This is a genomic window from Sinomicrobium halophytocola, from assembly GCF_052983395.1.
Genome location: NZ_JBRKIT010000034.1, coordinates 57,672 through 114,890 on the forward strand (window position 1 = coordinate 57,672; position 57,219 = coordinate 114,890).

The window sequence follows — 57,219 nt, forward strand, 5'->3', positions numbered from 1 at the left end:
CCCGGACAAACAGCTCCGCAAGCGGGTGATGAGCGTTGAAACCGACAGTACTCCCCTCGAAGAACCTAAAAACCCGGACACCTGCAACGTTTTTGCCCTGTATAAAATACTCGGCACACCGAACCAGGTAGAAGTCATGCGTGAAAACTATCTCAAAGGCGGTTACGGGTACGGCCATGCCAAACAAGCCCTTTACGAACTCATTACGGAAAAATACGCGACGGAACGCGAACGCTACCACTACTACATGAACCACCTGGACGAGGTAGACCAGGCGCTGGCTTTTGGTGCGGAAAAAGCCCGGAAAGTCGCAGGAGAGGTCCTGAAAAGGGTACGAAACAAAATAGGATACTGAGAAAAGTATGAAGTCAGAAGTACGAAGCAGGAAGTAAAGAGGATTTGCAACCTGCTGTGTATTTTCTAATAATGATCCTGTTTTTCAGTACATGGCAAAATTTAGATTTGACACCATCTGTCGGAAAATCAGTTTTACCCCAGCCATTTCGACTGTCCCGATATTTATCGGAAGGGATCAAAAATTAAGGAAAATCCTGCCGATACCACGGGAAAGCACTTGGCAACAAACCGGAACGTCACTTCAATAGTTTTTTCAAGCCGACACCAAAAACTCCGAGCCCTTGCTTTTCTGCTTTATTCCACCGCTTCGAATAATTTTCCCGGAAGAGGCCTTACCGCCCCTTTCATCTCCATATTCAAAAGGGTCGATGATACTTTATACACGGGTATCTCGCACTGTAACGCAATAATATCGAGCAATTCCCGGCCGTTCTCGCAAAGAAAATCATAGATCTTCTTTTCAGCATCATCCAATTCCGCAAAAAGGCTGGTCTGCACAACCCGTAACTTCCCGTTATGCCCTTCCCGGGCAGGGTCACCGCCTAACTCCCGGTGCCAGCCCAGCACATAGACCAGGTCTTCTACAGCAGTGAGCATATGTCCTTTCTGTCTTTTGATCAGGTTATTGCACCCGGTACTATACCTGTCCCCGGTCCGTCCCGGTACGGCAAAAACTTCCCGGTCATAGGAATGGGCTATATCTGCCGTTACCAGGCTCCCTCCTTTTTCGGCTGATTCGATAACAATAGTTGCTTCGGACAAACCGGCAATGATACGGTTCCGCCTCAGGAAATTCTCTCTTTCGGGTTTATTACTACTCCAGAAATCGGTTACAAAACCTCCGTTGGCCTCCACCTGCTCCACATATTGCTTATGCGCTTTGGGGTATACCTGGTTCAGGCCGTGCGCCAGACAACCAACGGTCTGCAAGCCGTTCTTCACCGCAGCCTTTTGAGCCGTTATATCCACACCATAAGCAAACCCGCTGACAACAACCGGATCCAGGGGGGCCAGCTCTGCGATGAGACGTTCACAGAAATGCCTTCCATACGTGGTAATCCGCCTGGTACCAACAATACTGATGATCTTTTTCTTTTTAAGATCCATACGACCGGAACGGAAAAGCAATACCGGGCCATCCACACAATGCTTTAATCCTTCCGGGTAACTTTCATCTTCAAAATAAGACCATTCAATACCGTTATCTTTTATAAAACGCAATTCTTTTTCTGCCGCACGGAGATTTTCCGGGCTGCGAAGGTTTTCCGTTAAATATCCCCCCACACCATGTATTTTTTGTAAACGGTCCGGTCGTTCTTCAAAGACAGCCCGGGGACTTCCGCAATGGGCAATAAGTTTTTTGGCGGTGATATCCCCGATTTTAGGGGCATATTGCAAAGCCAGGACATAAAGCAATTCAGATGCAGTCATAACACGGTTGGTTATCAGGTGTTTTTTAAAAGAGAACGCTTTTGGGGACGGGATGGTTTACCCTGTAAAAATAAAAATATTCTCTCAATCCGGGCATCAATAAACAGGAACTGTTAATAAATTTTTCATCACACCCCTTTCAAAACATGGAAAAAATCGCCACCTTTGTTTTATGCAGTTAGATCACTACATCGGCGACCTATTATACAGGTATTCATGCGTTACCGTTCCGGGCTTCGGTTCATTTTTGACCCAGTTCAGGTCTGCACGGATACACAATCACACTTTTTTTCCGCCCTCAAAGACTATTTCATTTAACGCTCAACTCGTTTCCAACGACGGATTGCTGATAAAACACATTTCCGAAACGGAAGATATCCCGTATGATGAAACGGCAAAAAACGTAAAGAAAGCAGCGCTTTCCTGGAGAGAATCATTGGATCGGGAAGAAAAATTAGTACTCAAAAACATCGGTCTTCTCTGGCTGAACAAAGAAGGCAGCATACAATTCCAGCCCTTTACCGAAACAAATTACCTGATCGATTCATTCGGACTTGGCTCCGTAAGTTCGCGGGAGGTCACCAGGGAAACCCTAAAAGAGGAAGTAGCGGCATTGGAGGAAAAAACCCCCATACTGTTCACCCCGGAGAGACGCGCCCGAAAAAGGTCGTATCTCAAATATGCAGCCATTCTGTTATTATCAGTTTCTGTCGGCACCATAGGATACCAGTCACTGAAAATGGAACAACAAAAGGCACAGTTGCAAGTTCAGATGGCCGAGCAGGAAGCACAGGAACAACTACAGAAAACCATACAACAGGCCACTTTTTTCGACACCACTCCCATGAGCCTGCCTTCCATTACACTAAAAGCAACGAAAAAACCTTTGTATTATGTGGTGGCGGGTGCATTCCGTATAGAGGAAAACGCGGCAAAGAAAATGGAAGAACTGTCAGCCAAGGGATATACCCCCGAACGCCTCGACCCTACAAAATACGGCTTGCACCAGGTAACCTTCGGGAGTTATACCAATGCAAGAGAAGCGATCAACTTCCTGAACAAGGTCAAGGCGGAAGCTCCGGAAGCATGGCTCCTTATCTCGGAAAATTAGCCCGTAAACATATATGGGCACATCGCCGGACCCCTCGAAAAGAAGTATGGACAGCTTGTTGCTGACATCAGGAAATTTTACCATCCCCTATTCGATACTCATCCTCCGGAAATTTCATACGGCAGGCCGCCGGATATGATAAAAGGATATCTCAAACTCCTCTTTTCTCCTGCCCTGTAAGAAGGCAGATGACGCGTAATGGAAGACCGGGAGAATCGGTAATTTATCGTGACTAATGACTGGAGCTAAGCTTGGGCCTCCCGGCGTCCCGGAGTTTTACAGGGAAGGTTTCCGTTTCAACTCCCTAACTAACCAACTCCGAACTCGTCCACAACCGGAAAACCGGCAACAAACCTTGAGCTTTTACCCTTTAACGAAATTACTCAATTACGATGCGTTTGTCCTGCTGTAAGAGCCCCGTGCCGTCATCGCCGATAATATAATTTTGTACATTTGCAAAAATTCATACACTTACACTATAATGCAAGCAAAAACTCCCGGAGAATCCAGAACTATAATGACCGATCTCGTCCTACCCAGTGAAACAAATCCTCTGAATAATCTCTTCGGAGGGGAATTACTGGCAAGAATGGACAGGGCCGCCAGTATTGCCGCCCGAAGACATTCCAGAAGGATCGTGGTCACCGCGTCAGTAAACCACGTGGCCTTTAACAGGGCAGTCCCCCTGGGTAGTGTGGTCACCGTAGACGCTGCGGTATCCAGGTCTTTTAAAAGTTCTATGGAAGTGTTTATAGACGTCTGGGTAGAGGACCGTGAAAGTGGCTCCAGGACAAAAGCCAACGAAGCCATATATACTTTTGTAGCAGTAGACGAAACAGGAAAACCTGTTCCCGTTCCTCCGTTAGAACCGGAAACCGACCTGGAAAAATCGCGCTTTGATGCCGCTTTACGCCGTAAACAACTCAGCCTGGTCCTGGCCGGCAAAATGAAACCCGATGACGCTACCGAACTAAAAGCACTGTTTTTATAACTTTGAAAGGAACAGTCCCCAAACATATAAATCTTTGCCTATGGAAACCTTTTCCACCACCCTGGTAAAGCCCGATTCTCCGTTGTGGACACTGATCGCCCCGGTACCGGATGCCATAGCCCGGAAATTAATAGCAAAGACACCGGATAAAAGAGTATTGTGTACAATGAACGGCAAAGTAAAGAAACATTGCGCACTGATGCCCGGAGGGGACGGTTCATACTTTATACTGGTCAATAAAAAAGAATTAAAGCAGCTCGGGCTCCATCCGAATGAAGAAATACATCTAGCACTGGAACCGGACACTTCCACCTACGGTATGCCAATGGACGATGAATTCCGGGCAGTCCTGGATTCCGATCCCGAAGGAGAACATCTTTTCGAAGCGCTGACTCCCGGGAAGAAGCGGACCCTTCTCCATATTGTCCATACCGTAAAAGACGGACAGCGAAAAATACATCGTTCCGTCATCATCATCGACCACCTGAAGATGACCGGCGGCAAAATAGATTTCAAATTACTGAACCGGCAGTTCAAAGAGCGGAAATTCTAATTTCTCCCGTTCTCTCCCGGATACAATTCCCATACCGGATCGCTTTGCCAGAACACCTTAGTACCCACATCCATGACGGTAAGCGGTCCTTTAAAGGCGGCTCCCGTATCTATGTTCCATATATTCGCCGCATTTACAGGGGTCACTTCCCCTATTCGCGTTACCGGTGTATGCCCTATAAAAATCTCGTTGTAATGCGATAGCCGTGCCGGATACCTGTATTCTTCCTTATCCAGGGAAGTATCGAGAGACAATGCCATTTCCCACAGGGTCCTGTCCCAGTAAAACATTTCCGGAAAATATTCGTGCTCCACTCCGCGAAGATTTGTAAAACCGGCATGAAGGAACAGCCTGTTTTCCGCATCCAGGTGGTAATTATGCAGCCCGCCCAAAAAATCCATATGGCGTTTCCTGGTAGCTTCTCCTATACCCCGATACGCATCTTTGGTAGCCTGTCCGCCGTGATACAACCACTGTTCATTTTGCTCTCCCTGACGGAGCCATTTATAACAAAAATCGTCGTGATTCCCTTGTATAAACAGGCATTTACGGGCCTCCTTCAACTCCAGGAGAAAATCTATAACCTGCGGGGATTCACTCCATCCGTCTACGTAATCCCCCAGAAAAACCAGGATATCATCCTTCCCGATTTCCGCTCTTTCGAGTACCTGTTCCAGTGCCCGCACGGCCCCGTGGATATCTCCAATAACAAATGTCTTACTCATTTTAATATATTCTGCACTATCAACACACCTCCCAAAAGCCGGCATCCTAAGCCGGAAAGGAGGTGTTTAACTATACTTCACTTTTCGCAATACCCTGAGCGACTCCTTAAGAGATTGGTATACACCGCGGTCGTATTCTTTTACGATCCCACGGTATTTTTCCAGTTTCTCCCTGGCATCCTCAAATCCGTTCAGCGCACATATCAGGTAGGTCGCCGGCAGGTTTTCCATATCTTTTTTTTCAGCAGCACCAAGAGACACACCTTTCTTTATTTTCTCCAGCAATACGTTATTGGTATTATACACGTGGTGCAGCAGTTTTTTATCGTATTGAGGAGGTTCAAAAATAAGCGTACTATCCATTTTATAAGAACCGTTATCGTTAAATGTAATGGTAACGGTCTCCAGCGGATAGTATTTCCGCTGCTGGTGGAGCCCCAGGTGTATGTATTCGGTCGTGGAAAAGGTATTCTCATCCGTTTTTATCTCCACTTCATCCAGTGCGGAGTAAAACAACCGGACCTGTTCGTTAATAAGCTCTATATCCACCCGGGAATAATAAACCTTCTCCTCCCCGTTTTTCCCGGACTCATTTACCTTTTTGGTTATTCCTGCCCAGCAGACCACAAATTGCTCCTTGAACACCTTGTAATGCGACTCCAGGTCGCGGTGCTTATTGTTTATAAAATCAATGACCCCGTTCAGGGTTAATTCAATATTATTGCGGGCGTGCTGTTCTATCCCGGCAACCGCTTTGGAATTGGTGTCTTTTATTTTTATATCAAACACCTTGGGCATGCTCATACTCCCGTCCCTGAAAAAAACGGAACCCCCATAGTATTTCCAGATATTCCTGCGCAATGAGCACAGCTTTCCGTTGGAACGTATGGTCACCAATCCCACAACCTTACCTTCCGGCAGGTGCGGAAACGGAATATTTTCATAGGAAATAAGAGGCGGGTTATCGAGGTAAGCATTAACGAGATTCTGTATTTTACTGTCGTCGAAAAAGTCGGTCCCCACTATAATATTATCTTCGTCCTCCACGCCTACCACAATAAAGGAGTTGTTATTAGGATTGGAGTTTGCCAGCGCACAGACGTGTTTCAGAAATTTAGCCTTTCCTTCTCTTTCGCCAATATTAATGAAACGCTTTTTATCATAAAAGCTGTTTTCATCGTTATGTGCCAAAAGGTTTTTTACTAAAAGGCGTTTGTTAATCATGGTTGTCCTGTAACGCTGCCGGGGACATTCATACCAAACACGTGTTCCCCATCCTTGCTATGAAATTTATCCCGGCTTTTTTTCTTTTTCACATATTTGTTTTATGCACCAGTTTACTACTGGCCTGTGCTGTAGGGAATACCAACAGATCCGCAATATTTACGTGGTAAGGCCTGGTCACCACAAACCGGATAATATCGGCTATATCTTCCGCCCGGAGGGCCTTAAATCCCTGGTACACCGTATTTGCTCTCTCCGTATCTCCTTTGAACCTCACTTTGCTGAATTCCGTTTCCACAAGTCCCGGATGTATGGCCCCGACCCTTATTCCGCTTGCATTCATGTCAATCCGCATGCCCTGTGTTATGGCATCTACGGCGTGTTTACTGGCACAGTATACATTGCCATTGGGATACACTTCTTTGGCGGCAACAGACCCGATATTGATTATATGTCCCTTTTGCCGCTTAACCATTTGCGGCATTACCGCCCTGGACACATATAAAAGCCCCTTTACATTGCCGTCTATCATAGCGTCCCAGTCATCCATATCGCCGGATTGTATAGGGCTTAGCCCATGAGCATTACCCGCATTATTTATAAGTATGTCAATTTCCGAAAATGACGCGGGAAGACTTTCTATGGCCCCGAAGACCTCTTCCCTCAGGCTTACGTCAAATTGCAGGGTATGCACCTCGGTAAGACCGGACAATTCTATTTCCAGGTTTTCCAGGCGGTCCTGTCGCCGGCCGCAAAGCACCAGACGTATTCCTTCATGTGCAAAAGCCCTTGCCGTAGCCCTTCCGATACCGCTGGTTGCCCCGGTTATAAGGGCGGTAAGTTGTTGTTTTTCTTCCTCATTGTGTTTTTCCTCACTCATCGTATTCCGAACATTATAGTTTTTATTCAATTTTTATGATCTCTTACGGAACTTTATGTCCCTGACTGGCTACCAGTAACGAAAACCAGTCCTCCGTTTCCATCTCTATACCCGGGGCCTTTACCGCATTCGTTATCCGTTCCGGGGACGTTGTACCTATTACCGGATGTATACCGGCCGGATGTTTCAGTATCCAGGCCAACAAAAGCTGATCTGCCGAAATGTGATATTTTACCACAAGATCCATTAAAAGTTGCTGTATCCGGTCCGTCTGCGGTGTATTTTCACGAAATGTTTTTCCTAAAGGACTCCAGGCCATGGGAAGCATCCTTTTAACCATCATATAGTCCAGGGTGCCGTTATGCATCGCATCGAACCCGGTAATGGAAAATTCTATCTGGTTGGCGCTCACCTCCACGACGGACCCGATAAGTTCCATTTGCGAAGGAGTGAAATTGGACACTCCGAAATCGATAATTTTACCGGAAAAATGTAGTTTTTCCACTGCCTCAGCTATTTCACCGGCGTCCATCAACGGACTCGGACGGTGCAGCAACAACAGGTCCAGGTAATCCGTACGGAGATTGCGCAGTGATTGCTCAACGGACTCTACAATATAGTTGGCGGTATAGTTATAGTGCTTTATTTTATTGTCCCGGTTTTCACATACGTACTGAATACCACACTTGGAAATCAACTGAATATCTTCCCTTACAATACTGCTTTTCGCATATGCTTTCCCGAATTCTTCTTCTGTCGTATATCCGCCGTAAATATCCGCATGATCAAAAGTAGTTATACCATTTTCCAGGCAATGGTACATACGTTCTTCCATTTCTTTCCCCGATAGCTTTTTCCCCCAACTTCCCCAGGTCATCGTACCTGCAATAATCCTGGAAAATTCTATTTTTTTGTCTTTCATAAAAAACCAATTCTTAGGGCCGTCAAAAAATACCGGGCACAGGCCCCGACACTGCCATAATCATCTCCGGACTATTTTACAATTTCCGGCTCATATCACATTCCCGTGTATAAAAGTAACACTTTATTCTGTAGGCATCCGTGAACAATATATTAAAAATTAAACCGTTTCAGAAAAAGATTCTCAAATGCAGAATCACTTATTAACTAACAAACACCAAATATTATGAAGCATTTAAAGTTTTTGGCAATTGTCATGTTTTCCGGCATGTTTTTAATTACTTCGTGCAGCGATGACGATGACAATAACGAACAAACAGCCAGGGTATCGGTTAAACTGACAGATGCTCCCGGTGATTATGAAGCTGTTTATATCGATGTACAGGATGTGCAGGTTAACCGGGAAAACAGTGACGGAGAAGCGCATTGGGAAAGCATAGGCCCGGTAGAAGCAAAGATTTATAATCTTCTGGAGCTTACCGGAGGGATCAATACCCTACTTGTTGAGAATGCTATTCCAGCGGGAAAGTTAGCGCAAATGCGCCTGGTTTTAGGAGATGAAAACAGCATTGTTGTCGATGCTGTCGAAACCCCGCTCACAACTCCCAGCGCCCAACAGTCGGGTTTAAAACTAAACATACATGAAACGCTCGAAGCGGGTTTTACCTATAATTTTATACTTGATTTTGACGTAGATCAATCTGTAGTAAACGCCGGAAATTCCGGTCAGTTCATCCTTAAACCCGTAATACGTGTAAGCACGGAAGTTTCATCCGGAATGATTACAGGTACGGTATCTCCTGCAGATTTTCAGGTATTGGCTTCGGTAGAAACCGGTGAAGGAGAAATAATCTCCGCTTATACCGATACCGATGGTACATTTTCACTTTATGGCGTACCGGAAGGCACTTATACGGTAACCCTATCACCGGATTCCGAATCAGGTCTATCTGCGGTAAACGTTGAAAATATAACCGTCACCAAAGGAGAAATATCGGATATCGGCACCGTAGATCTCGACATGTAATAAATAAACAAACCATCCGGGAGGGACCTGCAATTGTTCGTGCAGGACACCTTTCCGGATTTCTTATTCCGATTTATTTACTTATTTCCTTAAATTCTTCTCTAAAATTTCCCGGAAATTATTGGCGGTCGTTAATTTATCATAAATTTTTACAAAGAGTACGTTATTAACGAGAGACTCTTTTATTTTTTAACTATAAATTAACTGTCCGGTTCTAAATTAATTTTTCAATTTGCATCGTAATACCAAGGTTTAGTATATTCACGGCGGAAAAAATTTAATAGATGGAAGATAACAGAACTTCAGATATTGGTCTTATCAATGAAAAAATACAGAAAGAGAGTGCTTTTGTCGACCTGTTGACCCTGGAAATGAACAAGGTCATTGTGGGACAGAAACACATGGTAGAACGACTGCTGATAGGCCTTCTGGCACAGGGACACATTCTCCTGGAGGGTGTTCCGGGGCTGGCAAAGACCCTGGCTATCAATACGCTTGCCAAGGCTGTACACGGTAGCTTCAGCAGGATACAGTTCACCCCGGACCTGCTTCCGGCCGATGTCGTCGGAACCATGATCTACAACATCAAAGAAAATGATTTTTCTATCAAAAAGGGACCTATCTTCGCCAATTTTGTCCTGGCGGATGAAATAAACAGGGCTCCGGCCAAAGTGCAGTCTGCACTTCTGGAAGCCATGCAGGAGAAACAGGTGACCATAGGAGATGAAACTTTCATCCTGGACAAACCGTTCCTGGTTATGGCCACTCAAAACCCGGTAGATCAGGAAGGTACTTACCCGCTTCCCGAAGCACAGGTAGACCGTTTTATGCTGAAAACCGTCATAGACTACCCGAAACTGGACGAAGAGCAACTTATTATCAGGGCCAACCTCAAAGGTTCCTTCGAACAGGTAAACCAGGTTGTTTCGCTGGAGCAGATACTCAACGCCCAAAAAGCTGTCAGGGAAGTATACATGGACGAGAAAATCGAAACATACATTCTCGATATCATTTTTGCGACACGATACCCGGAAAAATACAAATTATCCGACATAAAACCCCTGATCAATTTCGGGGCCTCCCCACGGGGAAGTATCAACCTGGCCAGCGCAGCCAAGTGCTATGCCTTCATAAAGCGCCGGGGCTACGTCATTCCCGAAGATGTCAGGGCCGTAGTCCACGATGTCCTTCGCCACAGAATAGGTATTACCTACGAGGCCGAAGCCGAAAACATCACTTCCGTGGATATCATCAATAAAATCGTAAATGAAGTAGAAGTCCCCTAGAAAACATCAATCACACAATGCATAAGATAACTGTTTTTCTAAAAAAGGGAATGATGAAACAGACAAATACCTCTAACGCCTAAGTTAGATCATGGAAAACCCTCCGCAGGAGGGAACAGGAAGGGCCAGTATGGATACCAAAGAACTACTTAAGAAAGTCAGGAAAATAGAGATCAAGACACGCCGGTTGTCCGATCATATTTTTGGAGGCGAATACCATTCCACCTTCAAAGGCAGGGGTATGACATTCAGTGAAGTGCGTCAGTACCAGTTTGGCGATGATGTGCGTAATATAGACTGGAATGTCACTGCCAGGTACAACGAACCTTATATAAAGGTATTCGAAGAAGAGCGTGAACTCACTATGATGCTGGTCGCCGATGTGAGCGGCAGCCAGTTTTTCGGCACCACCGCACAGTTCAAAAACGAAATTATCACGGAAATCGCTGCCACCCTGGCTTTTTCCGCCCTGCAGAACAACGATAAAATAGGGCTTATTCTTTTTTCTGACAAAATAGAGTTGTACATCCCCCCGAAAAAAGGAAAATCGCATGTACTCCGCATTATACGCGAACTACTGGAATTCGAATCCGAAAGCAAGAAAACCGATATTGCCGAAGCCCTGAAATTCCTGTCGAACATAATGAAGAAAAAAGCCATCGTTTTTGTCCTTTCGGATTTTATGGCCGAAGATTACAACCACACCCTGAAGATCGTAGGCAAAAAACACGACATAACCGGAATACGGGTTTATGACAGACATGAAGAGAGCCTCCCGAACCTGGGACTTATCATGGCAGAAGACGAAGAAACCGGACAACTTATCGCCGTAGATACCGGCTCTAAAAAAGTACGGAACAGCTATGGGGCCTATCACAAAGAACGGGTAGATTATTTTCAGAATTCCTTTACCAAGAACGGTGCCGGAATACTGAACAACAGGGTAGACGAAAGTTATGTAAAAAAACTATTGGGATATTTCAAAAGAAGAGCATAAAAAACAATGTCATCATAAGGCAAAAAATTAAGAACGTTTCATGATCAAAGATCTTTTCACTATAAAAAAAAGACTTTTCCCCCTTCGTAAGGGAGCAGGGGCACTCTTTGCCGCAATGTTCCTCTTTGCACCGATACGTTCCGTTGCCCAGGACACCCCCAGGGTCACTTCCAAAATCGACTCCACCCAAATGCGGATCGGTGAACAACTGCATTTTGAAATCTCGGTGGACGCAGACAGCACCGCACTTGTCGTATTTCCCGAAGGACAGACTTTTAGTCCGCTGGAAATGGTAAAAGCTGCCGATATAGACACTTTTCGCAATAAAGACAGGGTAAATCTCATACGGAAATACGCCCTCACCCAGTTCGACTCCGGGCACTATACCCTCCCCAGGCAAAAAATTATTGTCAACAACAAGGAATTCTATACGGATTCCCTGAAGATCACCGTCAATGATATTGCCGTAGACACCACGACGCAGAAAATGTACGATATAAAGCCCCTCACCGCGGTCTCCGGGAATTATTCGGGTTGGGTCAGGTATATGATCTGGGGCCTTATTATCCTGGCCATTGCAGGGGGACTTATATACTGGTTTTTTATTCGTAAAAAACCGCTCACCCGGGAAGAAAAGGAAGCCCTGCTCCCTCCTTTCGACAGGGCCCTGCTCGGGCTGAAAAAACTGGAAGAATCCCGTTACCTGATACAGTCCCAGTACAAAGAATACTATTCCGAACTCACCAATATCGTAAGGGCCTACCTGGAAGAAGAAGTCCATATTTCGGCTATGGAAAGCACTACGGAAGAACTGGTGACCAAACTGGAAATGATGCAACAGGGCGGAAGGCTTAACCTGGAAAAGAATACCATTAATAACTTCAAAAGCGTATTACAGAAAGCGGACCTGGTAAAATTCGCGAGGTCCAGACCCGATACCAACGCCGCCGAAGCAGACCGTAAGGTCATAGAAAATGTGGTTGTAAGTACCAAAGAAGCCATTCCCGAGCCTACCGAAGAAGAATTGCTGCAGCGCGAGGAATACATTGCCGAACTGGAACGGAAACGCCGCAAAAAAAGAAAAGTCACCCTGGCGATTGCCGCAGCCTGCCTGTTATTGGTAGCAGCCGGGGGCGCAGTGGCCTATTACGGTTTCACCCAGGTAAAAGATACGGTTTTCGGGCACCCGACCCGCGAACTGCTCAACGGCGAATGGGTGACCAGCGAATACGGTTACCCCGCTATTGTACTGGAAACCCCGAAAGTATTGCGACGGACCGAAGTAGAACTGCCCGATGCCTTAAAACAGACCATAAGCACCAACCAGACCTTCGCCTATGGCGGACTTATAGGTGATTTTCATGTTTCGGCAAGTGCAACGACCTTCCGTGAAGGAGTGGAATTTAACATGGAAGATGCCATACAGGGGTCTGTCAGCACCATGGAACAGCAGGGTGCAAAAAATATCATTGTTAAGCAAGACGAATTCACCACACCTTCCGGGAAAAAGGGAATCAAAGTTCACGGCAGCATGGACATGACCCTGCCCGGCAGTGAAAAAACCGTAAAAGGAGAATATATCATATTGAATTTTAACGAAAAAGGAGCATTTCAACAGGTCATCATTGTCCACAGACAAGACGACCGTTATGCCAAGGATATCGAGAACAGGATCGTAAATTCCATCGATTTTAAAAACCCGTAAAAATGCTGGAGAACATCCAATTTGCCAATCCGCAATTCTTCTGGTTGCTTTTGTTGCTTCCCCTGGCCGTCGTATGGTATTTGCTCAAGAGGAAAAAGGAAACGGCTTCCCTGAAAATATCGTCCGTAAAAGGCTTTAAAGCAGGCGGCTCTATATTGCCCAGGCTCAAACCGGCACTTTTTGTCATGCGCCTGCTTGCGCTTGCTGCTCTTATCACTGCAATGGCCAGGCCGCAAATCCTCGATATATCCTCCAGGACTAAAACCACCCGGGGGATCGATATTGTCATGGCACTCGATTTTTCATCGAGTATGCTGGCCAAAGACCTGAAACCCAACCGCCTTATAGCCCTCAAGGAAGTCGTGGCCGAATTCATAAAAAACAGGCCCAACGACCGGATAGGTCTCGTGGCCTATGCCGGGGAAAGCTATACCCCGATTCCTGTTACGAGCGACAAGGCCCTGGTGCTGAACACCCTGAAACAACTGGATTTCGAAACCCTCCGAGACGGTACCGCCATAGGTATGGGACTGGCCACCGCCGTAAACCGTCTCAAAGACAGTAAGGCAGATAGTAAGGTAATCATCCTGCTAACGGATGGTGTGAACAATACGGGAGTCATAGAGCCCCTCACGGCTACGGAACTCGCCAAGGAATACCACATAAAAACATACACCATAGGACTTGGAACCAACGGCATGGCAATGACCCCGGTAGCGTATAACCCCGACGGTTCTTTTCGCTATGGCATGCAAAAAGTGGAAATTGACGAAAAATTACTGAAAGACATTGCCAGGGAAACCGGAGGCACGTATTTCCGGGCCACAAACAACAGGAAACTCGAAGAAATATACGAAGAGATCAACCAGCTGGAGACCACCGAAATAGAAGAGTTCAAATACTATAATTACGATGAAAAATTCCGGCCGCTGGCTTTACTTGCAGGGGCGTTATTGTTTCTCGAATTATTACTGCGTTACACAGTATTCAGAAGTTTTGTGTAATTTGACAACCTGTTACGCAAATTGGCAAGATGTTTGGACAACTGTACAAAAGAACCCGGAACAGGTGCCATAGCGGTGAATGATAATCCATAAATACAACGGATGTACGTACTGGAAGAAAAAATATATTTTTATCTGCTCGCCATAATCCCATTGGTGGTGTTGCTCTTTCTTTTTCTGCAATTGTGGAAGAAAAGGACGCAGAAGAAATTTGCCGATACTCCTTTGTTGAAGAGACTGAGCCCGGACACCTCTACCTTCAAGCCGTTGCTCAAGCTCATTACGCTCCTGCTGGCCTTCACCTGCATGGCTTTTGCCCTGGTAAACCCGAAAATAGGCACAAAACTCGAAACGGTAAAAAGGGAAGGGGTCGACATCGTATTTGCCGTGGATGTGTCCAAAAGTATGCTCGCAGAAGATATAACCCCCAACAGGCTGGAAAAAACCAAACGCCTTATTTCTGAGGTTATTGATCAGCTGGCGGGCGACCGTATCGGTATTATTGCCTATGCGGGAGAAGCCTTCCCCCAGCTGCCGATAACGACCGATTATGCCGCGGCCAAAATGTTCCTCCAGGGAATGAATACGGACATGCTTTCTTCGCAGGGAACCGCCATCGGGGATGCCATTAACATGGCCAAAGGTTATTTTAATGACGAAGAGCAAACCAATAAAATACTGGTTATTGTTTCCGACGGTGAAGACCATGAAAAAAGCATAGACCAGGCCATTGAAGAAATTACCCAAAAAGGTATCCGTATCGTAACCATAGGTGTGGGCACCCCGAAAGGAGGCCCCATTCCCATAAAACGAAACGGCATTACCGAGACCTTCAAAAAGGACCGCCAGGGCGAAGTGGTGATCACCAAGCTCGATGAAGATACCCTCAAAGAAATAGCCGGGGAAAGCAACGGCGAATACATCAACGGCAGAAACACTTCGGATGTGGTCTCCTTTATGAAGGATTATCTCGGACAAATGGACAAAAAAGAATACGAAACAAAACAGTTTGCCGATTACAAAAGTCAGTTTCAATGGTTTTTGGGGGCAGCTATTTTATTTTTAATTTTAGACCTCCTCTTTTTAGAAAGAAGGACCGCCTGGGTGCGGAAGCTTAACCTGTTTAATGAAAAGAACGAAAAATAGTACGGGAATCCAAACTTGTTAACTTCTTAAATTACCAAAAATGACTGTTTTTTCCATACATAGCGCCAAAACCTTCTTCCCCGGCCATACCAGGACGGCGATATCGATGTACGGGCTTACCGCGATCCTGTTTCTCTCTTTTTTCCCGGCCAATGCACAGGAAAAAGAAAAAGATAAGGAAGCAGAAAAAATGGCACGGGCCTCCGAAAGCCTGACCTACGAGGCCAACCAGGAACTGGCCCGGGACGATTTTGAAGATGCCGAAGTGAGTTACAGAAAGGCCATAGCCAAAAACGCAGAAAACGCCATAGCCAAATACAACCTGGGAAATGCCTATTACCGCAGGGAAAATCTCGGGGAAGCATTTACCCGTTACAAACAGGCAGGAGAAGCTACAGGCTCCCGCGAAGAAAAGCACAAAGCCTATCACAACCTGGGTAACGTGTTCATGAAAAACAAAGAATACCAGAAGGCGATAGAAGCTTATAAAGAAGCCCTCAGAAACGATCCTACGGACGAAGAAACCAGGTACAACCTCGCGCTGGCCAAAGAAATGCTGGAAAAGAATCCCCCCGAGGACAATAACAATGATAAGGACAACAAAGACCAGGATCAAAACAAAGACAAACAGGACCAGGACAAACAAGATCAGAACAAAGACGGCGAAGACAATAAAGACCAGGACCAGAAAGACCAGGGCGATAAAGGAGATGACGGTCAGCAGGAACCCGAAGAAAATAAGGACCAGGGAGACAAAGGAGATGACGAGCAGGGCAAAAACGGAAATGATCAGGATGAAAACGGCCAGCCGGAAGAAGGACAGGGAGAGCCACAGCCCGGACAAAGCGACTTGTCCCCGCAACAAGTACAGGCCCTGTTAGACGCCATGGGCAGAGAGGAAAAACGGGTACAGGACAAGATCAATGCGAAGAAGGCCAAAGGCGCCAAAACATCGACAGAAAAAGACTGGTAATCTCCGGAAACGGTGCAACCGTACCGGAAAATTAATGCCATTAAGAATACTATGATCCTTAAAAAAAACATAAATATACTATCCGCACTGCTGTTATTTACATCGCTTTGTTTTGCGCAGGAAGAAACAGTTCAGTTCGAAGCCAACGTCAGCAAGGAAAAGCTGGGGGTGAACGAGCGGTTGCGCGTAGATTTTAAAATGAACAAGGACGGGGATAACTTTACCCCGCCCGATTTTGAAGGCTTCACTGTCGTCATGGGCCCCAACCAGTCCGTAAGCCATTCCTGGATAAACGGCAAACGCAGTTTTTCCAAAACCTACTCTTATGTCCTGGCTCCTGTAAGCAGGGGAAAATTTACAATCAAACAGGCAACGATAGAAATCAGCGGTAATACCTACAAAACCATGCCTGTTACGGTTGAGGTCTCCGCTTCCGTAGACAATCCCGGTGAAGAAAACAACCCGGCAACGATTGCAGAAGACAAACTGCACCTGGTGGCAGAAGTCTCCAAGGCAAGTCCGTACCTTAACGAAGCGATTACCGTAGTTTATAAACTGTATGTAAGTCCGGATACCAACGTATCCGACTTCCGTCCCCTGGACAATCCCACTTACAACAATTTCTGGAGCCAGGAAATAGAAATTCAGCGTTTTGAAGTCAAGAACGGTACTTACCGGGGTAAACCCTATCGCTATGTCGTTCTCAAACAGGTGGTACTATACCCGCAGAAGGAAGGCCAGCTGAGCCTGGAGCCCCTTTCCCTCGATGTTACGGTAGACGTACCCACCAACAAAAGGGACATATTCGGCGGACGTTTGTATACCCAGGCCCACAAAACGGTTTCCGCCGGGAACCGGACCATCAATGTCAAAGCGCTCCCCGAGCAGGGTAAACCCGCAGGTTTCGGCGGTGCCGTCGGGAAATTCAGCTTTAAGGTCACCCCGTCCAAGAGTTCTTTAAAAGCTTCCGAATCATTCCAGTTAAGAGTAGAAGTACAAGGCAAGGGTAATTTTAAGCTGTTCTCCCTGCCCAAAATGGAACTTCCCAGCTCTATGGAGGTATACAGCCCGGAATTCAAGGAAAACATCTCTACATCCCTCTCCGGCATGTCGGGAACCGTCTCGGATAATTATACGATAGTGCCGCAGTTCAAAGGCCAGTATACCATTCCGGATATGACATTCTCATATTTCGATCCTTCAACAGCATCCTATCAGACTATCCGTTCGGACCAGGCTACCATAAACGTAACAGAAGGCCCTCAACAGGCCGTCGCTTCCGGTTCGGGATCACCGGGTAATGTCAAACAAAATGTTATCGCCGCCGGAAGCCAGTTCAGGTTTATCAAACTCTCCCCTTCCCTGGCGTCCGTTCAAACCAGCGATTTCTTTGGTTCGGGATTGTTCTATACCTTGTTATTACTGCCATTTCTGTGTATTCCACTGGCCATATTCATCATTAAAAAGAAACAGAAAATTTCGGCCGATGTGCGGGGCAACAAAATACGCAAAGCGAACAAACTGGCCAGAAAATACCTGTCCGAGGCACGGAAGGCCCTCGGTAAAAAAGTGGAGTTCTATATAGCGCTGGAAAAAGCCCTCCACAACTACCTGAAAGCGAAGTTACACATTGAAACCTCGGAGTTCAGTAAAGAAAAAATAACAGCCCTGCTTCAGGAAAAAGAAGTTGATCCGGAAAGTACGGAAGGTTTTATCGGTCTCCTCGAGAGTTGTGAGCTCGCCCGGTACACCCCGGCTTCGGACGTGACCATGCAGCAGGATTACGACAAGGCGGTTGCCGTAATCTCCCAGATGGACAAGCAGATCTGAAACACAAACCACACTACAGGGGGTTACTTATAAGGAAATACCCTGAAAATGACCTAAGAAAGTACAACATGAGAATCGCGACCATAGTCATAGTATTACTCTTCCACTTCACCGGATTCGCCCAGGCGAACCCGTCACCGGAAAAGCTTTTCGAAAAGGCGACTTCCCTGTACAATGACGGGAAATACGAAGAGGCCGCCGACAACTACCTGGCCATTCTGGACCAAGGCCAGCATTCCGCCGCGGTGTATTATAACCTCGGGAACGCTTATTACAAACTGAACAGTATCCCGGAAAGCATTTATTACTACGAAAAAGCATTGCAACTTTCACCCGACGACCAGGACGTTAAAAATAATCTTGCCTTTGCAAAGAATATGACCATAGATGCCATCGAACCCCTTCCGCAAACGGGCTTTTCCAAATTCTGGAACAACCTCACCGGGCATTTTCATTACGATACCTGGGCGGGGATAGCCGTTGCGTTTGCCTTTCTGACAGCCGTATTCTTTTTGTGTTACTACTATCTCAGCTCATCTGCCAAGAAGAGGATATTTTTTGTAGCCAGCATTGCTACGGTTGCCTGTCTCATAGGCAGTGTTTATGTAGCCTACTTCCAATTCTACAAAAGCACAAATACCAATTTTGCCATCATTTTTGCTAAAGAATCCCAGGTAAAATCAGAACCCAATTCCAGGAGCGAACAGGCTTTTCTGCTGCACAGCGGCACCAAAGTACAGATACTGGAAACCCTTGATGACTGGAAACACATCAAGCTGGCCGACGGAAAAACAGGCTGGTTACCGCGAGGAGATGTGAAAGAGCTTTAAACAACTGTTATTGAGAGTATGAATGAATACCAACCCGGTCTAGTTCCCGACGGCCTGGTCTTCGCCGCGCTTGCGTTCCGTATTGTTGGTAATATATTCGTCAAAAGGTTCCACATGTATAAGTATGTGCTCCGTGTCCGGCATTTCCTCTGCTAAGGCATCTTTAAGATTATGGGCGAGTTTGTGCCCCTCTTTCACCGTAATTTCCGCATCGACTATGGCATGCAAATCAATATGGAATTTCATTCCGGTCTTGCGGATATAACATTTTTCCGTGGCTATAATACCATCTACCTGTCCCGCTATCTCCCGAACACGTTTTATACGGTCTTCGTACAGGTGTTCGTCCATAACTTCCCCGAGCGCCGGCCTGAAGATCAGGTAACTGTTGTACATAATAAAAGCGGAAGCGAAGAGGGCGGCCCAGTCGTCTGCGGACTCATATCCTTCACCCAGCAACAGGGCTACGGATATCCCTATAAAGGCGGCAACCGAAGTTATGGCATCACTCCTGTGGTGCCAGGCATCGGCTCTGAGGGAACTGCTTTCCGTCTCTGCGCTTCGCCGCATTACCACGCGATAAGATATCTCCTTCCATAAAATAATCGCTCCCAATACGATAAGCGTATAAGGTTTTGGCTGTTCGTGCGGCGTACTTATGTTCTTTACACTTTCATAGGCAATGACCGCGGCCGAAATGATCAGGAAGCCGACAACCACGAATGTCAGTAAAGGTTCTGCCTTGCCATGTCCGTAAGGGTGGTTTTTATCCGCAGGTTTGGCGGCATATTTTAATCCCAGCAAAACCAGGAACGAAGAAAACACATCGGTAGTGGATTCTATGGCATCTGCGATAAGTGCATAAGAATTTCCCAGGACACCGGTAATCCCTTTTATAATAGCCAGGGTGGCATTACTGACTAAGCTAAAGTAAATGGTCTTTTCTGCTGCACGTTCCCTGGTCATTTACGCTTCTTTTCGGCAAATTTACAATATCCGGCTCTAAATTCCGGACAGGAACGCATCCTTTTTCCCGGAGATGATATTCCGCTGTCACTCCATGTAAAGCATCAAAAAAAGGAGTTTTATAATAAAATACCCGGGCGAACGCTCAGGTAAACGCCTGCACAAACACAATACACTCTCTATCAATATCATAAAAAACAACATCAACAGTTATAAACTCCCTAAAAAACACTTCATATCCGCGGTTTTAAATATTCCTTAACACTCCATTAAAAAAATCCTGTTATTTTTGCATCTATAAGGTTAAAAAAATAACCATTGCTATTCAGAAAGTCCACATACAAAAGCATTGCCATTTCTTTATTGGTACTCTTCGGGATATTTATATTGACTCCCGCAGTGGTCACCATCATAGAGAAAAATGCTGATGTTTCCATATTCTTTTCCGCAACGGAAGAAGAGAGTAAGGAGACTATAAAAGTCATGGACGACCGTATCATTAAAAGTATGCACGAAACCTGTTTTGTTCTTGCTTCTCTTTTTAACGAAAGTACGACAACAGGCTATGTGGAAATTCTCCACAATTCCTTCCTGGTAAATAAGTTTTGCCCGCCTCCCGAATGGGCGTAACATCCCTTTTTTCTATTTATAACCCTTTATTATATCGGTTGGGTAAGTGTCTGTTTCAACAACAAATGTAGTTCAGACATTATTCGTTATCATTTCATTTAACCGTCATTTTCCCGTATTCAACAGGTCTTGACGGGGGGTTTCACCACGTGCTTACGAAGATATATTGCCGGCACGGAATTTATCATTTCATTTTTTAAAAATTAACTTTTATGAGAGAAAAAATCCCATTTTTCGCAAATCTGAAGTCGGATTTTGCGGCAGGCCTTGTTGTTTTTCTGGTTGCTTTACCTCTTTGTCTCGGAATAGCTATGGCTTCGGGTGCACCACTTTTCTCAGGTATCATATCAGGTATTGTCGGTGGTATTGTCGTTGGTTACTTAAGCCAGTCGCACGTTAGTGTTTCCGGACCGGCTGCAGGTCTTACGGCCATTGTACTGGTGGCGATAACAGACCTCGGGGCTTTTGATGTATTCCTTACCGCTGTGGTTATCGCAGGCCTCTTACAACTTGTACTCGGATTTATCAAAGCCGGTACCATATCCAACTATTTCCCCACCAACGTCATCGAAGGAATGCTCGCCGGTATCGGTGCTATTATTTTCCTGAAGCAGGTGCCTAAAGCCCTGGGATCTGATGTGGAAATAGGTTCCGGACTGGCTATTTTTACCGATCTTATCGCATCTTTCCAGGACGTAAGGCCCGGGGTAATTGTAGTAGCCCTCATATCTCTCGGCATCCTTATCGCCTGGGAGAAAGTAGATACGCTGAAACGGCTGAAACTCATCCCGGGAGCCCTGGTTGCCGTAATCATAGGTACGCTCATCAACGAAATGTTTATTTTGTCCGGAAGCTCCATGGCCATCACCGAAAATTACATGGTCAACCTTCCCGTTCCTACGACTCCGGAAGAATTCCAGGGACTGATATCGCTTCCCCGTTTTGCTTCCGTGACCAATCCGGATGTCTGGGTTGCAGCCATAACCATCGCCATAGTGGCCTCTATCGAGTCCTTGCTTAACCTGGAGGCTTCGGTACGCCTGGATCCTTATAAGCGATATGCCAGCGCCAACAGGGAACTCAAGGCACAGGGAATAGGAAACGTGATTTGCGGGCTCGTAGGAGGTTTACCCCTCACCACTGTTATCGTAAGAACCTCAACCAATATCAATGCGGGTGGTAAAAGCAAGGCTTCTGCGATAATTCACGGTTTCCTTCTGCTGATTTGTGTCCTTACCATTCCGTTCCTGCTCAACCGGATACCCCTGGCCACACTGGCCGCAGTTCTGCTTATCATAGGGTATAAACTGGCCAAACCGGCAACATTCAGGTATTTCTGGTTAAAAGGTAAATACCAGTTCATTCCTTTCCTGGCCACTTTTGGCGCCGTAGTCTTCACCGACCTTCTGAAAGGAGTAGCGCTTGGAATGATTATCAGTGTTATCTTTATCCTCAGGGGAAATATCAAACGCGCATATTTCTTCCGTAAAGAAGAATACGAAAGCGGAGATATCATTCATATGGACCTGGCACAGGAAGTGTCTTTCCTGAACAAAGCGGCCATAAAACTTACACTGAGCCATCTGCCTGAAAATTCCAAAGTCGTGATTGACGCTTCCGATACTGTCTATATTGCACACGACATCCTGGACCTTATCCAGGAATTTAAAACCGTGACTGCCCCGGAAAAAGGTATCGAAGTGGTGCTCACAGGCTTTAAAGATGCCTATCAGCTGGACAATAACGAGGAAATATCCAACCACGTCTCCGTAGAGCATGATAATGTAATGTCTTACCGTAAAAACGGCAGTACATCACACAAAAAGGTAATTTCCGAGCTGATCAATGATAAATAATACAACAAAACAGGATACTTTTAAACCACATAAAAATACCTATATGAAAGCACATACCGCAGAAACTCAGGCCACGGTAACCCCGTCTAAGGCTTTGGAATTTTTGAAAGAAGGTAATCAACGATTTATACAAAATCTCAGGGCTAACCGCGACTTACTGGAGCAGGTAAACGCGACCAAAGACGGGCAGTTTCCCTTTGCAGTAATCCTCAGTTGTATTGACAGCCGGACTTCGGCCGAACTGATATTCGACCAGGGCCTGGGCGATGTCTTCAGCGCCAGGGTAGCCGGAAATATAATAAACGAAGATATACTGGGGAGTATGGAATATTCCTGTAAGGTAGCCGGATCCAAACTTATCGTAGTGCTGGGCCACAGTAAATGTGGTGCGGTAACCAGCGCCTGTAAGGGTGTGAAAATGGGAAATATTACTGCCTTGCTCAGCAAAATGCAGGATTCCATAGATGAGGTAAATAAAGAAAAACCCGGAGCTGATACTTCTTCCTCCGAATTTGTGGAAGCCGTCGCACATCACAATGTCGTTCACACCATGAGTGAGATCCTAAAGCGAAGCCCCGTACTTAACGAAATGTTCGAAGCCGGTGAAATAGGCGTTGCAGGGTGCTATTACGATGTGGAATCCGGAGAAGTGGAGTTTGTTAAGGAGCTTATCCGCGCCTAATTCCCCTAAGGTAGAAAATAAAAACCGTCACGTGTATTGGGTTTAATCCAACCGGGGCGGTTTTATTTTTTTACTCCAGACCATCAACAGTAACAGAAACCTTGCCTTTGAGCTTGATAAAAGCGACTATAGCTGTAGCCGATAATTGGATTTTATCCAGTTTTATCTCCTGGACGGACCCGTTTACAAAAACACCTTTTACGGGAGAGTAGTTTCCAAGATAATGCTCCACGCTCTCTTTACCCTCCTTGAGGTTAGGCGCTATGGAATACCTGCATTTTTCCTGCAACTGGAGTAATATACGGTTCCCAGCCAGCCATTGTGCCGACTTTAACAAGGCGTTCTTTGTGTCCAGTACATAATCCAGCTTATCAAAATACACCTCTTTGGTGGCCTCGTTGTACTGCGGGTATCCTGTTAAATAGAGCGTACCGTTAATACTCCCGGCCACATCCAAAGCTATAATTATTTTCCTTTCCTTTTGCCAGATATCCACAGCTTTGACCATTATTTTCTTTCTACCCTCTCCAAACTCATAACCCTTGAAATTCCTGGTGAGGATTCTTGATGCATCTTTATAAGACGATATTGCCGCTATACTGGCCGTAACAGATTCAGGAATTTTACTCACCGGTTTTAACACGATATTTTCCCTGTTGAACTTCGACCCGGGTTTCTCTCCGATAATGGTTTCCATAGCACATTTCATCCCCATTTTAAAAGTTATAGCCTGGTCTATTAAGGACGCGTCTGTCGTATACAGCTCTTCCGGAATGATCCGCAACCAGCTCTCATAAGTTTCACTCATTTGAAAAGGCGTGCATATTTTTTCGAGGGCATCTAATACATTGGGCTTAAAATCCAGGGATTCTTTTATAGCATGATCTATATTTCCTTCAATAACCGTTTTTAACAAAACAACCGCTGAATTAACCAGGCCGGTAACAGGCAGTTTTTGTCCCATGACATTCATTGTCGGTTCTTCATTCCATACCAGGGATTTTAATTTTGTATTTGTTCTCAACTCCCAATTAACCAGTCCTACATCACTGATAAGAGTAACAGTGCCATCCAAAGAAATATCCCTGACATCTTCGAGGGGCAACCCGAATGTATTTGCATTAAACCGATATTGTATCCATGCCTTTAACGGCATTACGGTTTTTAGCTTTCCGTTCTCGTTGGTTATGGAAATCTCCCGGTCCTTCCAAACTTTCATTTTAAGGTCGTCGTCCTTAAAATCCGTATCCTCATAGATAAATCCTGCGAGCGAAGTATTTGTTATGCGCTCTACATCCTTTAGTTTAATGGCAACGGGAAGATTGATAAACGAATATGTATTTTCATAAACCAAAGGAGCTACATTTCCCGGCTCCGGTTTCAGGGTTCCTATTTTTTTTGATGAGGAACAGCCCGCCAGGCCCGAAAACAATAACAAAAGACATAAAAAAAATACTCCTGCACACTTATGGTTTTTCATTGACAGATAAAATTGGGATTATTTAGAAACGACCTGAATTTTGTTTCTAAAGATAGAAAAATCAACATAAACCTATCATAATATGCCTGAAGTAATAGAAAGATGATTATCGGATACTACCCAAAATAGTGACTTCCCGGCCATGACCGTCCGATTGCGGTTTTGGGTGATATCCGGATCAATACACCACCAAATTTAAACAGTGTCTACGTTTATGCACCATTCGGAATACTGCGAAACAACTGTATTTCAGAGGATATACTCTATCTTAAGACCACCCCTGTTGATTTAAATCAGTTGTGAAGAATTCCTTATTTATTCCATTGTAGCTCCCATCACTTTATAAATACCTATTTCACTGAATTCGCCCTTAAGAACTTTAATTTTACCGTTGGATTCCTGCACGGTAAATTCATATTTTCCCGTAATGGTATTGGGATTTCCTTTAAGATCGAGGTCAGAGACTGTAACGAAACCTTCTTCTGCCATCATTTCGTCAAATAATGCTGTACATATAACTTCTTTCTTCTCTATGTCTTCGCCCGTTGCTGCCCGTTTCATATAGTTCCCCGCATCATAGGTACCCTCCTTGAGAGCAGTCACTCTAAAGTGAAACTGAATATTTATATCACCCTCTTCCGAAGGAGCCTCTAATATTAAAATACGCTTTGTGCCCTCACCTGCCAGCAACTGGGCATTGAACCCGGAACTATCATACTGTTTTCCATCAATTCCTATACTAAAGGAGCCATTCTCTTCCGTACTTCTGGCTACTTCTTCATGTTCTTCTACTTCTTTGTTTATTTCCCTTATAGCCTTTATTCCCTCTTTCTGTTCTTTGTTTAAACAAGAATTCAGGCCCATAAGAGCTACGAAACCGAATAAAACGGATTTTTTTAGCATTGTTCTGGTTTTGGTTATCGAATTAAAATTTGCAGTGATCTGTATTTTTTTATTGTTCCTTATATTCACTAAGGCCTATTCTCTGCTTACTGGTATTCCCCGGTTGCGCAACATACGACGGGATATCCGGAGATTTAGCTTCATTGTCATTACAACCTCCTTTTAAAGCACAAATAGAATTTATCCACATATCCATAGTCATCTTAAAATGTTTTCTCATCCAGTTCGATCTCCCCTTAAAGTCCGTGGGGTTCATAGCCGACTTTATGGCGTCGTAAATTCTTTTATTTAAGTCTGCTTCATTCAGGTATTCTTCCGTGGGTTTAACATCTGTCAACTCCCCTGCCTCATCTACATATCCTTTGTATTCTCTGTATTGGTCTATCCATTTTTTCAGCTGTTGATACCTTTCTTTCATCTTTTCCCAGGAGGGTTTTTGAGTTTCCTGTACGGAGAAATCAGAGATCATACCGGGCATGTCAGGCATATATGGCCCATGCCCTTCAAAACCCGGTTGTTCCCTTTCTTCGAGCTGTAGGGTCGTCTCCATGACTCCGGCCAGTTCACTTAGAGATCCCCGGAACATCCATGCAGCATTATCTATTACCCTACGCTGCCCGGGCTCTTGCCCTATAAAAGTAATCGTCTCCATTTTCCATACGGGCACATTGAACCGGCCATATGAAAATACCGTTTCACCAGCTTTATCATTATACTGAATTTGTATCGAATTTCCTTCATAAGAAATAGTGGTCACCCTTCCTTTTTCATCCTTAACAATATCCAATCGGGCAGGCCGGTATAGCTCTATAGCTGTCTCGCTATATCCCCTGGAATTACTCCGCAAATAAAAACCCTGACCCATATAAGACCAAATTCCCTTGTCAATAATTTTACTGCCCGGACCCAAGGGCGCTATACCGGTTTTTACGGCAATGGCTTCCAGTTCACTATATTTTAGCTGTGTCGATTGCATCTTGTCCCGCAATGACATATACGTATTTGTAAGAGACTTTATCGCTTCGGGCAGATGCTTATTGGTAATATTCTTTACACTTACCTGCAGGGTCAATATTTCTTTGGCGGTCAATAAAGGTTTTACCCGGGACTGAAAATCCAGGGGATAATCAGAAAATTTCGCACCTGCCTCTATCCCCCAGATAAGAGTTTGTATATCTGGTTGGGGTATCTCCGGAAAATCAACAGACTTTTTCAAAATAGAATGTATAATCCCCGCTTTTAATCCTTTAAGTTTTGCTATCTGATATCCATCTCCCTGAGTAGGTCCGTATACTCCTGCCTTCAGGCAATACGATCTCACAGTAGCTTTGTAGTAACCTGGTTTTAACCGGAAATCATCTATAGTGTCGGCTATTTCCGGATCGAAAAAATCCTTATCAAACCAATTGAATCCGTACAAAGTATCGTTTATGGACGTGGTTATTGCGGAACCGGGTTTCCAGGCATGAGGATCTACTTTAGCGGTGATTTTCTGAACCTCTTTGATTACTTTTTTAAATATTTGTGCCTGGCTCTTTATGGGCAATACACAACAAACCACCACAACAAATATCACCTTAAACGGACTGTTCATCACACAAATCTTTGGGTTCTGTGGTGTAAAATTAGCCGATATATCCTGTAAAAACACCGTACCCCCCATTGTTTTAGTATTTGGGGTATCCTGATGAGTTATTACGGGGAATTCCTGAGCATTCGATCCTCACAGGGAGTCAAAAAACAAAAGTACTCTTGCCTTTTTGCTTTTGGAAACAGGGATTCGGAATCCATTATTCAAGACAAGGTGTTCTTCCTTTTTGCGATACATAGCTACATGAGAAAAATTGACGAGATAAGATTGGTGTACTCGTATAAAACCGAGTGGAGAGAGTTTTTCTTCAAAAACTTTTAAAGGCTGTGATACCATGATCTTCTTATCCGGCTCCAAAGAAAAAATCGTATAATTGTTATCTGCCTGTGCATAACAAATATCTTTTGCCTTAACGACATGAATCCGGTCGGAGGTTTTCAGGACAATCTTTTTTTCCGAGTTTCCTTCTTCCCTGTAGTTCTGAAAAAAAGCCTCCAGTTGCAGGTAATATGTTTCCTGTTGAAGGGTATCGATAACTCTGGCCACGGCATTTTCCACGGCACCGGGTGTTACGGGTTTAAGCAAAAAGTCCAGCGCACTGAAGCGAAAGGCCTGCATGGCATAATCAGCATAGGCCGTAATAAAGATAACTTTGAAATTGCGTTCTTTTTTCCTGTAAAGCTTTTCCAGCAACTCAAAAGAATTGCCATCCGGAAGGTTTATATCCAGAAGGAGAAGCTGCGGTTGCCCTTTGCCGAACATCTCTTCGGCCTCTTTCAAATCTCCCGCTTCGTACAAAAGCAATGTTTTGAACCTTTTCGTTAGTACAGCGGTTATGAACTCCCTGGTCCGGGAATCGTCTTCTACCAAAAGACAGGATATTTCCCTGGCGGGTATAGCTGTTTCCATATAAATTTTGCTTTATTACAATCGCTCCGGACCATTCCGGACCTTACGCGCGTCATCCCTCGAGGACCGGCAGGCTTAAGATAACTCGGGTTCCCGGAAAATCCGGATGCTCCCGATACGGATAAATTTCTAACCTTATCTTTTTTTCACCGGCCCTGTTGAATTCGCGTATTCTCTTATTTACGATTTCCATACCCATAGAGCGATGAAGAACATCCGCCCGTTGTTTTTGTTCCAAATCCATTCCTCTTCCATTATCACTTATTTCCACCTGTAGCCTATTTCCTGTCTCTTTACTTTTGATGTTGATCCGTATTTCCCCTTCCGGAACGTCTTTTACCCCGTGAATCACGGCATTCTCTACAAAAGGCTGCAGGAGCATGACCGGAATGTAACAGGAATCTTTGTTCTCCGCCAGGTCTGTGGTGATCTCAAATTTAAAGCTATGATCATAATTCAGCTGTTGAAGATGCAGGAAGTTGTGCATCATTTCCACTTCTTCTTCCAATGAAATGGTTTCCTTGTCCGAACTTTCCAATACAGCTCTTATCAGTCTTCCAAAACTGCCCAGGTATTCCACTGAAATTTCGGTCTCATTTCTGTAGATGAAGTTCTGTACCGTCTGTAAGGCGTTAAAAATAAAATGCGGATTAAGTTGTGCCAGCAGAAAACGCTGCTGTATCCTGGATTTTTCCAGTGCCTGACGGGTTCGGTTCTGTTTGATCCCTATATAAACCAGCACGACAAACAGCAATAACAAGGCAAGAGAAATGCCTACCAGCACCCGTTGCCTGTCAATCAGTTTTTCCTGCAACCTGCCCTCTGCCTGCAGGTAATCTATCCTGGCCTGTTTTTGTCCGGATTCGTATTTTTCGGTGAGTTCCGCCACCTTTCCCTTATAATCGAGCTTCTGAAGGGAATCCCTTAACTTATCGCGCTCTTCGGCATAATCCAGGGCTGCGGAAAAATCCTTTTGCTTCTTTGCCACACTCTTCAGGTTCTGCAGTACCAATGTCCGGTCTTCTCCTGTGGCTTGTTCCAGTGCTTTCCCGTAGTACGTATTAGCCATGTCATACCGCCCGGACATCTCGTAGGCACGTCCCAGATTATTGTAAGCGGCCGCAGGGTTTCCGACCGAGAGGCTATCTTTTATCCGCAGTGCCAGTTCTCCCGCAGCAATGGCTTTTTCCCATTGTTCCTTTTCCGTATGAATATTACTCAGGTTGGTATACAGGACCGACCGCACGTATTCCTGACGGAGCTTCTCCGCCAGTGGTATACCCTTTAAGATTATCGCTTCGCTGGCATCCCATTTGCCGCGGTCCAGGTATAAAGCTGCCAGGTTTCCCATAACGTGAAGCCTCAGTACATTTTCTTCATCCAGGATATCCAGGGCACTTTCCAGGTACTTTTGGGCCTCATCAAAATCTTTCAGGCCTGCATATAATGCTCCCAGGTTAACATACACCTTTCCTATATCGGAAGGATAACGATCTCTGTCCAGGTATCCCAGTCCCTTATGGTAATGGTCCAGTGCCTTATCATATTCCTTTCGCACCTGTAAAACCGACCCTAAACCGTTATGAAAACGACCTGTATACAAAGAATCGCGGAACTTCTGCGCCACAGATAATCCTTTCCTATAACACTGTTCCGCCGAATCGAGTTCTCTTTTCTGCATAAATCCCGTTCCTGAACGAAATAAACTGTCGAGCACACGAATGTTATCGTTGTTTTGTGATAGGATAATCGGAAATTCTGTCAAAGGGCCTGCATACACCGACAAAGAAAATAAGGTCAATAAAAAAACAACAAAAGACCTTCGGATATGGATAAATTTATATAGGGTATAGAGGTATTTGTTCATGGTATAAAATAGAAATGAAACGCGGCACGTGACCCTTAGCCTGGGTGGTCCGGGGCAACCGGTGATCATTTGCGGGATTTATGCACTGTTGTCCGGTATATTTATTATTTCGGTTTCCTCACTTTCCCTGAGTACGAAAAAGAAAACCGTTTCCCCTATTTCCTTTACCGGACCGTAAAGCACCGAGGTCCGTTTTTTCTGTGCATCCACAAAACTTATCACATTATCCGTCGCTTCGAAAAAAACGAGGAGTGCACCGAGTATCACCACCACCTTCAAACCGCCGAAAAGCCCCCCAAGTATACGATTCAACAGGCCTAAAGCCGCAAAGTCGGCAATCTTTGTCAACAACTTTCCGGCCAGCGAAACCACTATGATCACCACACAAAACACCAGGATAAATGCGGCAAGGTTCACATATCGTTCCTCCCAGTCCACATGCTTAGCCATATAATCTCCCACTTCATACGAGAAATGAATGGCACAGTATATTCCGAGTATCAGGGCCACCAGGGATGCTATTTCCACAAAAAGGCCTTTATAAAGCCCCCGGATAATACCAAACAGGATAAGCACCCCGATCGCTACGTCTATATAGTTCATTCTTTTTTCTTAATAACGCTATCAAACAAATATATGCAAATAATACGTTGACCCGGATTTTGCCCCCTTTTTAATCAGGGCAAACACGTCTAAAAATCCAAACAACTTCTTAGCCTTGCCGGTTGTTTTTTTGGTTGGGGAGGTGGGAGGTGGGAGCTGGGAGGTGGGAGCTGGGAGCTGGGAGGTGGGAGCTGGGAGCTGGGAGGTGGGAGCTGGGAGCTGGGAGCTGGGAGGTGGGAGGTGGGAGCTGGGAGGTGGGAGCTGGGAGCTGGGAGGTGGGAGCTGGGAGGTGGGAGCTGGGAGGTGGGAGCTGGGAGGTGGGAGCTGGGAGGTGGGAGCTGGGAGGTGGGAGCTGGGAGGTGGAGAGGTATATGGATTAGAAATCCATAGGTTTTTTGTAATACACTGAAAGTTTGTTTTGCCATACATGGACGAATAGTTTTTAGAAAACCGATCCTGCTATCCGAATCCGTGGCTAAAGTTTCGGGAACCTAAAGTAACTGTAATAAAATGGGCCTGCCTCAGAAGCTGAGGTTTTGACCTTTAACCGGATAATGGTGCAGTTACCTGTTGCCGGGAACCTGGAACTTGTAACCTGGAATATGAAATTATAATGCGTTTGCCCTGTTTCCTTTTCTGTTCCGCTTTCTGAAAACCGCGAATCTTTGTAACTTTACCAGCTTCTAACACAAACAAAAATGTCCAGAGACGAAAAATTAAAGGAACGATGGGATATCCTGATACGAAAATTATCGGTGAGGTTTGCAGACGGAGACACGCTGGACCTCGATGCCATTATATATCTTATCGGGGTACAGGAATTGGGACAACTGGGTAAGAAGTTTAAGAAAGACGACAAGATAAACCTCATGCACATTGCCATATGCCGGCTTCTGGAACCTTACGGGTATTATGAATTTGACTACATAGACCAAGACGGATGGCCACATTACAAAACAAAAGAAGAACTTCCTTTTCTGAAGGCAGGAGAACAATCCGTCCTCATGAAAGAGGCCATTGTACAGTATTTTATAGAGAAAGAATTTATAGAATAAGTAAAAAAAAGTAAATTTGCCTTTCTGTTAAAGATGGATGGCAAATTTCCGTATTCCGGTAAATCCCGTTACTACCCCGATTGTAAGGAAGTCCTACTCCTTTTTCCGGGGCACAACAGAAAGAACCGGAAACAACATAGATTTTTCCGCATCCAAAAAAAGTTGCTCGATGATAGATAAGATTAAGGAACACATAGCCCGGGTAGAGCAATTTACCGCTTCCGAGATGGGCGAAATAGAGGCTTTCCGGATTCAGTACCTCGGTAAAAAAGGGGTACTCAATGATTTTTTTGCCGCTTTTAAAAGTGTCCCGAACCAGGAGAAAAAGGAATTCGGACAGGTGATCAACCAACTGAAAAATGCCGCGCAGGAAAAAGTCAACACGTTAAAAGAAGCACTGGAGAGCACTGCCGGTCAACAAAACATATACGGGGACCTTACCCGGCCGGCGGAACCTGTTTCCCTGGGCTCCCGCCACCCCATTTCCATTGTCAAAAACCAGATCATAGATATTTTTTCGCGTATAGGATTCAATGTATCCGAAGGACCGGAGATCGAGGATGACTGGCATAACTTTACGGCACTGAACCTGCCTGAATATCACCCGGCCAGGGATATGCAGGATACTTTCTTTATCCAGACCGATCCGGATATCCTGCTGCGTACACATACGTCGTCCGTACAGGTACGTTACATGGAAGAGCACAAACCCCCGATACGTACCATTTCCCCGGGAAGAGTATACCGCAACGAAGCTATTTCCGCCCGTTCGCACTGTTTCTTCCACCAGGTGGAGGGCCTGTATATCGACAAGGGCGTTTCTTTTGCCGACCTGAAACAGACATTGCAATATTTTACCACGGAAATGTTCGGAAAGTCCAGAATACGCCTCCGCCCTTCTTATTTTCCCTTTACGGAACCCAGCGCGGAAGTGGATGTATACTGGGGCCTGGAAACGGAAACAGACTATAAGATGACCAAAGGGACAGGTTGGCTGGAGATCATGGGATGCGGTATGGTAGACCCCAATGTATTGCAGAATTGCGGCATAGACCCCAAAGAATATTCCGGATTTGCTTTCGGTATGGGCATTGACCGCATTGCATTATTACTGCACCAGATACCGGATATACGAATGCTCAGCGAAAATGACGTCCGCTTTTTAGGCCAGTTCAAATCCGTTTTATAAACTGCATTCCGAAGGGTTGTAACGGAAATCACCTTTTTTGATGTTATGAAGAAAGATATAGATATTCCCGTTGTAAATGACGTATATGTAGCAGTAGTCCGGGAGTGGAACGAGGAATTCCTTTCGAAAGACTGGTATGCCTACATCATAAACAATAAAAAAACTCCTGTCGAAATGGTACTTGTGGTATCCAAAGGATATGACAACGACACCAGGACTTCTGTAATGCGTCACGGCATAGGTGTCGTAGGCGCAAGGGATTATGCCAAAATAGAACTGGTACAGGAAGATGTCCTGAAACTTCACAACGAATTTTTCGTAACCTTCTTTTCGGAAGGGATACTCTTTGAAAAAAAGTATGTTTTTCCTAAAAACACGATCAGGGAGAGCGCCCTGGGTGACCTCCCCGTAATGGAACTACAGGGTATACTCGCCGAATAACCGTTGCGGGAATTTTTTAGCCGATAGTTTGGCGTTGTCCATCGCAGACCAAAGCATGGTAGAGCGTCCGCATACCGTTCGGGGTGCTATCGAAGGCACTCGTTACAAACGAGCGCCAGGGGAGAACGGCAAAAGCGAAGCCTTGCTACAAGGAAAAAGACCTTATTTCGCTTTTGTAAACGCTATTTTCACGGCAAGTCCCGTAAGCACACTGGCCATAAACCATTTCTGCACCCGGGCCCAGAACGGATTCCTGGAAAACCAGACCGACATCCGGGAAGCAAAAAGTACGATAAGAAAATTCACGGAAAAGCTTATCAGTACCTGAACAAGACCGAGCTGGAAACTCTGCCCCAGGACCGAGCCGTATTCGGGTTTTATAAATTGTGGAAAAAAGGACAGGTAGAAAACCGCCATCTTCGGGTTGAGTACATTGGTCAGGAACCCGATATGGAACAGTTTCATTCCCGAATCGCGTTTCAGGGTCCTGTCGGGATTAAAGACATTTTCCTTCGATCTTACGGCTTTATACGCCAGGAACAGCAAATACCCCACCCCGAGCACTTTTATCACCATATACGCATAAGGAACAGCGAAAAAAATAGCTGTCAGTCCGAAAGAAACCATGACAATGTGAAACAAAAAACCGCAAATCACTCCGAAAAGGGAAATGATCCCGGCTTCTTTTCCCTGGGAAAGGGAACGGGATATGAGGTATATCATATTAGGTCCCGGGGTCAGGACCATAATCAGGGCTGCAAGTGAAAACAGCAGCAACGTATCGGTTGGCAACATGTATATGGAGGTATTGGTTTGCCCTACATCCGGTATATCCACTCTTCCGGGTTTAACCGGTTGGTATCCCGGTACAGGAAGAACTTCAGTTCCGTCTTTCCGCTGGACGGACTGGTAAATATTTCTCCGAGTTCGGTCTTGGCGGAGATTTTCTGGCCCTTCTTCACATAAACCCTGCCGAGATTGTAATAGGTGGTAATGTAATTTCCGTGTCTTACCTGTACCGCTTTGTTGGCTCCGGGAACCGCTATAATAGCGGAAACTTCTCCGTCAAAAACCGTCCTGGCCCTCTCCCCTTCCTGTGTGGCTATGATTACTCCGTTATTAAAATTCTTTACCGCCGGGTATACGGGGTCGGAATATTCCCCGTAACCTTTACTCTTCACTCCTTTTTCCACCGGCCAGATCAGTTTCCCTTTATTGGCGGCAAAATTATTGGCTATGACCTTGGCTTCCGGGGTCAGGGCAAAAGTGACATTACTGGTACTCTTACCTGCTTTTTTATTGGATTCGACTATCGCCTCGCGTATCAGTTTTTCTATCTGCCGGTCTATAGCCTGGGTTTCCTTACGTTTCTGTGTGATCTGCGAATTGTACTGCGACTCCTTCTTTCGTATACTGGCAATAAGGGCTTGTTGCTCCTGCCTTTCCTTCTCCAGTGATCCCTGTTCCTTTTTGTTTTCAGCGATCAGCGTTTCCTTTTCCTTTCGCTGTACGATCAGCTCTTTGTTCAGGTTTTGCAGTTCCAGGGTCTTCGTCTGTATGGATTCGCCCTGTTCTTTCCGGTAATCGGCATACTGCTTCATGTATTGCAGCCGTTTGTAGGCCTGGAAGAAGTTTTCGGAAGAGAGCAGGAACATCAGGCGGTTTTGCCTGGACCGGCTTTTATAGGTATGCCTTATGGTTTCGGCATAATCCTCTTTTAAATCGGCCAACTCCTTTCTCAGGTCACCGATCTTTTTCATATTGTTGTTCACCTGGCGGTTGAGAAGATTGGCCTGCCGGTTGGTTACCTGTATAAGCTCCTGCCGTACCCTGATCTTTTGGTTGAGGTCTTCCACTTCGGTAACTACATTCTGCCTTTCTTTTTTCTGTTGGGAGAGCATGCTGTTGATCTGCTTTATTTCTTCCTGCAACCGCTCCCTTTTGGCTTCCAGCTCCTTTTGCTCCCGGGTCTGTGCATTTCCATTCCCGATACCAAAAGAAAGGAGAACCATCACCAGTAAAAAAATACGTTCTTTCATTATGCAGCCTACAGTTTAGCGTATATCGGCCTATCTGGCACTATCTAAAGTTATCTCCTTATATCCTTTGGGAATGCTGTAAGGGAAGGTCAGTTCCCTATCAAATTCCACATTCCTGTACTTTATATCTATATTGGTCTTCCTGCTTCCTTCCTCCACCGTAATCCCTATTTCATCCGGAAAAATTTCTTTTTCTACGAGCTGGTATGTCTTGTATTCGATATTGAGCGCCCTGTCTTCCGAAGGATCGGAAAGCAATTGTCTGCCCATTCTGAAATTGGCCGGCTCCACCTGGAACAACACCTTGAGCAGGTTCATTTCATTAACGGACTTTAACTGGTAGTTATTGTTCACTATCAGAGAATTATAATCTCCCTCATTAAGATCAAATATCGCCTGGCCCAGCAACAGGTTCTGTACTTTTTCGAAATCGAGTTCCGTACCCAGAAAATCGCTTAAATAAGAAAAGTCGCCGTCAAAATAAGTATTGTCCAGCTTATTGTAAAAGCTCACCCTCTCCGGGGTAATATACACTTTGGCCAGGCTCATCGTAGCACTCAGCCAGATGGCTTTATCTTTTTCCAGGCGGAAACTGAGGTTAAATCCCTGTGAAACATCTCCGTTGTCATAATCCACCTTCATTCGCCCCGCTACGTTTTTGAATTCCGGCACATTTTTATAGTGCCTTTTAATGATCTGCCTGGCCGAAAGATCGCGAACGGCTTCTCCTTCTGCTATGGCCTTGGTGGTTTTACACGACTGTAGTGACAGCACAAGTACTACAGGCAGTAGTATCCATATTTTTCGTATCTGCTTCATATTTTTCCCGTTACTCCGTATCTAATTTTTCATTTTCCCGGTATATTCCCGGGCTTTTTTATCATCTCCGAGCGAATTGTAGGCGATGACGAATTCCCGGTAGATATCATTTTCCAGGCGGGTATCGTCTATCAGGTAGTCCAGGGCGGTCTGCAAAGTGGTAATGGCTTCTTTGTGTCTTTTCAACCGGTTCAGGGCATGGGCGCGGTCATAATACAGCTTCGGCTGGGAAGGATATATTTCCAGGGCTTCCGTAGCCCTCTCCAGTACTTCACGGTGATTAAAGAGTTTTTTATAACCCTCTATTTTCCGGTATATTTCCTCCAGCTCGTTCCCCTCTCCGGTTTCTCCGGATACGGTTGTTTCCGGTTCTTTTGCCGGTTCGGAAATATTTTTTTGTAACCTCGTATTTATCCAGAGCTTCTGCTGTTCCCGCTCTTCCGATTTTCCGAGCCGGGAATCCAGTTCCTTTATAAGCGTAAGGGCCTCTTCATATCTTCTTGTATCTGTATAAATACGGATGAGATTCTCCTTGTACTTGCCGTTGGATTTCGCCAGCCGTTGTCCTACTTCAATAGCCTTATCCGTTTCGCCTCTTGCCTCATAAACACCAAAAAGGGCATCGAGATACCATATTTCCGGGTTCTTTTCTACGGCAGCGAGCAGGTAAGTCTCTGCCTGGTCGTACGCTTTCAGCTCCTTATAATTACGCCCCAGTTCATAATCAACCACATCGTTATCCGGTTTCAGTTTTTTACACTTCAGCAGCTCATCTACGGCTTTATCGTAGTTCTCAATCCCCCTCTGTTTCAGCGCTTCAAAAAAATGTTCCTGGAACTCATCGGAATAATCTTCCGTAGAGATCTCAGCGCTTTCCATAGCCATAGCGGGCTGCTGTCCGTAACCTCCATACAGGAAATACAGTCCGAAAATTGCCGTTATGAAGATCTTTATTCTCACCTCCCAAATTTATGGATTCCCGCGCACTGTACCAGCGCCCCGGCACTTATTTATTCCAATACGGAATAATCCCCTATGCTCACACTGGTGAATGAACCGTCAAATTTTGCGTGGTTGCCGATCATGGCATTGTCCAGGTTTGCATTTTTGAGGATGGCCCTGGTTTGTACCAAGCTGTTTTTAATTGCCGTATTTTCTACGAAACAACCATCTCCGAGAGAGACATACGGGCCTATCCTGGCATTTTTAAGCACCACATGCTCTCCGATATAACAGGGCGGAATGATCTCCGAGTTTTCCATATCCACCGTATCGGACACCAGTTTTTTTCCTTCCTCCTCCAGAAAACCAAGCATCCTGCTGTTGGTCTCCAGAGTGACCTGTTTGTTACCGCAGTCCATCCATTCGTCCACTTTTCCGGGAACAAATTTCATGCCTTTTTCCATCATGCCTTTGATACCGTCATTTATCTGGTATTCCCCGCCGTGGATGATATTCTCATCCAGTACGCGCTGCAGTTCTGCTTTCAGCACAGCTGCATCTTTGAAATAGTAAATACCTATTACGGCGAGATCGGAAATAAATACGGCAGGCTTTTCAACGAGACCGGCGATCTCCCGCTCATCATTGAGTTCCACGACTCCGTAGGCTTCCGGATTTTCTACCTGTTTTACCCATATTACACTGTCCGCACTTTCATCGAGGGAAAAATCGGCCTTGAAGAGCGTATCGGCATAGGCGATCACACAAGGACCGGAAAGCGAATCGGCCGCACACATGATCGCATGGCCCGTTCCCAGGGGTTTGTCCTGGTAATAAATGGTCCCTTTTGCCCCCAGGTTCTCCGCAATGGCAATCAGGGTGTTTTCTATTTCCCGGCCAAAGTCATCTTTAATAATAAAAGCCACTTCTTCGACCTCTTGTTTCAGCACTCCGGCGATATCCTCAACCAGTCGTTGTACAATAGGTTTTCCCGCAATGGGAATCAGCGGCTTCGGCACCGTAAGCGTGTGCGGGCGAAGCCGGGAACCCCGGCCTGCCATGGGTACTATTATTTTCATGTGTGTTGTGTTTTTCATACCGGGAACCGTATTTCCGCAGTTCCTCCTTCAGAGGGTAACGGCATACTTTTCCCCGTATTCATTTTAATACATGACAAAAATTGTTTTTGCATAATTTAACCGGAAAATCAGTTTTTCCCCAGCCCTAAAGGGAGCCTGATTTTCCTCGATTTGCTCCCTTTAGGGCTGGGGTAACAAATCAAGGAATTACTGAAACTCGATTTTTGTCATGTACCAAACATATTCATATTATAGCATTCGTTCGTATTATGTTTTCTCTTCAGGCATCCGGCCGGGCCGGATCACCGAACAAAGACCATCCGTTTACTTTACTCCCGTACTTCCGAATCCGCCTTCACCCCGTACGGTTTCTGATAAGGTTTCCACTTCTTCCCACTCGGCCCTTTCATGCCTGGCTATGACCAGCTGTGCAATTCGCTCCCCGTCCTCCACTACAAAATCCGTATCGGAAAGGTTAACCAGGATAACCCCTATTTCTCCGCGATAATCCGCATCTACGGTACCCGGGGCATTAAGTACGGTAACTCCTTTTTTGGCAGCCAGCCCACTTCGAGGGCGGACCTGCGCTTCGAACCCTACGGGTAATTCTATAAACAGCCCGGTCTTTACCAAAGCCCTTTGCAGGGGTTTCAGCAATACCGGTTCTCCGAGGTCTGCCCTGAGGTCCATTCCGGCCGAGGCCAGAGTTTCATAGTTTGGTAACGCATGTTTGGACCTGTTAATTATTTTTACTGTCATGTTTTTATGTTTTTTACCCCGGGGAGACGATCCAAAGAAAATCCTGCTGCACCTCTCCGGTTATGGGTTTATTATTAATGCGAATTAAGGGTTGTATTTCTATTTTTCTTTATTATCAAAGAGCTTAGTACATGACAAAATTCAATTCCGCAGGATTTTCCTTGATTTTCAACCCCATCCCTAAAGGGAGAAATCGAGGAAAATCAGATTCCCTTTAGGGTTAGGGTAAAATTGATTTTCCGACAAATAGTGCGAAAATCTAATTTTGTCATGTACTAAAATCAAAGCGTTAAGATGGATCAAATGTATTTTTCAGAATTTAAGCATTGATATACAGCTAATTTCCAATATCCCTTTTTAACTCTTAATTCGCATTATTATACACTTCCTGTTTTTCCTTCCGTTACACTATCAGGAACGGTACCTTTGCAGGAATATTTTTTTCAATTCTCTTCTTTCCTGGTAGAACACCAGTGCCAAAAATACTAAAAGTAGCCCGCTTCCTACAACAATATCGCTATCAAATACATAAAAAGAAAGGAAGGAGAAAAAAACGGAAACAAACAGGTAAACGCTTATTTTCTTCACATTGTATGGCACGGGATAATGCTTTTGTCCCACGACATAAGAAAGGACCATCATACTCCCATAAGCTGCAAGGGTAGTTATAGCCGAGCCATTGTAACCTATTAACGGGATAAGAATAAAGTTGAGCGCCAGTGTAATCACCGCCCCGATAACGGATATATACGCCCCATAACGTGTTTTATCGGTCACTTTATACCAGACGGACAGGTTGTGATAAATACCGAGGCACAGGTTGGCCAGGATAACCATAGGCACGATGCCCAGTGCTTCCCAATAGGTCTCATTGCGGATAAGCAATACTTTCAGAATATCAATATACACCATCACCCCCAATAATATACAGGCGCCGAAAATGACAAAATACTGTGTAATCAGCGCATATGTTTCGGGGGCATTCTTATTTTTTGCGTAACTGAAGAAAAAGGGTTCCACGCCAAGCCGGAAAGCTGTGGCGTAGAGGGTCATAAATGTAGCTATCTTGTAACAGGCCGTATACACCCCTACCTCTCCTTTGGCTATATCTTCGGGCAGCAGGTAATCCAGCAACAGGCGGTCGAAAACCTCGTTCACGGTATACGCCAGGCCGGCTATGAGCACCGGCCAGGCATAATGCATCATCCGTTTCCACAGCACCTTGTCAAAATGCCATTTTATATTCCGGAATCCGGGGACCAGGACAAGGAAGGTCAGGGCACTGGCCACCAGGTTGGAAATAAAGATATAAGCGATCTGGAAGTCTTCCACATACAGGTAATCCCACATATTTTTCTCATCTCCCGATGCAAGTGCGGGAAGAAGCACCAGAAAGAAAACATTAAGCCCGAGGTTAACGGCTACATTGCCTATTTTGATATAAGTATATACCAGCGGTTTCTGCATGGCCCTCAGCCTCGCAAAAGGTATAATGGCAAACGCGTCCAACGCCAGTATCCAAATGGTATATACGATATATTCCGTATCTATATCGGCCCATTCTGCCAGCAATCCCCGCATGGAAAGCGCGGTAAGAAGGAACAATAACGTCGTAAATACAATGGAAGAAAATGATGTGCTCACCACCTTTGCGCTATTCTCTTCCGCATTGAAAAAGCGGAAAAAGGCGGTTTCCATACCGTAAGCCAGAATCACATTAAACAGGGCTATCCAGGAATAAACAATGTTGAGTTCGCCGTATTCTTCCTTGGGCAAAATATCGGTGTAGAGCGGCACCAGGATAAAGTTGAGCATCCTGGGCAAAACCGTTGCCAGTCCGTAAATAAATGTATGCTTAAAAAGTTTTTTAAGTGCACCCAACAGTTCACCGGATTTCTGGGTGATAAAAGTATGGAAAAGTACTGAAAATCCCTAACTGTGCTTCGGCAAGCTCAGCAACCGGGAATCGGCTTCGCTCAGCAACGGGGAACCGGGGCGCTGACCCGACTTTCCGAGTACCGGAAACCACTTTAAGATTATTCCTTTCGGGGATTTACCACGGGAGCTCCTTCTTTTACGCGGGCTATCCTGAAATATTTTACGACATCTCTTTCCTTAAAACTGACCACGGCTTCGTCTTCTTCCAGTTCAAACGGCAGGGGTTTCCGGAATTCCGGGGGACGGTTACCTACCTCTTTCCGGGGATCGGCATGCATAACAATATCCGGTTTTGGCCTGTTTTCAAATCTGCCGATATAAACCAGGTAGTTGCCCCGCTGAACTTTTTCAAGTTTTGCTCTCCTGCCCCGGTAATATACACTGTCCAGAAATATATCACTCCCCGAAATAACGGGAATAAACAAGTTTGTCCCGGCAGCAGCGCTTCCCTCCGTCCGCCAGGGTTCCGACACAACATCCCCCAGCTGCAAAGCTTCGGGCCGGGCAGACAATGTTTTCTTTGCATTGCCACATTGTGCAAAAGCAGAAATCACGAAAATACCTGCAATGATATGTATAACGCTTCTCATAGACTTATAGGTTTAATCATCTGTCCCGAATCTATATCCGGTATAAACTTCACTAAATGAACTTTATTACTCCGTAGCTCTGCTATGCTCCCGATAATTATCGGGAGCAAAAAAGCCAAAATTTGGAACAAAAATCTCTATTTTTCGCTTCAATCAAAAAAGTTTAAACGAGTTCAGTATGTAAATATACTGTTTTCAAATATGATGCCATTTTCACAGAACACCGTCTACTATCCCGGCGGAGCATTTCAAAGCTCACTCAGTGCATCCATCCGGGCATTAAAAAAACCCGCAGGATACTATCTCACGGGTTTTTACCATATCTGAAAAAAATCGATCTTTCTGAAAAACTCCGAACCCACCGGTCCGGTAATTTATACCACGGAACCTAACCGTTCAGCGCCTCCGCACCACCTACGATCTCCAGGATCTCGTTGGTAATGGCAGCCTGGCGTGCCTTGTTATAGGTCAGCTTCAACTGGTCTCTCAGTTCTTTTGCGTTATCCGTTGCTTTGTGCATTGCCGTCATACGCGCACCGTGCTCGGAAGCAAACGAATCGCGGATGGCTTTGTACAATTGTGTCTTGAGCGACTTGGGGATCAGGGTCTCCACGATCTCTTCCTTGGAAGGCTCAAAAATATAATCGGAAGCCAGTTCCTTCTCTCCTTCCACGGGAACTATGGGCAAAAACTGTTCTGTCCTTACAACCTGGGTGGCGGCATTCTTAAAGTGGTTATACAGCAATACGATCTTGTCGTAAGATCCGTTCACATACATAGCCATCAGGCGTTCGGCTATCTCCGAAACATTATCAAAGGTCAGGTCATCGTAAACCCCGTTGTGGTTTTCTATAACGGTGTAGGATTTACGAAGTACATCGTCTCCTTTTTTACCGATAGTCACAAAATCCACCTGTTTGTCACTATACGTTCCTGCAACAACCTGCTTCCCTTCCTTAATCACATTGGTATTAAAAGCTCCGCAAAGCCCACGGTTGGATGTTATGGCTACGGCGAGTACTTTATTCACCTCCCGTTGTTCGGCATAAGGACTACCGGAGTCACCTTCCAGTGTCGTACTCAGTCCCTGCAACAATTCGGTGAGTTTCTCGGCATACGGCCGCATAACGGTGATGGCATCCTGTGCTTTTTTCAACTTTGCAGCAGATACCATTTTCATGGCACTGGTGATCTGCATCGTTGAGGATACCGACACTATTCTTCCGCGTATTTCTTTTAAGTTTGCCATTTTGTTTAATTAGCCGATTTGATAAGGTGTCAATAATACCGCATGATCAAATTATCACATGGGCATATTAGTTATATTTTCCCGAAAGTTCTTTAGCCACCGAGCTCAATGTATCCGTAACCTCATCGGTAAGTTTACCTTGCTTCAACAGGTCCAGGATGTCTCTGTGTTTGGCATTCAGGTATTCCAGGTAATCTTTTTCGAATTCTTTTACTTTTCCGACAGGCACGTTTCGCAACAGGTTCTTGGAACCCGCATAGATAATCGCTACCTGGTCTTCCACAGTGTAAGGATCGTTTTGCGCCTGTTTCAGTATTTCCACGTTACGTCTACCTTTCTCAATAACGTTGAGGGTAGCCGTATCCAGGTCGGAACCGAACTTGGCAAAGGCTTCCAGTTCACGGAACTGGGCCTGGTCGAGTTTCAGCGTACCGGCCACTTTTTTCATGGATTTGATCTGGGCCGAACCTCCCACACGCGATACCGAGATCCCCACGTTGATCGCCGGGCGAACCCCGGAGTTGAACAGGTCGGATTCCAGGAATATCTGTCCGTCCGTAATGGATATCACGTTGGTCGGGATATACGCAGAAACGTCACCTGCCTGGGTTTCGATAATCGGAAGGGCGGTAAGAGAACCTCCTCCTTTTACTATTGGTTTCAACACATCCGGAAGGTCGTTCATTCCCTTTGCAATATGATCATCGGCGATAACTTTTGCAGCACGCTCCAGCAACCTGGAGTGCAGGTAGAACACGTCCCCGGGATACGCCTCACGTCCCGGCGGACGACGCAACAACAGGGATACTTCACGATAGGCCACCGCCTGTTTGGACAAATCATCAAAAATGATCAGTGCGGGTCTTCCGGTATCCCGGAAGTACTCTCCTATCGCGGCTCCTGCAAACGGTGCATACACCTGCATAGGCGCAGGATCGGAAGCGTTTGCGGCAACAATGGTCGTATAAGCCAGCGCTCCTTTGTCTTCCAGTGTTTTGGCAATGGCTGCGACTGTAGAAGCTTTTTGCCCTATAGCCACATATATACAATATACGGGCACACCCGCATCATAAAATTCTTTCTGGTTCAGGATGGTATCGATACAAACCGTAGTTTTCCCGGTCTGACGGTCACCGATCACCAGTTCCCGCTGTCCCCGGCCTACAGGGATCATGGCGTCTACCGCTTTGATACCTGTTTGCAACGGTTCGTTTACCGGCTGGCGGAAGATTACTCCGGGGGCTTTGCGCTCCAGGGGCATTTCATATAACTCTCCTTCAATGCTTCCTTTTCCGTCGATAGGGTTACCCAGGGTATTCACTACACGTCCTACGATACCTTCTCCAACTTTTATGGAAGCGATCCGCTGGGTACGTTTTACGGTTGCCCCCTCTTTAATTTCTTTAGAAGGACCTAACAATACTACCCCTACATTATCCTCTTCCAGGTTAAGTACAATACCTTCCAGGCCGGACTCAAACTCCACCAATTCCCCGTACTGGGCATTGGAAAGTCCGTATACCCTTGCGATACCGTCTCCAACCTGCAGGACTGTCCCCACTTCGTCCAGGGAAGCTCCTGCTTCAAACCCGGATAACTGCTTCTTCAATATTGCTGATACTTCAGCCGGATTAACTTCTGCCATCTTTAATCTTGGTGTTTAGTGACCGGACATCGGGCCTGCCGGTAAGCAGGGTATCCAGCCTCATTTTTTATTTGTACTATATACTTAATTAATTATAGGAAAACTTTCTCTTCAAATCACTGAACCTGTGCGCTATGCTGGCATTGTACTGCAAATCGCCCATACGCAGAATAAAACCGCCTATAATGCTGTCATCCACTACGTTATTCAGTATCGCGTCTTTTCCGGTGAGCTCTTTTACTTTTTGCAGCACGCTCGCCTTCAGCCTGTCGGTCAACGGTACAGCCGTGGTAACTACGGCAAGTTGTTTTCCGTGGCTTTCATCGTAAAGGGCAACATACTGGCGGGCTATTTCGCCCAACAGTGCTATCCGGTTATTTTCGGCAAGCACCCTGATAAGGTCTGCAGATATCTTGTTTACGGAAGCGAATATTTCCTGTAATGCCGCTTTTTTAACTTCGGACTTCACAACGGGGCTTTTAAGCACCAGTTGCAGGTCCCTGCTTTGGGCAACCGTATTTTTCACCAGGCCCATATCTTCATATACGGCCGCTACGGCATCCTGTTCGTGCGCCAGGGCCAGGACGGCCTTCGCATAACGTATAGCTGCTCTTGTTCCTGCCATGATCGTTTTAGTTTAAAGTAGTCCCTACTTCTCCGAGCATGTTCTCTACCAGCTCCAGTTGCTTGTCTTTATCGGAAAACTCTTGTTTTACCACTTTTTCGGCAATCTCTACGGATAGGCTTGCTACCTGGTTTTTCAGTTCGGCCAGGGCCGCCTTTTTCTCTCCTTCGATAGCCGCTTTGGCCTGGGCAATGATCTTGTTCCCCTGCTCCTGGGCTTCCTCTTTGGCGTCGGCTAAGATCTTTTCCTTCATCTCACGGGCCTCTTTCAACAGGGTATCTCTTTCCGCACGGGCTTCTTTGAGGATACGCTCGTTATCGGCCTTGAGGTTTTGCATTTCCTTTCGGGCCTCTTCGGCTGCCGCAAGGGCATCGTTGATAGACGTTTCCCTGCCTTTTACTGCACCGAGTATAGGTTTCCATGCATATTTTCGCAATAATACCAGCAGGATAACAAATACCAGTACCGTCCAAAATATCAAACTTTCAGGATGCGTAACATTCATTTTTTATAGATATTTTAAGTCCTTTCCTTACAAATAAACAAAAACCACCCCGTAACCAACCGTTACGGAGTGTGTTTTCTTTCAGATTATTATGCGATAAGCGCTACAACCACTGCAAACAGTGCAACACCTTCGATAAGGGCTGCTGCAATAATCATCGCAGTCTGAATTTTTGAAGCCGCTTCGGGCTGACGTGCAATAGCATCCATCGCAGATCCACCGATCTTACCGATACCAATCCCTGCACCAATCGCAGCCAATCCGGCTCCTATTCCAGCTAAAATCATAATTAAAAATTTATAGTTATTAAAAAATTAAAACTCTGAACAAAAACGCTTCCTAGTGATGATCTTCTACGGCCTGGCCGATAAACAGGGCAGACAGCAGGGTAAACACATAGGCCTGTAATGCCGCTACCAGCAATTCCAGCACAAACATGAACAAGGCAAAGGCTATGGACACGGGCGCTACCGCAGCGGTTTTAAAAATAAATATCAGTGAAAACAAACTCAGGATCACGATATGTCCCGCGGTGATGTTGGCAAAAAGACGCACCATAAGGGCGAAAGGTTTGGTAAACATCCCCAGTACTTCTACGGGTATCATGATAAGCAGTAACGGCTTCGGTACTCCGGGCGTCGCAAAAATGTGCCCCCAGTAATGCTTATTCCCGCTGAATGTGGTAATCAAAAAGGTAAATACCGCCAGCACCCCGGTAAACACGATATCGTTGGTCAGGGTCCCGGAAAAGGGGAAGAACGGAATAAGTCCGAACAGGTTACCCAGCCATATCAGGAAGAATACGGTAAGCAGATAAGGCATATACTTTTCGTGTTTTTTCTTTCCGATATTGGGTATGGCTATGTCGTTTCGCACAAAAAGGATCAAAGGCTCCATAAATGCAGCCAGTCCTTTGGGCGCTCCCTGGTTTTTCCTGTACGACCGGGCTACAGGTATAAAAATAAGCAGCATAAAAGCGGCAGAAAGAAACAGGGTGAATACATTCTTGGTAATGGAAAAATTGAGCGGTCTGTCATTCAACGGATGATGTTCTTCATCGAAGGCCAGTTCGCCTTGCTCCCCGGCATAATAGATCTCATCGTGATAGCGTACGAATTTCATCCCTTTTTTCTCCACAACCACATCCCCGGTTTCATCATGGTGAAACGCATCTGACATAAAAGTCACCAGGCCGTTATCTGTCCATAAGATCACGGGCAGCGGCAGCGACAAATTACCTGCAATGTGGAAATCATGCGAATCGCTGATGTGGTGCATGATAGTTTCGGTGGGATTGAAAGCTTCTTCCCCAGTATCACCGGAATGATCTTTAGGATGTTCCTGGGAATACACGGATGAAGAGATCAACAGTGTTAAAAAAGCTATAATTTTGACAGACTTTCGTGTTATCGACATATCTTTATTTCTAAAAAATACCTGGTCTCGAAATTTTGGCGCAAAGGTAAAAATTTAATTAACAATTCCTTGTTCATAAACAAAGATTTTTCCGGATTTTTTATTTCTGACCCTCCTGAACGAATTTTACCACATAAAGGACTTCGATCGTTAAAAAAATGAAATACGGAACAAAGAAAGCCAGGACATCGCCGATAAAGCGGCCTTCCTGCGCTATAAGAGGCCACAAAAAAATCACGGAGGCCATCATTCTCAGCAAACTACATCCCATAAAAGCATATCCCGTCTTATCGGCCGCTGTTCTGCTGACATAAAGTAAAAACAAATAAATCAGGAAAGTCACCACAAGGTGAAAAGCGTAAATAGCTATGGTGGAAAGCCGGAAATCATAGCCGGAAATTCCGTAAGTAACAAGTGCATATTGCAGCCCGCACAACACTGCGGTAAGGGGTAATATTAATTTCAAAAAGGCAAACACATGTCTTTTCATCCGCATACTGGGTTGGGTTCTCGGCCTGCAAATATAAAAGATATCCCGGAACCACGGCCTTTTGTTTCACGAAAGCCCTCTCCTGCCTCACTGCCCGCGGAGGCCGGAAAGAACAATACGGATAATTTAAGCGATTTTACCTGCTTTTTCCGGTTCTGCTACGGGTTTGTTGAAGGACTTCACATCAGTGCCTTTCATCGTGCAGTTGGCGTTGAATGCCGCTCCCGGGTCTACGGAAAGTCTGGACACAACCACATCGCCCTCGATGATGGCCGAGGACTTCAGCGACAATTGCTCGGCAACCAGTAATTCACCGGTAAACTTGCCTTCTATGTCGGCATTTACACATTCTATCTTACCGTTAATAAAACCGTCTTTTCCAATCACGATCCGTCCTGAAGACTTTACATTGCCCTCTACTTTTCCGTCAATACGGATATCGGCATCGGAAACAATATCACCGCTAATCCGGGTGTTCTTCTCAATACGGTTGGCCTGCGGAAAAGTTTCCGTAATTACTTTTCCCTTTTTGGATTCTGAAAACATTTGGGGTAAGTTTAATGATTATAAAATTATGTTTATGGTTCCTGCGGTATTTCCTTGTTTTTGAAGGCGGCAACATTCTTGTGCACCTGTACTGTTCTGTAATCGGGGCTCAAAATAAGGAAATTTTCGGTGTCAATCACACATTCCTTGTCATTATTGACCAATTCCCTGTATGTCTCCGCGTCTTTACTGTTCCGTAGTCCGTGCACTACAACGAATACGGTATCGGTGTCATACACGTCCCTGGATACCCTCAGGTTTTTATAATAGGGATATTTCAGGGCAAAATATTCCATGTTCTCCATAAGCTCCCTCGTTCCCGTAACATTGTTCTTACCGACCGGAAGAACGAGTTTCCAGCGTCCGGGTCCTTCCTCTCCCGCCACAAAGGCATCGCCTCCCAGTGCAGCGGCTTCATCGAGTTTTCTTTGGGCCTCTTTGCCCACATCATCATTCGGATAGTTAAGGGCAATGGCATTCAGTTCTTCTTTAAAACGGTCCAGCCCGTACAGCCTGCCCAGACCGGTGGCCCGGAGCATCTCCATACGGGGAATGATCTCCTCGCCGGGATGTTGTTTTATATAGCGTTCGGTTTCCTCAACCACCGTTTCATATTGTTGTTCCCGGAACTTCTTGTAGAGCGACGTGAAGTACGTTTCCGGGTCATTTGCTTCCCCGGCCAGAATGGCTTCCGGGTTTTCCAGTATTTCCGCATACCGCGAACCGGGGTGGTTTTTAATAATATCTTCTTTCGCCCCCGCCACCTTATCGGACCCTACTGTTTCGTAAAGCCGAAAAAGATGGTACTTGGAAGGCAATACCAGTTTTTCTTCCGGATCGCTGTCCAGCACGGTCTCAAGCTTTCCGATAGCGAGCGGATATTCCTTGAATTTTTCCTTGTAAATAAGTCCCAGCTGGTAATTGGCAAAATCCCTTTCCGTTTTCAGGCTGTCCAGCACCAGTTCGTCTGTCGGCAGGCGGTCGGTATAAAAATTGACATTATACCGTTCATCCGGCGTCAGGGCTACCGCCTCCGGTGGCGTTTCCTCCGTGCTATCCTGCCGGGAGATCATACTTTTGTTGGAAAGTCTCCAGTTATCCCCGAGCTCCCGATCTCCCCACATCTTCCGGAACGAGGTTTTTCCCTGCCCCAGGGCGATCAGGTTATAGAAGTAAAATTTTCCGCCTTCGCTACCGCTCTGCCCTATGGTGTTTACCTGTTCTTCAAAAGGATTAAAAGTCCCGGTTTCGGCAGCTCTTTCCTCTTCTTCCTTCCGCTTCTCATCCGCCGCGCGTATCTCTTCGATATACGCTTCAAAATAGGCCACACGCTCGCTTTCCGGCAAAGAGACCAGGTGGAGTATACTGTCATTTACATGAACGATATCTTCGTAGCGGATAACATCTTCCAGGTTATCGCGCTTCTTTTGTATGACCCTTATTTTCCGGCGGTCATCCTTAAGCTGTGTCAGTGTACTGTCGTAATAAGCCCCGGCATTTTTATATTCGTTCCGGTCAAAATTCATTTCGGCCAGTTCTTCGTAGCACATCGCTTTTAACCTCCAGTCATCCGCATTGGCCCTCAGGGACTTATTCAGGTATTCTTCGGCCAGCCGTATGGAATCGGATTGTTTGTGAAAGTCCGCGATATAGTGGTATATTTTGTCGAGAAAGGGACGGTTTTCGCGGTTGTTTTCCATCTTGTCCAGGAATTCCAGCCTTTCTCTCCTTTCCGTACTATCGGAAATCTCCGTATTGCGCATTTTTTGCAGTTCCGCGTTTATCATATATGTCCGCGGCGACTTCCGTTTCAGGGCAATAACCTTACCGTAAGCCAGGTTGGCGCTGTCCTTCTCTTCCAGGGCGTCATAGAGCTGCCCAATGATATAATTGTACCTTCCTTTTTCGTCATTTTTTTTGGTGAGGGTCGCGGCGATCTTCAGTTTGCGTACGGCACTGTCTTTATATTGCAGGTTGATATAGGCCTGGGCCATTGCCGCACTGACATCGGCATATTCCTGTTCTTTCAGTTCGGTACCATATACAAAATCCTTCAGGTTTTCCAGGGCAAGTTCTTCACTCTCCAGGCGTATGTTGGTCTTTTCTCTCCATATCCTTGCCTGGCGGTATTTATCGCTATCCGGGTATTTATCCAGCACATAATTAAATGCTTCCATAGCGGGAATAAAGCGCTGGTCGTAGTACCGGCCGATGCCGAGCAACAGGTAGGCCTCATCCATTTGCGGGTTGCGTTCTCTTCCCCGGATGTTCATACCGTGCTTTTGTATGGCTTTGGCCGCTTTTTCCTCAGCCTTTTCGAAACTGGGATTGTCCGCCCCGCCGGAAAGCGCTTTTTCCTCGACCACTTCCATGCGTTCCACGGGCAGCACATCCCAGAAATTGTCGGTATACGAAGTTATGAGTCCTTCCCTGCCTTCGTTCAGGGCGTTCTTTCCGTTGTACAAAATATTGTATTTGGCCGTAAGTGCATGAAAATTACGGTTCAGAAAAGCATCTTTTTTGGTAGAACAGCCGGTAACGGCGAAAAAAGATACGGTTGCCACAACACAGGCTAAGCAGGATATATTAATTACGGGCCTCAAATCTCAATACTGTTTTTTTAACTTTTTCCGATCGGGTATACTGTCATGCGGGAACATCACAACCGTTCCTGTAAAACCGGGCAACGGCAGTTCGCGAGGCTCCCTGTACTCTTCGGCTAAACCGAACAGTCCCACGGGGTTTATAGGGTAAAAATACGTTTCTTTTTTGATTTACGTAAAAATATGCGGATTTCTATCGGTGCAAATGCATTAAAAAACTATAATTGCAACGTTTAAGGGTTGCGGGTTACAGGTTGCAGGTTCCAGGTTCCAGGTTCCAGGTTCCAGGTTACAAGTTGCGGGTTCCAGGTTGCAGGTTGCAGGTTGCAGGTTGCAGGTTCCAGGTTGCAGGTTGCAGGTTGCAGGTTACGGAGTACAATTACCGCTGCGCTCCTAACCAATGCGTTTACCCCGGGGTTTCTATGTTAAAAACCGCACTCTTTTATTACATGCTGCCGTGATCAGCCGGCAAAAATATTTTCCAGTTCCCTCAGTGTTTCCGGTGTTGTCTGCATATCCCTGGTTATCTTTCCTTTATCCAACACCACGATACGTTTGCACACTTCGGTGACGTGTATGAGGTCGTGACTGGATATCAATACCGTGACCCCGTTATCTTCGGCCAGTTCACGTACTATTTCCTTCAGGCGGATCTGGGTTGTGGGGTCCAGGTTGGCAAAGGGTTCGTCCAGTATGACCACTTTGGGATTGCCGATCAGTGCGGCTACGATCCCCACTTTTTTCTGGTTGCCTTTGGAGAGGTCGCGCAGGTATTTATTCCGTTTGAGGATCTCCCCGTTAAAGAAAGGCTCGTATTTCGGCAGGAAAGCATCGACATCGGCCCGGTTCCATCCCCGGAGCTCTCCCGTGAAATAAAAATACTCTTCGGGGGTGAGGTACCCGATCAAAAAACTCTCATCGATAAAGGCCGAAGTAAAAGGTTTCCACTCCTCGCTCTTGTTTACCATGACGTCGTTATTGACGATATACCCGGAGGTAGGCCGGATAAGATCGAGCAGAAGGCTGAAAAACGTGGTTTTTCCCGCCCCGTTGTTTCCTACCAGTCCCAGGCTCTGGCCGGAAGGAACAGTAAGTTCTTCGATGTGGAGCACTGTGGTTCCGTTATAGGTTTTTGTAAGATCGTTCGCTATTATCATGTTATATTTTTTTGTTACCTGCTTAACTGTCTTTTTCTTTAAAGCCGTTTATAGCCACATATTTCCGTTTCTTGTACAGCGCCCCTATAGTGGTCATCAGGAAATCCCTGGCCATAATACCGGCAATCCCCATCAACGCAAGAACCGAAGATGCGGCATCAAAAGAGATAAACTTATAGCACAGGTACCATACCAGCACAGGGAATACCAGCAACGGCAGAATCACAATAAACTGTGCGGCGCCGGTGCCCTGGTAATTGAGGAACGGGCTTTTTTCGAGATCCACACGTTTTTTGTTATACGCCCCGGCAAAAAGCAGCACCGGGATATTCACCCCGATATTATACAGTGCGCAGGCCGTATTCAGCACCATGATCTCCCATCCGAAATAGGCATAAGGCAGGCTGAGCAGGTATAAGACCACCACGCTGAAGGCCATGAGCCCCGCCTTGGAAGCGAGGTATTTTTTCAACGGAATGTTCTGGGACATCATCATGCCGTAATAGGGACTGTCCCAGGACGGAATGAACTGTCCGAAGTTTATCATAAAAGCCCCGGAAATAAATATCCCGACGAATACATACCAGACAGGCATATCGCTGTAGGTGGGATTGGTGTAAAAGATCAGTCCGTAAGCCAGGAAGAACAGGGATAACCACACGGTGCTTTTCGGACGTTTGTTTCGCCATATGAGTTTCAGGTCGAGTTGCAGGAAGGGGGCGATATCGCCAAACTTCCGCACCCAGCCCATATCGGAAGTGCTTACCTGTCCCGCTTTGCTTTCCAGCGAGGCATCCAGGTAGAACCGTTTGCGCAAAGCGGCATAATTCCAGCTATACAAAACGACCGGAAGCAGGATGGGAAGACACACCACATAGGGATGTGCCACCAGAACATCGAGCATCTTCCCGAAGAAGATACTGATCTCAAACACCTGCAAATGCTCCAATACGGACAGAACAATGGCAACAAGGACAAAGGGAAGCAGGGTCTTGATATCTCCGGCAAACTTTTTCTTTAAAAGAAAATTGAGGTAATTGACCCCCATCACCAGGCTCAGCATACATACACTCCAGGCCAGCATGGCCCCCGGGCCGTGGTTTCCTTTTACCGCGCAATAAACCGCAAACGGAATAACCACGAGCAGGGGAAACAGGTTGAAAAGAGAGAAAAGACTCTTCAGCAAAAGATAGTGAATGGCTTTCCCCTTACGCACGGGCAAAATAAGCAAGGGCCTGATATCCATAACGGGAAGTGTTTGTATAAAAAAGCGCGCCAGCAGGTCGGCGGAGATCCAATAGATCACCAGCCGGTTGGCTACGGACAGCTGTTCTTCTCCCGGATACAGTTCGGAAAGCAAGGGATACAAACCCAAGCCGAGTATTAAAAAAGAAAGTATGAAATAAAGGGCAAGAAAACCCATTAAAATTCGAATCGCCAGATCTTTCCCGAGACTGGCGGAGCGAAAAAAAGATTTCCATTGCAGGGAAACAAAATGCTTTATCATTTTAAACAGGTTTAACACTATATAGGTAGGTACGGCAGTGTTTATGTTACATCAAATTTAAACAGTTTCTAACATTTTACCCGAAACCTCTTCCCGGCAAACCATAGCATCCCGGTCCTTAAGACGGGAAAACCGACATAACAGGACCTCAAAATAATACTTTTGTACCACAACAGCACCATTTCCTTTATTCTTTTATTGCCCGGCCCTTGTTTCTCTGCTGTTTTCGCAGGCCCGAAAGGGGGTACATGTGGGACCACCTCTTAAAATTGTAAAGCCTTAAAAATCACGTAAGTATTTTTAAGGCTTTTTTTATTGCTCTAATATATGCTCAAACTTCTTTAGAAACTCCTACGGTTATTGAGTTGATTGAACTTCATATTTTTTATCTCATCTATATGGTTTAACTTAGAATGAAATTTAATTTATTCGTTTTGGCTAAGTATAAGAGTACACCCTGACCGAAACAACCAATACCATCCTTAACGAGCTATTGGTCTATGCGGGCAGGGAGGAGTTCAAAGAGATCAAAAAATCGGTACCGGACAAGTGTCGTATCAAACAATTAGAGGCTTTCACTCATGAAATTCAAGCGATCAACAGGGAACCTGACAATTTTAAAAGCGCTCCCAGGATGAAAGAAATCATTGATAAATATGCTCCCATATTATGTGCGGTTTACAATATGGATGAGCCATAAACGAAAATCACGCCAACAGAGTCATTCCGTTTATATCCTATAATAAAAAATGCAAAGGGCAACTGAAATTTACCTGTCCAAAAAACAATAATTTTCTTAAATTGGATCAGACAGGAATAATACAACCGGTCAAACTGTAACAAATACTGATTTCCTTAATCTTTTAAAGAAAACAAAAAATATGAAACCTGTATTTTCTATACTTCTATTTCTTATAACAAATCTCCTTCTTGCCCAAATACCAAACACCTTAACTAAAGCAGATAAAATTTACGGATTGTCAAAATTCTGGCAGGAAGTTAACTACAATTTTGTTTACCTCGACAAAATCGACAGGGAAGCGTGGGAGGAGGAATATAAAAAACTCATCACTGAAGTCCAGGAAACAGAAAATGATTACGAGTATTACCGTTTGTTACAAAAATTCTGCGCCATGTTAAAGGATGGCCACACCAATGTCAATTTTCCGAAAATACTTTACGGGAGTATTCTGCTTAACACCTACTTTGGAGAATACCGGATATTCCTGTCCAATATAGACGGTAAGGCGATCATCACTCGGGTAAATGCGAGTAAAAAGGAGGTGTTACCCATTGGTACAGAGATTGTGAAGGTGAACGGGATGGAGACCAAAGAATATATCAAAGAGCATGTTGCTCCCTATATTTCTTCTTCTACGGAACATATATTAAAGGATTGGAGCATCCGGCTCATGCTTCGGGCGCCCGAAGGCACGGGATTCCATCTTGAGTTCAGGTTACCGGACGGCAGCTCCAAATCTTTGAGATTAACCCATACCAAAACTGAAGAAAAGGAAGTTTATCCTCCCTTTGAAGAACACGAACTACTAGATTTTAAATGGCTGGAAAACGATATAGCCTATGTAGCCCTGAACTCTTTCAGCGATGCAAAGATCGACACTTTGTTCACCGAAAAATTACCGGAATTATACAAGGCCAAAAAACTGGTTATCGACCTGAGAAATAATGGTGGAGGAAGTACCAGTATAGGAACAAAAATACTTCAATACCTTACCAATGATACGTTATTATACGGCTCCAAAACACAAAGCCGGTTACATATCCCCTCTTTCAAAGCCTGGGGGAAATGGACTGAGGCTAAAGACACCGTAAACAATGCCTGGGCAAAACAGGAATATCTCTCTTATCACGATGCCTTTTACCATGACTTTCCTTATGAACCCGATACTGTAAAGTTGAAGGAAAAACGTATTGTTGTTCCCACAGTGCTCCTGATCGGGCACAATACGGCATCCGCCGCCGAAGACTTTTTGATCTATGCAGATAACCAGCAGCACATGGTAAAGATCGGAGAGCCCACCTTCGGAAGTACAGGACAACCTTTACTTTTTGATCTTCCCGGTGGAGGATCGGCCAGGGTTTGCACTAAAAAAGACACCTATCCGGATGGCAGAGAGTTCGTAGGTTACGGAATACAACCCGATATCACGGTAAAAAAGACATTATCCGATTATCTGAAAAACAAGGATCCTGCACTGGAAGAGGCAATAAGGTATCTCAACCGAAAAAATTAGAAATTAGATTCTTAAATAAATACCAAAATGTTTTTACTCTGAAAGCTCACATAAAAGTTCCAAATCCTCCAAAAATTGGTTCGAGATTTGTATCGTTGGGTCCACCGGAAAACAGATGTAAATCGTTGTAAATCAATAAGATTCGCAACGCTTTTTTTATGCGAGCTAAAATATATGCTCAAACTTCTTCGGAAACGCCCATGAATAAAGGGCTGCGGGACTTTACGCTACCCTGCATAAATTGCGATAAGATGATTTTGTGATGATGCATTATTAAAAGTTTTATGGGCTGTAAGTGGTCATTGGCGGTAGTTTGTTATTTGCTTTCGATTCGTTTCAACATTTGTTTAGCAGTTTTATTTTCCTTGTCAAATTCTAATGCTTTTTGTAAGAATTTAATTGCTAAATCTGGTTTTTGCATTTTTTCATAACATTCACCAATAAATAAATAGGCATATGAAATTCCAATGACGTTTTTTAAATCAATTGTTGTGCTTAACTCAAAAATTTTGATTGCGTCTTCGAATCTATCTCTTCGCATTAAATATCTTCCGGTATAAATCAAATCTGAAACTTCGTCTGAAAAATCATATTTTTCTTTTTGATTTGACTTAATGTGCTGATAAAATGAAATTCCGTCCTGAAAATTATCTAATAATTTTCCTCTAATATCAAGGTAAATTGATTTTTTAGGAACTTCAAAAGTTTGGTTGTTTAAAATGTTTATTATTGCTTCTGAAAGTGCACCCAGTTTAAAATTTTGACTATTTGTCATCATCACAATAGTTCTGTTATTCGTTGACTCGTGGTAAATAAAGGATTCATAATTATTACCTGAACCTTGATGAGAATGTTTTATAATTTTATTGTTTTCAAAAATTACATTACCTAAACTTGATTGGGAATTCTTGTCGAAACTTTTAGCGAGGAATTTTAGTGAACTGTTTTTTATAATTTTTTTGCTGTGCAAACCACTAACCCAGTTATACAAATCGCCAATTGAAAAATACATTTCTCCGCCACCGTGAATAAAAGTTGTTTCCTTGTAATCGTTGTCGAATGACCCGGCCATATTTGCAGATAGCACGGAATCCTTTGGGATTTCACCACCTTTTATTTTTAGCTTTTTAAATAACTTATTTTTTAAAAAATCTTCGTAAGAAAGGTTAGTGATTTTTTTAATAATTTCTTGTTGAAGAAAAACATTTGCATTACTATAAATGTAACCAGACCCGGGTTCAAACTCTAATTTTTCCACATTATTCAATTCAGCGAGGTACTCAGAATCTGTGTTTTTGAATATTCTTGGTAAACCGCTTGTGTATTGAAGTAAATGTTTGATTTGGATTTTTTCAGCCCAATTTGGCAAATACGTTAAATAGTCTGAAACTTTATCTTCTGATTTTAATTCTCCGTTTTCTACTAAAAGTAAAATTCCTGTGCTATTAAATTCTTTAGTTATTGAGCCAATTGGCATCGTGGATTCTCGATTTAATTTTTTACTTTTTGTATAATCTGTATATCCAAGTTCATTATGATAAATAATTTTTCCATTTTCAGAAACAATTATATTTCCATTAAAAATTCCAATTTCGTTTGCTGATTTCATTAACGAATCTAAATTCTGTATTTCCTTAGATTGTCCGTGCAAAAGAGGCGAAAATAATAATGGTAGAAGTAGAATTAACCGCGTCATAGTTCCAAATAAATTTTAGGTCATATATCATTATAGACGAGCATTAACCGAAATTGTTACTCAAGTTTTTTTCAAAATTACCGACAACTGTAGCCTTCCCCAAACTATGACTTACAACATACCTACTTGGGAAGGTTATACAATATATTTCAATCGATGCTCAAACCTTTATACATCTACATAGCTATATATTACT

53 protein-coding genes (1 of these 53 cut by a window edge) are annotated in these 57,219 nt (G+C 45.0%); 20 read left to right on the forward strand and 33 right to left on the reverse strand.

All coding sequences use genetic code 11. The annotated features are described in order from the left end of the window. A protein-coding gene (gene trpS, locus ACVBDY_RS13745) for a tryptophan--tRNA ligase (protein ID WP_447176038.1) crosses the window boundary here: on the forward strand, window positions 1–355 show its 3' portion. Its footprint begins 614 nt before the window's first position; the window shows 355 of its 969 coding nt (coding positions 615–969); its start codon lies off the left edge, out of view; it ends in the stop codon at window positions 353–355. Window positions 356–651: 296 nt separating this feature from the next. Here trpS and dprA read toward each other — a convergent pair whose 3' ends face one another. Continuing rightward, window positions 652–1,788 carry a DNA-processing protein DprA gene (dprA, locus tag ACVBDY_RS13750; protein ID WP_447176039.1) on the reverse strand — a complete coding sequence of 379 codons (1,137 nt, stop codon included), beginning with the start codon at window positions 1,786–1,788 and terminating at the stop codon, window positions 652–654. Between the two features lie 172 nt (window positions 1,789–1,960). On the opposite strand from dprA, the gene ACVBDY_RS13755 reads away from it, so the two are divergent. From ACVBDY_RS13755 to ACVBDY_RS13765, 3 genes are all read left to right on the forward strand, one after another. Beyond that, on the forward strand, window positions 1,961–2,899 hold the full coding sequence (locus ACVBDY_RS13755; RefSeq protein ID WP_447176040.1) for an HU domain-containing protein: 939 nt from the start codon (window positions 1,961–1,963) through the stop codon (window positions 2,897–2,899). A gap of 481 nt (window positions 2,900–3,380) precedes the next feature. Further along, window positions 3,381–3,890: an acyl-CoA thioesterase gene (locus tag ACVBDY_RS13760; protein WP_447176041.1), complete on the forward strand. Its 510-nt coding sequence runs from the start codon at window positions 3,381–3,383 to the stop codon at window positions 3,888–3,890. Between the two features lie 40 nt (window positions 3,891–3,930). After that, window positions 3,931–4,443: a YdeI/OmpD-associated family protein gene (locus ACVBDY_RS13765; RefSeq protein ID WP_447176042.1), complete on the forward strand. Its 513-nt coding sequence runs from the start codon at window positions 3,931–3,933 to the stop codon at window positions 4,441–4,443. On the opposite strand, the gene ACVBDY_RS13770 is transcribed toward ACVBDY_RS13765, so the two are convergent. The 4 genes from ACVBDY_RS13770 to ACVBDY_RS13785 form a co-directional block, all read right to left on the reverse strand. Further along, a complete protein-coding gene (locus tag ACVBDY_RS13770) occupies window positions 4,440–5,168 on the reverse strand; it encodes a metallophosphoesterase (protein WP_447176043.1) in 729 nt (242 codons plus the stop codon). The two genes, ACVBDY_RS13765 and ACVBDY_RS13770, sit on opposite strands and share 4 nt — an antisense overlap. Before the next feature lie 66 nt (window positions 5,169–5,234). Further along, window positions 5,235–6,392, reverse strand: a complete 1,158-nt coding sequence (locus tag ACVBDY_RS13775; protein ID WP_447176044.1) for an ATP-binding protein — start codon at window positions 6,390–6,392, stop codon at window positions 5,235–5,237. Window positions 6,393–6,480: 88 nt separating this feature from the next. After that, a complete protein-coding gene (locus ACVBDY_RS13780; protein ID WP_447176088.1) occupies window positions 6,481–7,272 on the reverse strand; it encodes an SDR family NAD(P)-dependent oxidoreductase in 792 nt (263 codons plus the stop codon). 43 nt (window positions 7,273–7,315) lie between these two features. Beyond that, a complete protein-coding gene (locus ACVBDY_RS13785) occupies window positions 7,316–8,194 on the reverse strand; it encodes an aldo/keto reductase (RefSeq protein ID WP_447176045.1) in 879 nt (292 codons plus the stop codon). A gap of 225 nt (window positions 8,195–8,419) precedes the next feature. Here ACVBDY_RS13785 and ACVBDY_RS13790 point away from each other — a divergent pair, with 225 nt between their 5' ends. The 9 genes from ACVBDY_RS13790 (at window position 8,420) to ACVBDY_RS13830 (ending at window position 18,991) form a co-directional block, all read left to right on the forward strand. Further along, entirely contained in the window at window positions 8,420–9,220 is an 801-nt protein-coding gene (locus ACVBDY_RS13790) for a DUF4382 domain-containing protein (RefSeq protein ID WP_447176046.1), read from the forward strand. Window positions 9,221–9,504: 284 nt separating this feature from the next. Further along, window positions 9,505–10,506 (forward strand): AAA family ATPase, encoded by a 1,002-nt coding sequence (locus ACVBDY_RS13795; RefSeq protein ID WP_447176047.1) that lies wholly within the window; start codon window positions 9,505–9,507, stop codon window positions 10,504–10,506. 130 nt (window positions 10,507–10,636) lie between these two features. Next, entirely contained in the window at window positions 10,637–11,503 is an 867-nt protein-coding gene (locus ACVBDY_RS13800) for a DUF58 domain-containing protein (RefSeq protein ID WP_447176089.1), read from the forward strand. Window positions 11,504–11,543: 40 nt separating this feature from the next. Beyond that, window positions 11,544–13,208, forward strand: a complete 1,665-nt coding sequence (locus ACVBDY_RS13805; RefSeq protein WP_447176048.1) for a hypothetical protein — start codon at window positions 11,544–11,546, stop codon at window positions 13,206–13,208. A 2-nt stretch (window positions 13,209–13,210) separates the two neighbouring features. Further along, the gene (locus ACVBDY_RS13810; protein ID WP_447176049.1) at window positions 13,211–14,212 is read left to right on the forward strand and encodes a vWA domain-containing protein; all 1,002 of its coding nucleotides are present in this window, start codon (window positions 13,211–13,213) and stop codon (window positions 14,210–14,212) included. A 102-nt stretch (window positions 14,213–14,314) separates the two neighbouring features. Beyond that, window positions 14,315–15,358: a VWA domain-containing protein gene (locus tag ACVBDY_RS13815; protein ID WP_447176050.1), complete on the forward strand. Its 1,044-nt coding sequence runs from the start codon at window positions 14,315–14,317 to the stop codon at window positions 15,356–15,358. A 40-nt stretch (window positions 15,359–15,398) separates the two neighbouring features. Then, window positions 15,399–16,331, forward strand: coding sequence for a tetratricopeptide repeat protein (locus ACVBDY_RS13820; protein WP_447176051.1), 933 nt, complete (start codon window positions 15,399–15,401; stop codon window positions 16,329–16,331). Window positions 16,332–16,382: 51 nt separating this feature from the next. Next, window positions 16,383–18,161 carry a BatD family protein gene (locus ACVBDY_RS13825; protein ID WP_447176052.1) on the forward strand — a complete coding sequence of 593 codons (1,779 nt, stop codon included), beginning with the start codon at window positions 16,383–16,385 and terminating at the stop codon, window positions 18,159–18,161. A gap of 68 nt (window positions 18,162–18,229) precedes the next feature. Continuing rightward, a complete protein-coding gene (locus ACVBDY_RS13830; protein WP_447176053.1) occupies window positions 18,230–18,991 on the forward strand; it encodes a tetratricopeptide repeat protein in 762 nt (253 codons plus the stop codon). Window positions 18,992–19,030: 39 nt separating this feature from the next. On the opposite strand, the gene ACVBDY_RS13835 is transcribed toward ACVBDY_RS13830, so the two are convergent. Then, window positions 19,031–19,957: a cation diffusion facilitator family transporter gene (locus ACVBDY_RS13835; protein WP_447176054.1), complete on the reverse strand. Its 927-nt coding sequence runs from the start codon at window positions 19,955–19,957 to the stop codon at window positions 19,031–19,033. A gap of 318 nt (window positions 19,958–20,275) precedes the next feature. Between ACVBDY_RS13835 and ACVBDY_RS13840 the strand changes: the two genes are divergently transcribed. The 3 genes from ACVBDY_RS13840 to ACVBDY_RS13850 all read left to right on the forward strand — a co-directional run bounded on the left by ACVBDY_RS13840 (window position 20,276) and on the right by ACVBDY_RS13850 (window position 23,125). After that, window positions 20,276–20,587, forward strand: coding sequence for a hypothetical protein (locus tag ACVBDY_RS13840; RefSeq protein WP_447176055.1), 312 nt, complete (start codon window positions 20,276–20,278; stop codon window positions 20,585–20,587). 212 nt (window positions 20,588–20,799) lie between these two features. Continuing rightward, window positions 20,800–22,443 carry a SulP family inorganic anion transporter gene (locus ACVBDY_RS13845; protein WP_447176056.1) on the forward strand — a complete coding sequence of 548 codons (1,644 nt, stop codon included), beginning with the start codon at window positions 20,800–20,802 and terminating at the stop codon, window positions 22,441–22,443. 43 nt (window positions 22,444–22,486) lie between these two features. Further along, window positions 22,487–23,125: a carbonic anhydrase family protein gene (locus tag ACVBDY_RS13850; protein WP_447176057.1), complete on the forward strand. Its 639-nt coding sequence runs from the start codon at window positions 22,487–22,489 to the stop codon at window positions 23,123–23,125. Window positions 23,126–23,195: 70 nt separating this feature from the next. On the opposite strand, the gene ACVBDY_RS13855 is transcribed toward ACVBDY_RS13850, so the two are convergent. From ACVBDY_RS13855 to ACVBDY_RS13880, 6 genes are all read right to left on the reverse strand, one after another. Next, window positions 23,196–24,605 (reverse strand): DUF4403 family protein, encoded by a 1,410-nt coding sequence (locus tag ACVBDY_RS13855; protein ID WP_447176058.1) that lies wholly within the window; start codon window positions 24,603–24,605, stop codon window positions 23,196–23,198. Between the two features lie 315 nt (window positions 24,606–24,920). Next, entirely contained in the window at window positions 24,921–25,508 is a 588-nt protein-coding gene (locus tag ACVBDY_RS13860) for a hypothetical protein (protein ID WP_447176059.1), read from the reverse strand. 49 nt (window positions 25,509–25,557) lie between these two features. Beyond that, on the reverse strand, window positions 25,558–27,102 hold the full coding sequence (locus tag ACVBDY_RS13865; RefSeq protein WP_447176060.1) for a hypothetical protein: 1,545 nt from the start codon (window positions 27,100–27,102) through the stop codon (window positions 25,558–25,560). A gap of 129 nt (window positions 27,103–27,231) precedes the next feature. Continuing rightward, window positions 27,232–28,008: a LytR/AlgR family response regulator transcription factor gene (locus ACVBDY_RS13870; RefSeq protein WP_447176061.1), complete on the reverse strand. Its 777-nt coding sequence runs from the start codon at window positions 28,006–28,008 to the stop codon at window positions 27,232–27,234. Between the two features lie 52 nt (window positions 28,009–28,060). Next, window positions 28,061–29,689, reverse strand: coding sequence for a tetratricopeptide repeat-containing sensor histidine kinase (locus ACVBDY_RS13875; RefSeq protein ID WP_447176062.1), 1,629 nt, complete (start codon window positions 29,687–29,689; stop codon window positions 28,061–28,063). A gap of 264 nt (window positions 29,690–29,953) precedes the next feature. After that, window positions 29,954–30,478: a CvpA family protein gene (locus ACVBDY_RS13880; RefSeq protein WP_447176063.1), complete on the reverse strand. Its 525-nt coding sequence runs from the start codon at window positions 30,476–30,478 to the stop codon at window positions 29,954–29,956. A 698-nt stretch (window positions 30,479–31,176) separates the two neighbouring features. Between ACVBDY_RS13880 and ACVBDY_RS13885 the strand changes: the two genes are divergently transcribed. From ACVBDY_RS13885 to ACVBDY_RS13895, 3 genes are all read left to right on the forward strand, one after another. Beyond that, a complete protein-coding gene (locus ACVBDY_RS13885) occupies window positions 31,177–31,533 on the forward strand; it encodes a hypothetical protein (RefSeq protein WP_447176064.1) in 357 nt (118 codons plus the stop codon). A 169-nt stretch (window positions 31,534–31,702) separates the two neighbouring features. Further along, window positions 31,703–32,722, forward strand: a complete 1,020-nt coding sequence (gene pheS, locus ACVBDY_RS13890; protein WP_447176065.1) for a phenylalanine--tRNA ligase subunit alpha — start codon at window positions 31,703–31,705, stop codon at window positions 32,720–32,722. A 45-nt stretch (window positions 32,723–32,767) separates the two neighbouring features. Beyond that, window positions 32,768–33,163 (forward strand): hypothetical protein, encoded by a 396-nt coding sequence (locus tag ACVBDY_RS13895; RefSeq protein WP_447176066.1) that lies wholly within the window; start codon window positions 32,768–32,770, stop codon window positions 33,161–33,163. 162 nt (window positions 33,164–33,325) lie between these two features. Here the strand turns inward: ACVBDY_RS13895 and ACVBDY_RS13900 are convergent, their stop codons facing one another. The 20 genes from ACVBDY_RS13900 to ACVBDY_RS13995 form a co-directional block, all read right to left on the reverse strand. After that, window positions 33,326–33,958, reverse strand: a complete 633-nt coding sequence (locus ACVBDY_RS13900; RefSeq protein WP_447176090.1) for a LysE family translocator — start codon at window positions 33,956–33,958, stop codon at window positions 33,326–33,328. 23 nt (window positions 33,959–33,981) lie between these two features. Beyond that, window positions 33,982–35,202, reverse strand: coding sequence for a murein hydrolase activator EnvC family protein (locus ACVBDY_RS13905; protein WP_447176067.1), 1,221 nt, complete (start codon window positions 35,200–35,202; stop codon window positions 33,982–33,984). A gap of 30 nt (window positions 35,203–35,232) precedes the next feature. Further along, on the reverse strand, window positions 35,233–36,021 hold the full coding sequence (gene lolB1 / locus ACVBDY_RS13910) for a lipoprotein insertase outer membrane protein LolB1 (RefSeq protein WP_447176068.1): 789 nt from the start codon (window positions 36,019–36,021) through the stop codon (window positions 35,233–35,235). A gap of 21 nt (window positions 36,022–36,042) precedes the next feature. Beyond that, the gene (locus ACVBDY_RS13915) at window positions 36,043–36,981 is read right to left on the reverse strand and encodes a tetratricopeptide repeat protein (RefSeq protein WP_447176069.1); all 939 of its coding nucleotides are present in this window, start codon (window positions 36,979–36,981) and stop codon (window positions 36,043–36,045) included. Between the two features lie 50 nt (window positions 36,982–37,031). After that, window positions 37,032–38,042, reverse strand: a complete 1,011-nt coding sequence (locus ACVBDY_RS13920; protein WP_447176070.1) for a sugar nucleotidyltransferase — start codon at window positions 38,040–38,042, stop codon at window positions 37,032–37,034. A gap of 324 nt (window positions 38,043–38,366) precedes the next feature. Then, window positions 38,367–38,801, reverse strand: a complete 435-nt coding sequence (gene dut, locus ACVBDY_RS13925; protein ID WP_447176071.1) for a dUTP diphosphatase — start codon at window positions 38,799–38,801, stop codon at window positions 38,367–38,369. Window positions 38,802–39,212: 411 nt separating this feature from the next. Beyond that, complete coding sequence (locus ACVBDY_RS13930) at window positions 39,213–40,682, reverse strand: lipopolysaccharide biosynthesis protein (RefSeq protein WP_447176072.1); 1,470 nt, start codon at window positions 40,680–40,682, stop codon at window positions 39,213–39,215. 155 nt (window positions 40,683–40,837) lie between these two features. Next, the gene (locus tag ACVBDY_RS13935) at window positions 40,838–41,329 is read right to left on the reverse strand and encodes a hypothetical protein (RefSeq protein WP_447176073.1); all 492 of its coding nucleotides are present in this window, start codon (window positions 41,327–41,329) and stop codon (window positions 40,838–40,840) included. A gap of 388 nt (window positions 41,330–41,717) precedes the next feature. After that, entirely contained in the window at window positions 41,718–42,578 is an 861-nt protein-coding gene (gene atpG / locus ACVBDY_RS13940) for an ATP synthase F1 subunit gamma (protein ID WP_447176074.1), read from the reverse strand. 67 nt (window positions 42,579–42,645) lie between these two features. Continuing rightward, a complete protein-coding gene (gene atpA / locus ACVBDY_RS13945) occupies window positions 42,646–44,223 on the reverse strand; it encodes a F0F1 ATP synthase subunit alpha (RefSeq protein ID WP_447176075.1) in 1,578 nt (525 codons plus the stop codon). An 88-nt stretch (window positions 44,224–44,311) separates the two neighbouring features. Then, window positions 44,312–44,848, reverse strand: coding sequence for an ATP synthase F1 subunit delta (atpH, locus tag ACVBDY_RS13950; RefSeq protein ID WP_447176076.1), 537 nt, complete (start codon window positions 44,846–44,848; stop codon window positions 44,312–44,314). 7 nt (window positions 44,849–44,855) lie between these two features. Next, on the reverse strand, window positions 44,856–45,353 hold the full coding sequence (locus ACVBDY_RS13955; protein WP_447176077.1) for a F0F1 ATP synthase subunit B: 498 nt from the start codon (window positions 45,351–45,353) through the stop codon (window positions 44,856–44,858). A gap of 89 nt (window positions 45,354–45,442) precedes the next feature. Beyond that, window positions 45,443–45,640: an ATP synthase F0 subunit C gene (atpE, locus tag ACVBDY_RS13960; RefSeq protein WP_447176078.1), complete on the reverse strand. Its 198-nt coding sequence runs from the start codon at window positions 45,638–45,640 to the stop codon at window positions 45,443–45,445. 52 nt (window positions 45,641–45,692) lie between these two features. Next, complete coding sequence (gene atpB / locus ACVBDY_RS13965; protein WP_447176079.1) at window positions 45,693–46,769, reverse strand: F0F1 ATP synthase subunit A; 1,077 nt, start codon at window positions 46,767–46,769, stop codon at window positions 45,693–45,695. Window positions 46,770–46,869: 100 nt separating this feature from the next. Further along, a complete protein-coding gene (locus ACVBDY_RS13970) occupies window positions 46,870–47,259 on the reverse strand; it encodes a hypothetical protein (protein WP_447176080.1) in 390 nt (129 codons plus the stop codon). Between the two features lie 126 nt (window positions 47,260–47,385). Further along, on the reverse strand, window positions 47,386–47,805 hold the full coding sequence (locus tag ACVBDY_RS13975) for a bactofilin family protein (RefSeq protein WP_447176081.1): 420 nt from the start codon (window positions 47,803–47,805) through the stop codon (window positions 47,386–47,388). Between the two features lie 32 nt (window positions 47,806–47,837). Beyond that, window positions 47,838–50,369 (reverse strand): type IX secretion system periplasmic lipoprotein PorW/SprE, encoded by a 2,532-nt coding sequence (gene porW, locus ACVBDY_RS13980; RefSeq protein WP_447176082.1) that lies wholly within the window; start codon window positions 50,367–50,369, stop codon window positions 47,838–47,840. A gap of 272 nt (window positions 50,370–50,641) precedes the next feature. Beyond that, on the reverse strand, window positions 50,642–50,809 hold the full coding sequence (locus ACVBDY_RS13985; RefSeq protein WP_447176083.1) for a hypothetical protein: 168 nt from the start codon (window positions 50,807–50,809) through the stop codon (window positions 50,642–50,644). 60 nt (window positions 50,810–50,869) lie between these two features. Next, complete coding sequence (locus ACVBDY_RS13990) at window positions 50,870–51,565, reverse strand: ABC transporter ATP-binding protein (protein WP_447176084.1); 696 nt, start codon at window positions 51,563–51,565, stop codon at window positions 50,870–50,872. Window positions 51,566–51,587: 22 nt separating this feature from the next. Beyond that, the gene (locus ACVBDY_RS13995; RefSeq protein ID WP_447176085.1) at window positions 51,588–53,072 is read right to left on the reverse strand and encodes a DUF5687 family protein; all 1,485 of its coding nucleotides are present in this window, start codon (window positions 53,070–53,072) and stop codon (window positions 51,588–51,590) included. Window positions 53,073–54,049: 977 nt separating this feature from the next. Here ACVBDY_RS13995 and ACVBDY_RS14000 point away from each other — a divergent pair. Beyond that, window positions 54,050–55,327 carry a S41 family peptidase gene (locus tag ACVBDY_RS14000; protein WP_447176086.1) on the forward strand — a complete coding sequence of 426 codons (1,278 nt, stop codon included), beginning with the start codon at window positions 54,050–54,052 and terminating at the stop codon, window positions 55,325–55,327. Between the two features lie 316 nt (window positions 55,328–55,643). Here the strand turns inward: ACVBDY_RS14000 and ACVBDY_RS14005 are convergent, their stop codons facing one another. Then, window positions 55,644–56,936, reverse strand: coding sequence for a serine hydrolase (locus ACVBDY_RS14005; protein WP_447176087.1), 1,293 nt, complete (start codon window positions 56,934–56,936; stop codon window positions 55,644–55,646). Window positions 56,937–57,219: the final 283 nt, after the last annotated feature.

Bases quoted from the DNA above. Each gene is read 5' to 3' on its own strand.
- dprA (WP_447176039.1), bottom strand. From the start codon at position 1,788: ATGACTGCATCTGAATTGCTTTATGTCCTGGCTTTGCAATATGCCCCT.
- ACVBDY_RS13755 (WP_447176040.1), top strand. From the start codon at position 1,961: ATGCAGTTAGATCACTACATCGGCGACCTATTATACAGGTATTCATGC.
- ACVBDY_RS13760 (WP_447176041.1), top strand. From the start codon at position 3,381: ATGCAAGCAAAAACTCCCGGAGAATCCAGAACTATAATGACCGATCTC.
- ACVBDY_RS13765 (WP_447176042.1), top strand. From the start codon at position 3,931: ATGGAAACCTTTTCCACCACCCTGGTAAAGCCCGATTCTCCGTTGTGG.
- ACVBDY_RS13770 (WP_447176043.1), bottom strand. From the start codon at position 5,168: ATGAGTAAGACATTTGTTATTGGAGATATCCACGGGGCCGTGCGGGCA.
- ACVBDY_RS13775 (WP_447176044.1), bottom strand. From the start codon at position 6,392: ATGATTAACAAACGCCTTTTAGTAAAAAACCTTTTGGCACATAACGAT.
- ACVBDY_RS13780 (WP_447176088.1), bottom strand. From the start codon at position 7,272: ATGAGTGAGGAAAAACACAATGAGGAAGAAAAACAACAACTTACCGCC.
- ACVBDY_RS13785 (WP_447176045.1), bottom strand. From the start codon at position 8,194: ATGAAAGACAAAAAAATAGAATTTTCCAGGATTATTGCAGGTACGATG.
- ACVBDY_RS13790 (WP_447176046.1), top strand. From the start codon at position 8,420: ATGAAGCATTTAAAGTTTTTGGCAATTGTCATGTTTTCCGGCATGTTT.
- ACVBDY_RS13795 (WP_447176047.1), top strand. From the start codon at position 9,505: ATGGAAGATAACAGAACTTCAGATATTGGTCTTATCAATGAAAAAATA.
- ACVBDY_RS13800 (WP_447176089.1), top strand. From the start codon at position 10,637: ATGGATACCAAAGAACTACTTAAGAAAGTCAGGAAAATAGAGATCAAG.
- ACVBDY_RS13805 (WP_447176048.1), top strand. From the start codon at position 11,544: ATGATCAAAGATCTTTTCACTATAAAAAAAAGACTTTTCCCCCTTCGT.
- ACVBDY_RS13810 (WP_447176049.1), top strand. From the start codon at position 13,211: ATGCTGGAGAACATCCAATTTGCCAATCCGCAATTCTTCTGGTTGCTT.
- ACVBDY_RS13815 (WP_447176050.1), top strand. From the start codon at position 14,315: ATGTACGTACTGGAAGAAAAAATATATTTTTATCTGCTCGCCATAATC.
- ACVBDY_RS13820 (WP_447176051.1), top strand. From the start codon at position 15,399: ATGACTGTTTTTTCCATACATAGCGCCAAAACCTTCTTCCCCGGCCAT.
- ACVBDY_RS13825 (WP_447176052.1), top strand. From the start codon at position 16,383: ATGATCCTTAAAAAAAACATAAATATACTATCCGCACTGCTGTTATTT.
- ACVBDY_RS13830 (WP_447176053.1), top strand. From the start codon at position 18,230: ATGAGAATCGCGACCATAGTCATAGTATTACTCTTCCACTTCACCGGA.
- ACVBDY_RS13835 (WP_447176054.1), bottom strand. From the start codon at position 19,957: ATGACCAGGGAACGTGCAGCAGAAAAGACCATTTACTTTAGCTTAGTC.
- ACVBDY_RS13845 (WP_447176056.1), top strand. From the start codon at position 20,800: ATGAGAGAAAAAATCCCATTTTTCGCAAATCTGAAGTCGGATTTTGCG.
- ACVBDY_RS13850 (WP_447176057.1), top strand. From the start codon at position 22,487: ATGAAAGCACATACCGCAGAAACTCAGGCCACGGTAACCCCGTCTAAG.
- ACVBDY_RS13855 (WP_447176058.1), bottom strand. From the start codon at position 24,605: ATGAAAAACCATAAGTGTGCAGGAGTATTTTTTTTATGTCTTTTGTTA.
- ACVBDY_RS13860 (WP_447176059.1), bottom strand. From the start codon at position 25,508: ATGCTAAAAAAATCCGTTTTATTCGGTTTCGTAGCTCTTATGGGCCTG.
- ACVBDY_RS13865 (WP_447176060.1), bottom strand. From the start codon at position 27,102: ATGAACAGTCCGTTTAAGGTGATATTTGTTGTGGTGGTTTGTTGTGTA.
- ACVBDY_RS13870 (WP_447176061.1), bottom strand. From the start codon at position 28,008: ATGGAAACAGCTATACCCGCCAGGGAAATATCCTGTCTTTTGGTAGAA.
- ACVBDY_RS13875 (WP_447176062.1), bottom strand. From the start codon at position 29,689: ATGCAGAAAAGAGAACTCGATTCGGCGGAACAGTGTTATAGGAAAGGA.
- ACVBDY_RS13880 (WP_447176063.1), bottom strand. From the start codon at position 30,478: ATGAACTATATAGACGTAGCGATCGGGGTGCTTATCCTGTTTGGTATT.
- ACVBDY_RS13885 (WP_447176064.1), top strand. From the start codon at position 31,177: ATGTCCAGAGACGAAAAATTAAAGGAACGATGGGATATCCTGATACGA.
- pheS (WP_447176065.1), top strand. From the start codon at position 31,703: ATGATAGATAAGATTAAGGAACACATAGCCCGGGTAGAGCAATTTACC.
- ACVBDY_RS13895 (WP_447176066.1), top strand. From the start codon at position 32,768: ATGAAGAAAGATATAGATATTCCCGTTGTAAATGACGTATATGTAGCA.
- ACVBDY_RS13900 (WP_447176090.1), bottom strand. From the start codon at position 33,958: ATGTTGCCAACCGATACGTTGCTGCTGTTTTCACTTGCAGCCCTGATT.
- ACVBDY_RS13905 (WP_447176067.1), bottom strand. From the start codon at position 35,202: ATGAAAGAACGTATTTTTTTACTGGTGATGGTTCTCCTTTCTTTTGGT.
- lolB1 (WP_447176068.1), bottom strand. From the start codon at position 36,021: ATGAAGCAGATACGAAAAATATGGATACTACTGCCTGTAGTACTTGTG.
- ACVBDY_RS13920 (WP_447176070.1), bottom strand. From the start codon at position 38,042: ATGAAAATAATAGTACCCATGGCAGGCCGGGGTTCCCGGCTTCGCCCG.
- dut (WP_447176071.1), bottom strand. From the start codon at position 38,801: ATGACAGTAAAAATAATTAACAGGTCCAAACATGCGTTACCAAACTAT.
- ACVBDY_RS13935 (WP_447176073.1), bottom strand. From the start codon at position 41,329: ATGAGAAGCGTTATACATATCATTGCAGGTATTTTCGTGATTTCTGCT.
- atpG (WP_447176074.1), bottom strand. From the start codon at position 42,578: ATGGCAAACTTAAAAGAAATACGCGGAAGAATAGTGTCGGTATCCTCA.
- atpA (WP_447176075.1), bottom strand. From the start codon at position 44,223: ATGGCAGAAGTTAATCCGGCTGAAGTATCAGCAATATTGAAGAAGCAG.
- atpH (WP_447176076.1), bottom strand. From the start codon at position 44,848: ATGGCAGGAACAAGAGCAGCTATACGTTATGCGAAGGCCGTCCTGGCC.
- ACVBDY_RS13955 (WP_447176077.1), bottom strand. From the start codon at position 45,353: ATGAATGTTACGCATCCTGAAAGTTTGATATTTTGGACGGTACTGGTA.
- atpE (WP_447176078.1), bottom strand. From the start codon at position 45,640: ATGATTTTAGCTGGAATAGGAGCCGGATTGGCTGCGATTGGTGCAGGG.
- atpB (WP_447176079.1), bottom strand. From the start codon at position 46,769: ATGTCGATAACACGAAAGTCTGTCAAAATTATAGCTTTTTTAACACTG.
- ACVBDY_RS13970 (WP_447176080.1), bottom strand. From the start codon at position 47,259: ATGAAAAGACATGTGTTTGCCTTTTTGAAATTAATATTACCCCTTACC.
- ACVBDY_RS13975 (WP_447176081.1), bottom strand. From the start codon at position 47,805: ATGTTTTCAGAATCCAAAAAGGGAAAAGTAATTACGGAAACTTTTCCG.
- ACVBDY_RS13990 (WP_447176084.1), bottom strand. From the start codon at position 51,565: ATGATAATAGCGAACGATCTTACAAAAACCTATAACGGAACCACAGTG.
- ACVBDY_RS13995 (WP_447176085.1), bottom strand. From the start codon at position 53,072: ATGATAAAGCATTTTGTTTCCCTGCAATGGAAATCTTTTTTTCGCTCC.
- ACVBDY_RS14005 (WP_447176087.1), bottom strand. From the start codon at position 56,936: ATGAAATCAGCAAACGAAATTGGAATTTTTAATGGAAATATAATTGTT.